Raw genomic sequence first — 57,671 nt, 5'->3', positions numbered from 1 at the left:
CGACGCCTGTGAATTCGCGGAAGTTGATTTCCGGGTCGAAGTTCGTGGCGAAATACTTGCCGTGGCTGCCGGCGTTGATGTCGACGATGTCGACGTCCGTCACCTTGTCGAGATATTCGTCCTTGGCCAGACGCGCATAGGCGTTGACGACGCCCGGGTCGAAACCGGCGCCGAGGATGGCGGTAATGCCCTTTTCCTCGCACTCGGCGGCGCGCTTCCATTCGTAATTGCCGTACCACGGCGGGGTTTCGCAGATCTTGCCGGGCTCCTCGTGGATCGCGGTGTCGATATAGGCGACGCCGGTGTCCATGCAGGCGCGCAGCACCGACATGTTGAGGAAGGCGGTGCCGACGTTGATGACGATCTGCACGCCCGTCTTGCGGATGAGATCCTTCGTGGCCTCGATATCGAGCGCGTTCAGCGCATGGCCCTCGAGAACGCCCGGCTGCTTCAGAGCCTTCTTTTCATGCACGCTCTCGATGATCTGATCGACTTTCGCCTTGGTACGCGAAGCGATATGGATATCGCCCAGAATGTCGTTGTTCTGCGCGCACTTGTGCGCCACGACCTGAGCTACGCCGCCGGCGCCGATAATCAGGACATTCTTCTTCATCTCACACGTAAGCCTCCGTGGACCTGTGGGTGGTTGAGGGATAGTGCCGGCCTGAGTTTTCAGGACAGGCTCTGCTTGTAATCCTCGTAGGAGAATTCGCGAACGGTTCGGACGGTGCCGTCGAGCTCCCTGATGGCGATCGCCGGCATCTTCACGCCATTGAACCAGTTCTTCTTGACCATCGTGTAACCGGCGGCATCCTGAACGGAAAGCCGGTCGCCGGCCTTCAGCGGCGCGGGGAAGCGGAAGGTGCCGAAGATGTCGCCGGCAAGGCAGGACTTGCCGCAGATCATGATCTCGTGCTCGCCTTCGTCCGGCTCGATCTTCGCGCTCTGGCGGTAGATGAGCAGGTCGAGCATGTGTGCCTCGATGGACGAATCCACGATGGCGAGGTCCTTGCCGTTGTGGAGCGTGTCGAGCACGGTCACTTCCAGCGTCGCGCTTCTGGTGATCGCCGCCTCGCCCGGTTCCAGATAGACCTGAACGCCGTATTTTTCGGAAAACGCCCTGAGGCGCGCGGCGAACCGTTCCAGCGGATAGTCGTCGCCGGTGAAATGGATGCCGCCGCCGAGGCTCACCCATTCCGCCCGGGCGATCAGGTGGCCGAAGCGGTCCTCGATGACCGCCAGCATCTCGTCGAAACGGCCGAAATCGGCGTTTTCGCAATTGTTATGGAACATGAAACCGGAAATCCGGTCCATCACGGCCTCGATCTTCTCCGGGTCCCACTCGCCGAGGCGGGAGAAGGGGCGGGCCGGGTCGGCGAGGTCGAAATCGGAGGTCGAGACGCGCGGATTGACGCGCAGGCCGCGAATCCGGCCCTCGGAGACGGAGGAGAAGCGTTCGAGCTGGCCGATGGAATTGAAGATGATCTTGTCGCAGTTCGCCAGAACCTCGGCGATCTCGTCATCGGCATAGGCGACCGAATAGGCATGGGTCTCGCCACCGAATTTCTCGTGGCCGAGCTTGATCTCGTAGAGCGAGGAGGAGGTCGTGCCGTCCATGTAGTCTTTCATGAAATCGAACACGCCCCAGGTGGCGAAGCATTTCAGGGCCAGCAGCGCCTTGGCGCCGGAAAGCTCACGGAGACGCTTGATCTTCTCCATGTTGGCAAGAAGCCGGGACTTGTCGATGAGGTAATAGGGCGTCGGGAGCATCGGCATATTCCGTCAGGTTGAGAAAAGCGGCGATCCATTCGCCTTTCCGCGTGGCGGTGCCGGAACGAAGGTCCGGCGGAATGCTCCCATACAAGTGTTCCCCCCGCTTCTCAAGGGGAATCGGACCCCGCGCCCTGTGCGGGGCGCGGAATCGTGCCTTCAGGCGACGTGCGGGCGCTGTTCCTTGCCGAGAAGGCGGCCTATCGCCGTTTTCACGTCCTCGGGACTATGGAAATGCTGGCCATCGAGACCAATCACATGGAATTTGACGGCAATGAATTTCAGCTTGTCCTCGTCGGGAACGACAATACCGACCGGAACGCCTTCGAATTCGATAGTCTGCTTTTCCATTGAAACCTCCTCAACGGTTTCGTCTGTCCTGATTCCGCTTGCGGAATGCGGCTCGTTCATCCCGAGCAGGGTTTACTGTCGCGAGGCTTACATAAGACGACAGTCGGGCGCTTCAATGGCTGTTCGAAGCATTTTTTGATAGAATTTTTCGTCATTCTTTTGTCATAAATGGCGTGCCGGAAAATTATTCTTTGTATCGCAAATATGGAAGTATTCTATTCCCGATCGTCAATGGACCGCCGAAAGCCTTTCGCACAGGCGCTTTTATTAAACATGATTTATATAGTCAAGATTATTCGCCCGTCACCCGATCGACCGCCAGCCGTGCGATCGCCAGTGCCGAGGTCAGGCCGGGGCTTTCGATGCCGAACAGGTTGACCAGCCCGGCAAGGCCGTGGATCTCCCTGCCGTCGATACGGAAATCGGCTGCGGGATCGTCCGGTCCGCAGATCTTGGGGCGGATGCCGGAATAGCCCGGAAAGAGGGCCGCATCGGGCAGGCCGGGCCAGTAGCGCCGGATCGCCGCATCGAAACCTTCGCCGCGGCGCGGATCGACCTCGTAGGCGATGTCGTCCACCCATTCGACGTCGGGGCCGAAGCGGGCCTGGCCCGCGAGGTCGAGGGTCAGGTGAACGCCGAGGCCGTGGGCATGCGGCGCCGGATAGACCAGGTGCGAGAAGGGGGCCTTGCCGGACAGCAGGAAATAGCTGCCCTTGGCGTAACGGGTCGGCGGAATGTGGGCGGCGTCCAGACCGTCGATCCGCCGTGCCGTCGTCGAGGCATGAAGTCCCGCGGCGTTGACGAGAACCGAGGTGGAAAGCTCCATCGGCTCCGCACCGCCCGCGGTGACGACGAACTCGCCGTTCCGGCAGGCCGCGCCCTCGAACGGCGTGTTGAAGGCGACAGATGCGCCCTCGTTCTCGGCGTCGCCCAGCAGGGCCAGCATGAAGGTGTGGCTGTCGATGATGCCGGTGGACGGCGAATGGAGGGCGGCAAGGCAGGAGAGGGACGGTTCCAGCGACAGCGCTTCTTCGCGGTCGAGCAGCCGCAGGTCGTCGCAGCCGTTCGCTTTGCCCTTGGCGAGCAGGCCCTCGAGGGCCGCGATCTCTTCCGGAATGGTGGCGACGATCAGCTTGCCGCAGCGTCGATGGGGAACGCCGTGGCTTTCGCAGAAGGAATAGAGGCGGTGGCGGCCTTCGACGCAGAGCCGGGCTTTCAGGCTGTCCTTCGGATAATAGAGGCCTGCGTGAATGACTTCGCTGTTGCGGGAGGAGGTGCCGGTGCCGATGGCGCCCGCCGCTTCCAGGATGACGGTGGAAAACCCCCGTGCGGCGAGTTCCCTGGCCGTGGCGAGCCCGACGACGCCGGCTCCGATGACCACCGCGTCAATATCCGCCATCGACCTGCCCTTTCCCGTTCGCCTGCCCGCCCAATATAGCCTTCCGCTTCCGCCGCTCAAGCGCAAATGGCGGGTCGGCTGCGCAGTCGATTTTCCTTTTCGTTGCTTGCATCCGGCCTGTTGCGGTGGCAAGGATCAGATCGTAGCGCATTCGCTCGAAAGGGGCTTCAGGCCATTTCCGGGAAGGCAATGGCGCAGGGGCGAATGCGGCAAGCGTGGGGAAACCTGTGTTTCGGCACGACCGGGAAAGCCGGACCATCGCCGTCGCAGCGGCCGGACAGGTCGCTGTGCGAGCGCAGGAATCAGCACGGAATCTCATGGGTTTGCGCCGGTTAACGCAAATTTGCCGGGTTTCATGGACATTGCGTGTCGCGCGTCTATCTATCCGTGGACCGCAAGACCCGCGCCCCGTTTCGTTCAGCAGCGGTACAGGAACCGATTGTTAGAACGAGCCGTTCGGGGCACATCTGCGAGTGCATGCCCTCCAGCCGTTTCCGACTAACGGTGCCATTCAACTCTGTTCGTTCTGAAATTTGAAAATCCATGTCCGATCATCATAAAGCATCCGCTGCAACGCCAGAGTTCGATCCGAGGCAGATCGACCATAACGGGTCGATTCGGGCCGGTTACATGACGGCGGAGGAACTGAGCGTCTGTGCAGCGGCGCTCGCCTCCGGCCAGATTTCCGAATTACCGGGCTTGCAGCCGTTCGAATTCTTCTCGCGCCATCGCGAGAACGAGAAGGAAATCCTCAAGGTCTACCGCGCGTCGGCCGTGGATGTCGAAGCCGGCGCGACGATCACGCCCGCGGCCGAATGGCTTCTCGACAACCACTATATCGTCGAGGAGGCGATTCAGGAGGTCCGCCGCGATTTCCCGAAGAAGTTCTACCGCCAGCTTCCGACCCTGACGGTCGGCGGCACGGAACTGCCGCGGACGCTGGTGCTGGCCTGGCTCTACGTCGCCCATACCCAGAGTGCGGTGAACACGGAAAGCCTCGCCACGATGGTCGAGGGGTTCCAGTCCGTTCAGACGCTCGAGATCGGCGAACTCTGGGCGCTGCCGTCCTTTCTGCGTTTCGTGCTGATCGAAAACCTGCGCCGCATCGCGCTGCGGGTCGAGCGCTCGCGCGAAATGCGCCGCCGCGCCAACGACGCCGCCGACGAGGTGATCCGCCTCAACGACGAGGCGGCGTGCCGGGATCTGCTCGCCTCCATCGCGCCGCTGGCCGCCGATTCCACCTTCGTCACGCAGTTCCACTATCGCCTGCGCAACGGTTCGCAGACCTCCGATTTCGCCATCAAGTGGCTTGAGGAGCGTCTCAGGGCCGCCGGAACGGATGCCGAGGCCGTCGCGGCCTGGGAACAGAATCGCCTGTCTTCCGGCAACGTGACGATGGGCACCCTCATCAAGAGCCTGCGCCTCATCAACGATACGGAATGGTCCGTCTGGTTCGAGGATGTCAGCCAGATCGACAGGATCCTGCGTGCCGAGACGGATTACGGCGCGCTCGATTTCGGTTCGCGCAACGCCTATCGCAACCGCATCGAGATGATCGCCCGCCGCTGCGGCAAGAGCGAGGTGGATGTCGCCCGGACCGCGATCCGCCTGGCACAGGACGCCGCCGCCGATCCGGACGGCGACGGGCGCGAGGCGAATGTCGGCGCGTTCCTCGCCGGTTCGCGCCGGAGCGAACTGGAAAAGGCCGTCGGCTATCGTCTGCTGACCGTGCAGCATGTCGTGCGCGCCATCCGGCGGATGAACTGGTTCGCCATTGCCGGGCCGGTGCTGCTCATCACCGTTCTGGCGATGGCGGCGGTCGGCTGGTTCCTGGGAAGCCTCGGCCTGGGCTGGCCGGTCATCCTCCTGTTCCTCCTGATGTTCTCGCTGCCGGCATCCGAGGGCGCCACGGGCCTCTTCAACATGCTCGTGACCTTCTTCGTGCGGCCGGCGCGCCTCATCGGCTTCGAATTCAAGGAAGGCATTCCCGAGGACGCGCGCACGCTGGTCGTGGTGCCGTGCCTGATCGGCAACCGTGACCAGGTGGATGAACTCGTCCGCAATCTGGAGGTCCACTATCTCGCCAATCCGCACGGTGCGATCTCCTTCGCCCTGCTGTCCGACTGGCCGGATTCGAAGGTCGAGGAAAGCGAGGCCGATACCGAGGTTCTCGACTATGCCAAGCAGGAGATCGCCCGCCTGAACCGGCGCTACAAGGATGTGGGCGAGCGCTTCTATCTCCTGCACCGCCGCCGTCTGTTCAACGAGACGGAAGGCGCATGGATGGGCTGGGAGCGCAAGCGCGGCAAGCTGCACGAGCTGAACCTGCTGCTGCGCGGCGACCGCGATACCGGCTTCCTGCCGGGCGCGAACCGCGTTCCCGCCGGCGTGAAATACGTGATGACGCTCGATGCCGACACGCGCCTGATGCGCGAGGCGGTCACGAAGCTCGTCGGCAAGATGCACCACCCGATCAACCGCCCGGTTCACGATCCGAAGACCGGGCGCGTCGTGTCCGGCTACGGCGTGCTGCAACCGCGCGTCACGCCGTCGCTGACGACCGGCCAGGACGCGTCGGTTTTCCAGCGCATCTTCTCCGTCAGCCGCGGCATCGATCCTTACGTCTTCACTGTGTCCGACGTTTATCAGGACCTGACCGGCGAGGGCACCTTCACCGGCAAGGGGCTCTACGATGTCGACGCCTTCGAAAGGGCGCTCAAGGGCCGCATCGAGGAAAACACCGTGCTCAGCCACGACCTTCTCGAAGGCTCGTTCGCCCGCTGCGCCCTCGTGACGGATGTCGAGCTGGTCGAGGATTTCCCGACCCGCTACGAGGTGGAAATGTCGCGCCAGCATCGCTGGGCCCGCGGCGACTGGCAGCTCATTCCCTATATCCTCGACGCGGCGCGCGACATCACCGCGCTCGGCCGCTGGAAGATGATCGACAACCTGCGCCGCTCGCTGATGCCGATCGCATGGGCTTTCGCCTCGGTTCTCGGCTGGTATTTCCTCGATCCGCTCGGCGCGATGGTCTGGCAGATCATCCTGATCTTCAGCCTGTTCGTCGCGCCCACGCTGTCGCTGCTGAACGGCCTCATTCCCCGCACCACGGATATCGTGCCGAGCGTTCATTTCAACACGATCCTGTCGGATATCCGCGATACCAACGCGCAGGTCGCGCTGCGAATCGTCTTCATCGCCGACAGCGCTTGGATGATGGCCGATGCCATCGTGCGCTCGCTCTACCGCCTGTTCGTCAGCCGCAAGAAGATGCTGGAATGGCGCACGGCCGCCAGCGTGCAGTCGAGCACGCAAGGCTCGATCGCCGCCTATTACCGCCGGATGTGGCATGCGCCGGCGGTGGCCGTCGGCAGCCTGACCTTCGCGGCGGCGGCCGGCGACAACGCCTTCCTCGTCGGCATGCCCTTCGTGTTCCTGTGGGTGATCTCCCCGGTCATCGCCTGGTATGTCAGCCAGTCCGCCGAAACCGAGGACCAGCTCTTCGTGCCGGAGAACGTGGCCGTCGGCCTGCGCCGCGTCGGACGCCGCACCTGGCGCTATTTCGACGTCTTCGTCGTTCCCGAGCAGAACTACCTGCCGCCGGACAACGTGCAGGAAACGCCGCAGTTTTCGGTCGCCACACGCACGTCGCCGACCAATATCGGCGTCTATCTCCTGTCGACGATTTCCGCCCGCCGGTTCGGCTGGATCGGCTTCCAGGAAACGATCGAGCGGCTGGAGAACACCGTCTCGACCATCGAGAGGATGGAGAAATATCGCGGCCACCTGTTCAACTGGTATCATACCGATACGCTGGACACGCTCGGCCCCCGCTACGTCTCCACCGTCGACAGCGGCAATCTCGCCGGCCATCTCGTCGCGGTGTCGTCGGCGCTGCGTGAATGGGCGGAAGCGCCTTCTGCCCATCTCCAGGCCGATCTCGACGGCCTCGGCGACGTGGCCGGCATCCTGACCGAAGTTGTGGCGGAACTGCCGGACGACCGCAAGAACGTCCGGCCGTTGCGCCGCCGTCTCGAAGAGCGCATCGCCGGTTTCTCGACGGCGCTCGTTTCGGTGAAGCGCGAGCATGAATTCGCCTCGATCCGCATCATCAACCTCGCCGTCCTCGCCCGCGACCTCGACAAGCTCGCCGCAAACCTTCACCACGAGGTCAGGTCGGCGGCATCCGAGGAGGTGACGAAGTGGACGCAGGCGCTGGTCCGGACCTGCGAGGGCCATGTGGCCGACAGCGTGTTCGACATTTCCAACATCGAGCCGCTGCGCGTCCAGCTCGCCTCGCTGCGCGACCGTACCCGCAATCTCGCCTTCTCGATGGATTTCTCGTTCCTGTTCCGCAAGGAGCGTCGCCTGCTTTCCATCGGCTTCCGCGTCGACAGCAATGAGCTGGACGAGGCCTGCTACGACCTTCTGGCATCGGAGGCGCGCCTCACCAGCCTGTTCGCCATCGCCAAGGGCGACCTGCCGACCGAACACTGGCACAAGCTCGGCCGCCAGGTCGTGCCGATCGGCGCGCGCGGCGCGCTGATTTCCTGGTCGGGCTCGATGTTCGAGTACCTGATGCCGCCGCTCGTCATGCAGGAACGCCAGGGCGGCATCCTCAACCAGACCAACAACCTGATCGTGCAGGAGCAGATCAACCACGGCCGCCGTCTCGGCATCGCCGCCTGGGGGATCTCGGAAGCGGCCTTCAATGCCCGCGACCATAACCTGAACTACCAGTACACCAACTTCGGCGTGCCGACGCTGGGCCTCAAGCGCGGCCTCGGCCAGAACGCCGTCATCGCGCCCTATGCGTCGATCCTCGCCAGCCAGTACGATCCGATTTCGGCCTACCGGAACCTCGAGGTGCTACGCTCGCTCGGCGCGCTGGGGCTGTACGGCTTCCACGACGCGGTCGATTTCACGCCGACCCGCGTCCCGGATGGCCAGACCTGCGCCGTCGTCTACAATTATTACGCCCACCACCACGGCATGTCGGTGGCGGCGGTCGCCAATGTCTGCTTCAACGGCTGGCTGCGCGAGCTTTTCCATGCCGATCCGGTGATCGAGGCGGCGGAACTGCTGTTGCAGGAAAAGGCGCCGCGCGAAGTGCCGGTGATGAGCGCCAAATACGAGGGCGAAACGCCCGGCAAGGGGCAGGGCGAGCTGTTGCGCGCCGAGTTCCGCCATATTGCCGATCCGCAGACGAAGGACCGGGAACTGGTGTTCCTGTCGAACGGCCATTACTCCGTCATGCTGACCGCGACGGGGTCCGGCTATTCGCGCTGGAACGGCCAGAACGTCACGCGCTGGAAACCCGATCCGACGGAAGACCGCTGGGGGACGTTCATCTTCCTGCGCGACACGGTCTCGGGCGACTGGTGGTCGGCGACCGCCGAGCCTCGCCGCATCGCCGGCGAAAGCAGCAAGGTGATGTTCTCCGACGACAAGGCGGAGTTCCACAAGACGGCCGGCGAGATCCAGAGCACGGTCGAATGCATCGTCGCCAACGAACACGATGCCGAAGGCCGCCGCATCACGCTGATCAACACCGGAACCGAGGATCGCTTCATCGAGGTGACGTCCTACATGGAGCCGGTGATCGCCAGCGACGGCGACGACAACGCCCATCCGGTGTTTTCACGCATGTTCATCAGGACCGAGATCAGCCGCAGCGGCGATGCGATCCGGGCCTGGCGCAACAAGCGCAGCCCGAACGACCCGGACATGTGGGTGGCGCATCTGGCCTCCGACAATTCCGGGCCGGCGCGCCCGACCGAGTTCGAGACCGACCGGCGCCGCTTCATCGGCCGCGGCCGCACGCTCGGCGAGGCGGCCGCCTTCGATCCGGGAGCGACGCTTTCCGGCCTGGATGGCTTCACGCTCGATCCCGTCATGGTGTTGCGCCGCGTCGTGCGCGTGCCGGCCGGCAAGAAGGTCCAGACCGTGTTCTGGACCATCGCCGCGCCGAACCGGCTGGAAATCGACAAGGCCGTCGACCGCTACCGTCATCCCGAGGCCTTCGCCCAGGAGCTGGTCCATGCCTGGACCCGCACCCAGGTGCAGTTGCGCCATGTCGGCGTCACCTCGCAGCAGGCCGTCGCCTACCAGCATCTCGGCCGCTACCTGACCTATCCCGACATGCACCTGCGTGCCGATGCGGGCACGGTGGAGGCGGGCCTCAAGCCGCAATCCGCGCTGTGGGGGCTGTCGATTTCGGGCGACTTCCCGATCTTCACCCTGCGCATCAACGACGACCTCGACTACGACGTGGTGAAGGAGGCGCTTTCGGCGCAGGAATATCTGCGCTCGCGCGGCGTCGTCAGCGATCTGGTGATCCTGAACGAAAAGCCCTCCTCCTATGCGCAGGACATGCAGCACGCGCTGGAGGGACTGGTGGAAAACGCCCGCCGCTTCGCCCAGCAGTCGGGCGACGGCCGCCCGAACGTGTTCACGGCCCGCCGCGACGTGATGGACGAGACGACGTGGAGCGCGCTCATCGCCGTCTCGCGCGTCGTGCTCCACGCCCGCAACGGCAAGATCATGGATCAGGTGAACCGCGCGGTTCAGCTCTTCTCCGGCCCGGCCACGGCCTCGCGCCTCAGGGACGAGCGGGAAGCCGCCGTCCCGGCACCGCTGCCCGCCCCGTTCCCGAACGCGCGCGCGGTGGACGACAAGGGCGATCTCGACTTCTGGAACGGCTTCGGCGGCTTCACGCCGGACGGCAATGAATATGTCGTGCGTCTCTACGGGGGACAATCGACGCCGCAGCCGTGGATCAACGTCATCGCCAATCCCGAGTTCGGCTTCCACGTTGCCGCCGAGGGCGGGGCCTTCACCTGGAGCCGCAACAGCCGCGACTACCAGATCAGCCAGTGGACGAACGATCCGGTGACCAACCGTCCCGGCGAGGCTTTCCATATAGCCGATCTCGGCACGGGTACGGTCCACACGCCGTTCGCCGCCCTGTCGAGCCATCCGGAAACGCTCTACGAAGCGCGTCACGGCCTCGGCTACAGCCGCTTCCTGACGAGCCACGACGGCCTTGCCCTGGAACTCACCCAGACGGTCGACCGCGAACGTCCGGTCAAGGTGTCGCGCCTGACGCTTACCAACCACGGCAAGGCGAAGAAAACGCTGCGCGTCTACGGCTCGGTCGAATGGGTGCTCGGCAACGACCGGGCGAAGACGGCTCCCTTCATCCTGAATTTCAAGGATGAGGATGCCCCGACCATCGTCGCCACCAACCCCTACAGTCTCGCCAATAGCGGCCGTTACGCCTTCTTCTCGGCCAGCGAGGCGGTGTCGGGCTGGACGACCAGCCGGCGTGAATTCATCGGCCGAAACGGCACGATCCGCCTGCCGCAGGCCGTCGCCGCCCGCTCGGTGCTGTCCGGTGCGATCGAGAGCGACGGCGATCCCTGTGCGGTGCTGGCGGTCGACGTCACGCTTGCGCCCGGCGAGACGAAGGACGTGTGCTTCCTGCTCGGCGACACGGACTCGGCGGAAGCGGCCCAGGCGCTGGCCGAACAGGTCCGCACGGAAAGCTTCGCCCGGATTCTCGACAGGCAGACGGCGTTCTGGGCCGATTTCACCGGCCGCATCCGGGTCGAGACCCCGGACAAGGCATTCAACCATCTCGTCAACCGCTGGCTGCCCTATCAGGCGCTCGGCTGCCGCATCATGGCCCGTGCCGCCTTCTACCAGGCCTCCGGCGCCTTCGGCTTCCGCGACCAGCTCCAGGACACGCTGAACCTGATATTGCAGGACCCGTCGCTGGCGCGCGCGCAGATCCTCAACGCCGCCGCGCGGCAGTTCCAGGAAGGTGACGTACTGCACTGGTGGCTGCCGGATACGGGCGCCGGCGTGCGCACCATGATCTCCGATGACGTGGTGTGGCTTGCCCATGCGGTTCACCGCTATGTCAGCACCACCGGCGACAGGACGGTGCTGGACGAGACGCTGCCCTTCCTGATCGGCGAAGCGCTGAAACAGGACCAGCACGACAGCTTCTTCACGCCGGAGGAGAGCGACGATGTCGGCAGCCTCTACGAGCATGCCGCCCGCGCCCTCGATCTGGCGGTCGCCCGCACCGGCGACAACGGCCTGCCGCTGATCCTCGGCGGCGACTGGAACGACGGCATGAACCGCGTCGGCATCGAGGGCAAGGGCACGAGCGTCTGGCTCGGCTGGTTCCTGGCCGCGGCGCTGCGCGACTTCATTCCCTATGCCGAGGAGCGCGGTGACGCCGCCCGCAAGGAGCGCTGGGGCGCTCATCTCGCATCGCTCAAGGCGGCCCTGGAAACGGCGGGCTGGGACGGCGCCTATTACCGCCGCGGCACGTTCGACAACGGGTCGCCGCTCGGTTCGACGCTCTCCGACGAATGCCAGATCGACTCGCTCGGCCAGTCGTGGAGCGTGCTGACGGGCATCGGCGATCCGGCGCGGGCCGAACAGGCGATGGACGCGGTGCTGAACCAGCTCGTGGACGGCGACGAGAAGATCATCCGCCTGTTCACGCCGCCCTTTGCCGAAACGCGCAAGGATCCGGGCTATATCAAGGCCTATCCGCCCGGCATCCGCGAGAATGGCGGCCAGTACACCCATGCGGCCATCTGGGTCGTGCTGGCGCTGGCGAAGCTCGGCCGGAACGAGGATGCGTGGCGCTGCTTCTCCATGCTCAATCCGGTCAACCACGCGCTGGACAGGGATGCCGCCGAAAAGTACCGGGTCGAGCCCTATGTCGTGGCGGCGGACGTCTATGGCGAGGACTTCAAGGCCGGGCGCGGCGGCTGGACCTGGTATACGGGCTCCGCCGGCTGGCTCTACCGCACGGCGGTCGAAGGCATCCTCGGTATCGTCCGCACGCCGGACGGCATCGATGTCGCGCCCGTGCTGCCGGAGGCATGGCCCGGCTATTCCGCCGACGTCACGCTCGACGGTCGCACGGTCAGGATCGCCGTTACCCGCGAAGGTGAGAAACCGGTCGTCACCATCGACGGCGAGGTCGTCAGGCCCGACGCCTGAGGCGAGCCGCCGGAACGGAACGGCATGAGGCCGGGTGCGCAAGCACCCGGCCTCATGCGTTTGCGTAGCGGTCCCGCGCCCAGGCGATCAAACTTCCCGGCGGCGCGTTTTCGAACCATTCCGGCTGCTTGCGGAAACAATGCAGGCCGATGACCTGCGGGTCGTCGAGCAGATGCCGGAAGGGATGATCGCGGAACGGCGTGTCGGAATAGGCTTCCTCGGAATAGAAGCTCTTGTAGCCGAGCAGCAGGGGTTCGAGCTTGTACTTTTTCACGTAATAGGCGCAGGCGTGACGGCCCCAGTGGTTCCAGGGGTGGTCGGAAAAGTCGGTTGGCTCGCCACGCAGCCTTTTCACAAAACGGCTCCAGCGCGGCTTGAGATGCGCCCAGGGGCCGAGTGCGTCGCGATGGAAGGCGTCGAGCATCGCGGTTAGTGCCGGATGATCCTTTGGCCACCACATCACGGCGACGCAGGGCAGGCCGTGCTGCTCGACGCCGAGGAGAAGGCGGTCCGGCCGGGGGATGGGGCGCAGAAGCAGCAGGTCGGAATCGCACCATATGCCGAGCCCTTTTTGAAGCATCGCCAGCCGCCAGATGTCCGACTTGATCACCGTCGGTATGTTGCGCTTCGGGTCGTCCAGCGCCGCTTTGGGAAACACCGCCTCGGCGTCCAGGCACTCGATGCCCTCCGGCAGATTGGCCACCGGCTCGTAGGCGTAGAAGCGGACCGGATGGCCCATGCTCCGCCAGCTGCGCAGGCAAAGCTTCTGAAAGTCGGGAAGGCGGGGGCCGATCCAGAAGGTCGCGAGCGTCGGCAGGTCGGCGGTCGTCGGCGGGGGCGGTGTATCGGGCATGGGCATTCGACCTTTGCGTGACATGGCTGGTCCGCTTCGGGAGCCGGGTTAGCGTAAGCCACACACGTCTGGCAAGCCGAAAGGACGAGCATGCTCTTCCGGCGTTCCGGCTGGTCGGAAAGGCGCGACGTTCAGTGCGCCAGAGGGGTTTTCGTCTTGCCGTCGTCCTCGATGGTGATGCCGCTTTCCTTGAGCAGGGCGGCGAAGCGGCCTCCGGCATGGCTCAGTTCGTCATAGGTGCCGGTTTCGAGGATGCGGCCGTGTTCGATGAAGATGACGCGGTCGGCGTCGCGGATGGTCGAAAGCCGGTGGGCGATGATGAATGTCGTCCGGCCCTTGCGCAGCCGGTCGATCGCGTCCTTCACCTTGCTTTCGGTCTCCACGTCGAGGGCGCTCGTCGCTTCGTCGAGGATCAGGATCGGGGCGTTCTTGAGAATGGCGCGGGCAATGGCGATGCGCTGGCGCTCGCCGCCCGACAGGCGGTTGCCGCGCTCGCCGACGCGGGTGTGGTAGCCTTCGACGCGGCTTTCTATGAAATCGCTGGCTGCTGCTGCGGCGGCGGCGGCATGCACGTCCTCGTCGCTGGCGCTCTCGCGTCCCAGGCGAATGTTCTCGGCGATCGAGCGGTCGAGCAGGCCCGAATCCTGGAATACGGTGGCGATTGCCCGGCGCAGCGACTGGCGCGTCACGGTGGCGATGTCCGTCCCGTCGATCAGGATCTCGCCCTTCTGCGGATCGTGGACGCGCTGGAGCAGGTTCACCAGCGTCGTCTTGCCGGCGCCGGTCGGGCCGACGATGGCGAGCGTCTGCCCCGCTTCGACGCTGAAGGACACGTCGCGGATGCCCTGTGTGGTCTTGGCGAAATCGAACGAAACGTTGCGGAATTCGACGTTGCCCTTGACGTTCTTCAACTCGACGGCGCCGGTATTGTCCTCGCGGTCGCGGACGGCGTCCTCGAGCTTGTAGAACTCCTCGAGCTTGGCCCGGGCCTCGAAGATCTGGTTGGCGAACTGGAGCATCTGGTCGAGGCGGCCGATCAGCAGGGTTGCGAAACCGGTGAAGGCGATGACGTCGCCGACCCTCATCTCACCCTTCTGGACCAGAACCGTGCCGATGACGAGGATGATCATCATCGAAATGGTCGAGGCCATGCGGTTCAGCGCGCTGGCAAGCGCCCACCAGTCGAGAACCGGATATTGCACGGAGAGAAGCCGGCTGGTGAATTCCTTCAGCGCCCGCGTTTCGGCTTCGATGCGATTATAGCTGTGAATGACCGAGACGTTGCTGATGCAATCGCTGACATGGGAGAAGACCCGGTGATAATGGGTTTCCACGGCGGCCTGGCCGTCCTTGGTCCTGCTCATCACCAGATTGCCGATCACGACGTAGAGCACGCCGAGGCCGATCAGCACCATCGTCAGGCGCACATCCATCGACAAGGCTGTCGGAATGAGCAGGGTGAGCGCGACGGCGGTCGCCAGATGCGAGCGCATGAATTCCAGCCACAGGCCGAACAGCGAATCGGAGGCGCGCAGCAGCGTATGCAGCGAATTCGACGTGCCGCGCCGGTTATGCCAGGAGAGCGGCATGGAAACGATGCGCTCGAAGGCTTCCGTCAGAAGCGAGGCGCGCCGGCCATGCGCCAGACGATCCGCTTCGCGGGCCACCATCACGAATGCGATCGTGTTGAACACCGCAAAGGCCGCCCACATGAACAGGACCGGCTCGACGTTGCCTTTCGTGGAGATCGCCTCGATGATCTGGCCGAAGAGAATCGGTTCGACGATGGTGATGACGGCGAGCACGACATTGGCTGCGACAACCAGCGACACGCGAAGGCGGTTGGCCCCGAGATACTTCAGCGCGCGGAAATAGACCTGCAACAAAGACAAATGGGAAACCTCGACGAAACCGGAGGCCGCTTTTCCGCAGAACGGCGCCTCCGTCACCCGTTTGAGGGTGGCAAGCAAATTTGGCGAATCATAGTTCACTTTCGATCACGGGAACACCGTTTTGTTGTCATGCACAGCCGCGCGCGGATGAAAGTGCGGGATGGACCTCGATCAAATTGTGCCCTGTCAATAATCGCTTTGCGCGATGCGCCGTTCCCGTTTACGTTTGTAAGCCTTTCACGGGCTGAGGGAGGACGGGCGCAACGTCTGTTTCCCGGTGTCGATATCGACGCCTTGCCTACACCGTTCGACCAAGCGGGGGTCCCTTGCTGACAAACAATATTGTCTGTTTTCTGACGGCATTGGAGCAGGCCGGTTCGGCAGACGGGCTCATGGAAACGTTCGAGGGGTTTCTGCGCGAGGAACAGATCGGTCACTATGTGTTGCTGCGCATTCCCATGATGCACGAGACCTCGGTCTTTCACGTCATGCGCGAGCATCTGCCGGAGAACTGGACCGAGTTCTATATGGCGCGGAGCTATCACCTGATCGATCCGGTGCTGCGCAACATGGTCATGACGCACGGTTTCTACCGGTTCGAGGACGCACACCTCGCGTTCGAGAAGGATACCAACCGCCGGGGAATCGAGCGCCTCGCCGACGATCGCAAGCGTTTCGGCATAGAGGACGGCTATCTGTTTCCGGTCTACGGGCGGCTCGGCCTCGTCGGTGCGGTCGTGCTGGCCGCCGAGCGCCGCAGCGAGGTGCCGTCGGTCAGCCTGCACATGCTCAACGCGGCGCTGATGCATCTTTTCTGGCGTTTCGTGAACCTGAGCGACGACGGCTCCGCCCGGCTTCCGCCGACCGAGCGCACCGTGTCGATGACGCGACGCGAGAAGGAAGTCCTTGCGCTTCTGGCCGACGGGCTGACGTCGAACGAGATCGCCCGCCAGCTCAGCATCTCCAATCATACCGTCGACTGGTATGTGAACGGGCTTCAGGAAAAGCTCGACGCGCGCAATCGCCAGCATGCGATTTCCCTCGCCTTCCGGCGCGGCCTCCTGTCGTGAGGGCCGGAATCCGTTCGGCGCTGCAAAAATTCTCGTATTGTGAAATTGCGCATGGTCAGGTGAGACGCTAACATCGCCTCGAACCGGGTAAGGAGTATTTGGGGTGGCCGCGTAGCGGCCGGGACCCGGTTCCTGTTTTGCAGTGCATGGGAATCCGATTCGCCTGGCCATGAGGGCCGACGGACCGGAGTTGGGCGTTTTGGCGTGCGGCGACAGGGCACGCCCTGGAGGAGATTTCGATTTGCGTATCAAGAAGATACTTGTTGCCAACCGTTCCGAGATTGCCATTCGCGTCTTTCGGGCGGCCAATGAACTGGGCATTGCGACGGTGGCGGTCTGGGCGGAAGAGGACAAGCTTTCGCTGCACCGCTTCAAGGCCGACGAAAGTTACCGCATCGGGCGCGGGCCGCATCTGCCCCGGGACATGGGGCCGATCGAAAGCTATCTCTCCATAGACGAGATCATTCGCGTTGCAAAATTGTCGGGTGCCGACGCCATTCATCCCGGCTACGGGCTTCTGTCGGAAAGTCCCGAATTCGTAGAGGCCTGTAACGATGCAGGTATCGTTTTCATCGGCCCTGCCGCGGAGACCATGCGCCGGCTGGGCAACAAGGTGGCCGCGCGCAACCTGGCGATCTCCGTGGGCGTGCCGGTGGTGCCGGCGACCGAGCCGCTTCCCGACGATCTCGACGAAGTGGCCCGCATGGCCGCGGAGATCGGCTATCCGGTGATGCTGAAGGCGTCCTGGGGCGGCGGCGGGCGCGGCATGCGCGTCATCCGTTCGGCGGATGACCTCGCCCGCGAGGTGACGGAGGCCAAGCGCGAAGCCAAGGCCGCCTTCGGCAAGGACGAGGTCTATCTGGAAAAGCTCGTCGAGCGCGCCCGCCACGTCGAAAGCCAGATCCTCGGCGACACCCACGGCAACGCCGTCCATCTCTTCGAGCGCGACTGCTCCATCCAGCGCCGCAACCAGAAGGTCGTGGAGCGGGCTCCGGCGCCCTATCTCGGCGAGGCGCAGCGGCAGGAGCTGGCGGACTATTCGCTGAAGATCGCCCGGGCGACGAACTATATCGGCGCGGGCACGGTCGAATACCTGATGGATGCCGACACCGGCAAGTTCTACTTCATCGAGGTGAACCCACGCATCCAGGTGGAACATACCGTCACGGAAACCGTGACGGGTATCGATATCGTCAAGGCGCAGATCCACATTCTCGAGGGCCATGCCATCGGCACGCCGGAATCAGGCGTGCCGCCGCAGGAGAAGATCCAGCTCAACGGCCATGCCCTGCAATGCCGCATCACGACGGAGGATCCCGAGCACAACTTCATTCCGGACTACGGGCGCATCACCGCCTACCGCTCTGCGGCCGGCTTCGGCATCCGTCTCGACGGCGGAACGGCCTATTCGGGCGCGATCATCACCCGCTATTACGATCCGCTGCTCGTCAAGGTCACGGCCTGGGCGCCGACGTCGGATCAGGCCATCAACCGCATGGACCGGGCGCTGCGCGAGTTCCGTATTCGCGGCGTGGCGACGAACCTCACCTTCCTCGAGGCGATCATCACGCATCCGAAGTTCAGGGACAATTCCTACACCACGCGCTTCATCGATTCGACGCCGGAACTGTTCCAGCAGGTGAAGCGGCAGGACCGCGCCACCAAGCTTCTGACCTATCTGGCGGACGTGACGGTGAACGGCCATCCGGAAACGCGCGGCCGCGCCGCGCCGCCGGCCGACGCCGCCGCCCCGGACGTGCCCTATATCGACGCCCCGGTTCTCGACGGCACCAAGCAGAAGCTGGACGCGCTCGGTCCGAAGGGGTTTTCCGAGTGGATGCGCAATGAGAAGCGCGTTCTCATCACCGATACGACCATGCGCGACGGCCATCAGTCGCTGCTGGCGACGCGCATGCGCACCTACGATATCGCGGCGATCGCAGGTACCTATGCGAAGGCGCTGCCGGGCCTGTTCTCGCTGGAATGCTGGGGCGGGGCGACCTTCGACGTCTCCATGCGCTTCCTGACGGAAGATCCGTGGGAGCGCCTGTCTCTGGTCCGCGAAGCCGCGCCGAACTTCCTTCTCCAGATGCTCCTGCGCGGGGCGAACGGCGTCGGCTACAAGAACTATCCCGACAATGTCGTGAAGTATTTCGTCCGTCAGGCCGCGCGCGGCGGCATCGACCTGTTCCGCGTGTTCGACTGCCTGAACTGGGTGGAAAACATGCGCGTCTCGATGGATGCCATTCTGGAGGAGAACAAGCTCTGCGAGGCGGCGATCTGCTATACGGGCGACATTCTCGATCCTGAACGCGCCAAGTACAGCCTGAAATACTACACCGATCTCGCCGCGGAACTGGAAAGGGCCGGGGCGCACATCATTGCCGTGAAGGACATGGCCGGCCTGCTCAAGCCCGGTGCGGCGAAGGCGCTGTTCACGGCGCTGCGCGAGGCGACCGGGCTGCCGATCCATTACCACACGCACGACACGTCCGGCGTTTCGGCCGCGAGCGTCCTGGCTGCGGTGGATGCTGGCGTCGATGCGATCGATGCGGCGATGGACGCCTTCTCCGGCGCCACCTCGCAGCCCTGCCTCGGCTCCATCGTCGAGGCGCTCAAGGGCTCGGAACGCGACAGCGGCCTTGACGCCAAGTGGATACGCCGCCTTTCCTTCTACTGGGAAGCGGTGCGCAACCAGTATGCCGCCTTCGAAAGCGACCTCAAGGGGCCGGCTTCGGAAGTCTATCTGCATGAAATGCCGGGCGGCCAGTTCACCAACCTCAAGGAGCAGGCCCGTTCGCTCGGGCTGGAAACCCGCTGGCACGAGGTGGCGCAGGCCTATGCCGACGTAAACAGGATGTTCGGCGATATCGTCAAGGTCACGCCGTCCTCCAAGGTGGTGGGCGACATGGCGCTGATGATGGTCTCGCAGGACCTGACGGTTGCCGATGTGGAGAATCCGGAAAAGGACGTCTCCTTCCCGGAATCGGTGGTGTCCATGCTCAAGGGCGATCTCGGCCAGCCGCCCGGCGGCTGGCCGCAGGTCTTGCAGAAGAAAGCCCTGAAGGGGGAGGAGCCGTATACGGCGGTGCCGGGTTCGCTTCTGCCGGAAGCCGATCTCGGCGAGGAGCGCAAGGCGATCGAAACCAAGCTCGACCGCCCGGTCGACGATTTCGAGTTCGCCTCCTATCTGATGTATCCCAAGGTTTTCACCGATTTCGCGCTGGCAAGCCAGACCTACGGCCCGGTGTCCGTTCTGCCGACGCCGGCCTATTTCTACGGCTTGCAGAACGGGGCTGAAGTCTCCGCGGAGATCGAGCAGGGCAAGGATCTCGTCGTCGTGCTGCTCGCGACATCGGAGCCCGACGAACAGGGGCTGGTGAAGGTGTTCTTCGAACTGAACGGCCAGCCGCGCCTGATCAAGGTGCCGGACCGGTCGCTCGCCGCCTCCGCCAAGGCCCGCCGCAAGGCCGAAACCGGCAATGCCGCCCATCTCGGCGCGCCGATGCCGGGCGTCATCTCCACCGTCTTCGTCAATCCGGGACAGGCGGTGAAGGCCGGCGACGTGCTCGTTTCCATCGAGGCAATGAAGATGGAAACGGCGCTGCATGCCGAGCGCGATGCGACGATCTCGGAGGTGCTTGTCCGGCCCGGCGACCAGATCGACGCCAAGGACCTGCTCGTCGTCTACGGCGATTGAACGCCGGACCATGCGAGGGGAAAGGGTCCGGTCTTGCCGGGCCCTGAATTGACAACCCCTCTTCTAATCACCCTCGGGCTCGCCCCGAGGGTCCACGCCGCGAGCGGCACGGTGGATGGTCGGATCAAACCCGACCATGACGAAAGAGAGCGATGAGCCCCTGTTCAGTCGTACGGGCCCGGCAGACCGGGCCTTTTCTTTTTTATGTCACCTCCGGACAAATATCATTGCTTCCGTGTCGATTCGTTATCGCGAACGGGCTTTTCAAATCGCTTTGGCTTCTGTCATAAGTCACGCCGGTAACGTTGCAGGAAGGGCAGGCGAATGACAGATTCGGCTGAATGCAGGGGGAGCGGGCAGCTCTCGCGGTCGGGACTTTTTTCCGCGGGGCGAATCGGCGTCTCCCTGCTCTTCCTGGCCAACGGTTTCGCAACCGGGTCCTGGGCGCCGAAGATCCCGGAATTCGCCCATCGCCTCAGCCTCAACGAGGGCGCGCTCGGCGTCATGATCATGATTTTCGGCATCGGTTCACTGCTGATGATGCCGATGGCAGGCGCGGCTGTTGCCCGGCTCGGTTCCGGGCGGGTTTCGCTGCTGTGCGGCCTTGCCCTGACGCCGATGCTTCTTCTCGTCACCGTCGCGCCGGAGCGGATCGGTGCCGCCGTGGCCATGTTCCTGTTCGGCGGCTTCATCGGCGCGATGGATGTGGCGATGAATGCCAATGCGGTGACGGTCGAGAAGACGATGCGCCGCGCCATCATGTCGTCCTGCCATGCCTTCTGGAGCCTCGGCGGCCTGATCGGAGCGGCGCTCGGCGGCTATCTGATCGAAGCGCTCGGCATTCGCGGCCATGCGGTTTTCGCCACCGTCGCCGTCGGCCTTCTGATCGTTGCGGCCTGGCCGCTGCTGAACCGGGACGACAAGCCGGCGGGGGCGGGGGAGCAGAGGGAGCCGCTCCGGCTGCCGATGACGCCGCTGCCCTGGCTGATCGGCATGATCGCGCTGTTCGCGATGATCCCGGAAGGCGCGATGCTCGACTGGAGCGCGCTTTATCTCAGGAACGAGCTGGGCGCGTCGGTCACGGTCTCGGGCTTTGCCTATGCGGCCTTCTCGCTGACGATGGCGGCCATGCGCTTTGCCGGCGATTTCGTGCGCGACCGCTTCGGGCCGGTCCGCACGCTCCGGGCCTCGGCGGCGCTCGGCATGGTCGGCCTGTTCGTCGCGGGCCTTGCATCCGACACGACGGTCGCGCTCATCGGTTTTGCCATTGCCGGCATCGGCATCGCCAACATGTCGCCGATCATCTATTCCGCCGCCGGGTCGATCCCGGGCGTGCCGTCCGGCATCGGTCTTTCGGTCGTGACCACGCTCGGCTATTCCGGCATCCTGTTCGCGCCGTCGATCATCGGTTTCATTGCCGCCCATTCGGGGCTGGACACGGTGTTCATGTTCATGCCGCTGCTGGCGCTGGCGGTTCTGGCGCTTTCGCACCTCGTGCGGCACGCCGAACGAACATGATCCTGTCATGATCGCGTGAAAGGGATGGCCGAACCGGTTGACAATGCGTCATCCTTGCGCCACCTCAACTCGATCTGCCGATTGTCCGAAGGGCCGCCATGTCTTCCTGCCTTGCCGATTACGATCCGAAACCCCGCCGCGCTTCCGTTGCCGTCGATGTGGGCGGCGTGATCGTCGGGGGCGGGGCGCCCGTCGTGGTGCAGTCCATGACCAATACCGATACGGCCGACGTGGATTCGACCGTGGCGCAGGTTGCGGCGCTCTTCAAGGCCGGCTCCGAGATCGTCCGCATCACCGTCGACCGCGACGAGAGTGCTGCCGCCGTGCCGAAGATCCGCGAGCGCCTGCTGCGGCTCGGCATGGACGTTCCGCTGGTCGGCGACTTCCACTATATCGGGCACAAGCTGCTGGCCGACCATCCGGCCTGTGCCGAGGCGCTGGCGAAATACCGGATCAATCCCGGCAATGTCGGTTTCAAGGACAAGAAGGACAAGCAGTTCGCCGAGATTGTCGAAACGGCCATCCGCTACGACAAGCCGGTGCGCATCGGCGTCAACTGGGGGTCGCTCGACCAGGAACTGCTGACCAGTCTGATGGACAGGAACCAGGCGGCGGGCTCGCCGTTGTCGGCCCGGCAGGTGACGCGCGAGGCCATCGTCCAGTCGGCGCTGATCTCGGCGGAACTGGCCGAGGAGATCGGGCTGCCGCGCAGCCGCATCATCCTGTCCGCCAAGGTCAGCCAGGTGCAGGATCTGGTCGCGGTCTATTCGATGATCGCCGAACGCTCCGATCACGCGCTGCATCTCGGCCTGACCGAGGCCGGCATGGGCTCCAAGGGCATCGTCGCCTCGTCGGCGGCAATGGGCTATGTGCTCCAGCAGGGCATCGGCGACACGATCCGCGTGTCCCTGACGCCGGAGCCGGGCGGCGACCGCACCCGCGAGGTGCAGGTGGCGCAGGAACTTCTCCAGGTCATGGGCTTTCGCCAGTTCTTGCCCGTGGTCGCGGCATGTCCGGGCTGCGGGCGCACGACATCCACGGTGTTCCAGGAACTGGCCAGCCGCATCCAGGCCGATATCCGCAAGAACATGCCGGTGTGGCGCGAGAAATATCCGGGCGTCGAGGGGCTCAACGTCGCCGTCATGGGCTGCATCGTCAACGGGCCGGGCGAGAGCAAGCATGCCGATATCGGCATTTCGCTGCCCGGCACCGGCGAGACGCCGTCGGCGCCCGTCTTCATCGACGGCCAGAAGGCCATGACGCTGCGCGGCCCGAACATCGCCGCCGATTTCGAGGCGCTGGTGATCGAATACATCGAAAAACGCTACGGTTCGGGAAAACAGGCTGCGGAATGAGCATGCCGTTCAAGATTTGGCCTTAATCAATGGTAAAGGCTTTCCGTTAATCATCGCCGCCAACCGGGACGTTTGCCGGCGCAGGTTCATTCGCGCTTCATCTCAAGGGGATTGCCGCTTCATGTTCAAGAAGGTCGTTACGCTCGCCGCCGCCGCGGGCATTCTCGCCTCCTGCACCACCACGAATCCCTATACGGGCGAACAGCAGATGTCGAGGACGTCGGGCGGAGCGCTGATCGGCGCCACCGTGGGCGGTCTTGCCGGTCTCGCCGTCGGCAACGACGCCAGGAGCCGCCGCAATGCGGCGCTGATCGGCGCCGGCATCGGCGCGCTGGGTGGCGGCATGATCGGCAACTACATGGACCAGCAGGAAGCGCAGCTTCGCGCCGAGCTTCAGGGCACGGGCGTTTCCGTGACGCGCAACGGCGACCGCATCATCCTGAACATGCCGTCGAACATCACCTTCGACACCGATCAGGATGCCGTCAGGTCCGAATTCTATCCGACGCTGAATTCGGTCGCCATCGTGCTGAAGAAATTCGACCGCACGCTCATCGACGTCAACGGCCACACGGATTCGGTCGGCAGCGCGGCGTATAACCAAGGTCTTTCCGAGCGCCGGGCTATGTCGGTCGCCACCTATCTGGGCGGCCAGGGCATCGACCAGCGCCGCGTTTCCGCGCTGGGCTTCGGCCTATCGCAGCCGATCGCCTCGAACGCCACGCCGGAAGGCCGGGCCCAGAACCGCCGCGTCGAAATCCAGATCGCGCCGATCACGCAGGGCTGACCCGAAAAATCTTTCGCGACGCGCGCCTTGAAAGCCTGCCGCAAAGCTCTGGCTTTGCGGCAGTATTGCTCCCCTTTAGCTTTTGCGACGGGCGACGAAATGCGCGGTCTCGATCAGGATCGCGGCCCTGTCCCCGTAAGGCGAGAGCAGCGCGGTCGCTTCCCCGGTCAGGCGGGCAAGCTCGGCTTCCGCCCAGCTCTGGCCGTGCAGCGCCACCAGCGTGCCCTTGCCGCGCGCGGCATCCTTGCCGGCGGCCTTGCCGAGCGTTGCGGCGTCGGCGGTGAGATCGAGCAGGTCGTCGGCGATCTGGAAGGCGCGGCCGATGATCTCGCCGAAGCGGCGCATGCGCTGCCTGTCCTCGCCGGATGCGGCGGAAAGGATGGCGCCGGCCTCGCAGGCGAAGCGGATCAGCGCGCCGGTCTTCATGGCCTGAAGGGTGACGATGCCGTCCTCGCCGGGCGGCTCCTTTTCGGCGGCGAGGTCGAGTGCCTGGCCTCCCGCCATGCCGCCGATGCCGGCGGCGCGGGAAAGGGCGAGAACGAGCTGCGTTTTCTCGCGATCCGCCAGCGGCGTTTCCGGCGCGGCAATGATGTCGAAGGCGAGCGTCAGCAGGCTGTCGCCCGCCAGGATGGCGGTTGCCTCGTCGAAGGCGACATGCACGGTCGGCTGGCCGCGCCGCAGGTCGTCGTCGTCCATCGCCGGCAGGTCGTCATGGACCAGCGAATAGCAATGCAGGCATTCGAGCGCCGCGCCCACCCGCGCCGCCGCCAGCGCGCTGCCGCCGAAGACGGCGGCGCTTTCGATGACGAGGAAGGGGCGCAGGCGCTTTCCGCCGTTCAGGACGCCGTGACGCATCGCTTCCAGCAGGTTGCGGGGGCGGGCGATCTCGTCTGCGGCCGGTGTGTCCGAAAGGATGCGTTTCAGAAGCTGCCCGATGCCGGCCGCCCTGTTGCGCAGACGTTGTTCGAAAGTTTCTGACGTATTCATGAGCTGCTCTTTGGCATGGCCCGGAACCTCATGCAACGGGAAAGCGTTTGCCCGGCTCTGGTCTTGAAAGCCTTGCCGGGCTATTTATGCCTTTCTCTTCCAAGGTCGATGGATGGTCGTGTGGATATTGAAGCGGAAGGCAAACCGGAACGGAAAGAGGCGCCTGTGAGATCCCGCGGTTTCCTGTCGTCCGTAAGGGGCGCCGTCCGGCGCCTTTTGCTGCTGGCGGTTTTCCTGCTTCTGGCTCCCTATCTTCTCATCGTGCTCTATTCCGTTCCTTCCGTGCGGCCCGTTTCCACCCTGATGGTGGCTGATCTCGTTCTGCTGCGCGGCTACGACCGGCAATGGGTCGGGCTCGACGACATATCGCCCAACGTGGTGCGGGCGGTGATGATGTCGGAAGACGGGCAATTCTGTTTCCACGGCGGCGTCGACTGGACGCAGATGCAGGGCGTCGTCCGCCAGGCGCTGGACGGCGAAGCGACGCGGGGCGCCAGCACCATCACCATGCAGACGGCGAAGAACCTGTTTCTCTGGAACGGGCGCTCCTTTGTCCGCAAGGGGCTGGAACTGCCGCTGGCGATGTTTGCGGATACGGTCTGGTCGAAGCGCCGCACGCTGGAGATCTATCTCAATATCGCCGAATGGGGCCCGGGCATCTATGGCATCGAGGCGGCCGCGCAGCATCATTTCAAGGTGCCGGCTTCCCGGCTGACGCTGCGTCAGGCGAGCCTGCTGGCCGTTTCGCTGCCCAATCCGATCCAGCGCAATGCGTCCAGCCCGACGCGCGGCATGACGCGCCTCGTCTCGGTGATCGAGCGCCGGGCGAGGGCGTCCGGCGACTACATCAGGTGCATCGAAGGCTGATTCCGGCGCTGGAAACGAGCACGGAAAGCGGGTTCGGGGAATCGCGAAAAAATGCGCGCGGGGACTGGTCAAAGCCCTGCCCACCATGTATAAGCCCGGCAAAATCCCGGATCGACAGGGCTTTTTATGCGCGGTTTCTGCTGCGGGGCCCCATCCGGAACGTCGATTGGAGTTATAAAATGGCTGTACCGAAAAGAAAAACGACCCCGTCCAAGCGCGGTATGCGCCGCTCTGCTGACGCCCTCAAGGCTTCGACCTATGTCGAGGACAAGAATTCCGGCGAACTGCGCCGTCCGCACCACATCGACCTGAAGACGGGCATGTATCGCGGTCGCCAGGTTCTTACGCCGAAGGAAAGCGCATAATCCGCGCATTCCGTCTGGAATGAGAAAAAGGCCGGCGTTTCGCCGGCCTTTTTCGTTGTTGGATGGTCGGTCCCGCTGCCATGCGGATCGGGCTCAGAGCCGGTCGAGCCGTTCCTGCAAGGTGCGGAACTGCGCCCGCAGATCCTCGATGTCGCGATTGTCGCTGCGGCGGCGGTCATGGCGGGCGGCGCGGAAGGCGGGATGGAAGCTTTCCGCCGTGCGGCGGGCCTCCTCCTCGATCACGCCGATGGATGCCGTGGCGCCGTTCGCGGCGCGTTCTGCCAGTTGCGAGCGTTTTTCGGTGAAGGCCTGCATCGCGTGATCCAGGAAATCTCCGGCGATCGCCTGCGAGCGGTCGCCGTAGCAGGCGATCAGGCGGCGCAGGAAAGCCGGCGAAAGCATTGCATGACCGCCGTCCGTTTCCTGTTCGAAAACGATCTGGGTCAGGACGGTCTGGGTGATGTCGCCGCCTGTGCGGGCGTCGAGTACGGAAAATTCCTCCTGCTTCCGTACCATTTTCGCCAGGTCGTCCAGCGTTACATAGGAACTCGTCGCCGTGTTGTAGAGACGCCGGTTCGCGTATTTCTTGATGACAGTGATGCCTGTGGGTCTGGCCATTCTTTCGTCCTCCCGTCGAAATGGTCAAATTTTCCTCTTCCCACGGTCAGTTTATGCGCAAAATGCACCGAAACACAAACGAATTGTGCATCGCAGCAGCAAAGACGGGGCGAATGCGGCCGCTTCCGGCGCCGCCGCACCGGCTTGCGCGATTTTCGCCCGCCGCGCCCGGCCCCCTTTCGCTTTGGCGAAAAACAGGGTATGAGCGCGGCAAAATAAAGTGAACGTGGCGCCTTTCCTCCCGTATGCGCCCCAGCCCCAGAGATTTGACAGTATGGAACTTCGCAACATCGCGATCATCGCGCACGTTGATCATGGCAAGACGACCCTCGTCGATGAACTTCTGAAGCAGTCCGGCTCGTTCCGCGAGAACCAGCGCGTCAACGAGCGCGTGATGGATTCCAACGACCTCGAAAAGGAACGCGGCATCACCATCCTCGCCAAGGCGACGTCGATCGAGTGGAAGAACACCCGCATCAACATCGTCGACACGCCCGGCCACGCCGACTTCGGCGGTGAGGTCGAGCGCATCCTGTCGATGGTGGACGGCGCCATCGTTCTGGTCGACGCCTCGGAAGGCCCGATGCCGCAGACGAAGTTCGTCGTCGGCAAGGCGCTCAAGGTCGGCCTTCGCCCGATCGTGGCGATCAACAAGATCGACCGTCCGGACGGCCGTCACGAGGAAGTCATCAACGAGGTCTTCGACCTGTTCGCCAACCTCGACGCCACCGACGAGCAGCTCGACTTCCCGATCCTCTACGGCTCGGGCCGCGACGGCTGGATGAACTACAATCCGGAGGGCCCGAAGGATGAGGGCCTGGCGCCGCTGCTCGACCTGGTCCTGAAGCACGTTCCGGCGCCGACGGTCGAAGAGGGTCCGTTCCGCATGATCGGCACCATCCTCGAAGCCAACCCCTTCCTCGGCCGCATCATCACCGGCCGCATCGCCTCTGGCTCCATCAAGCCGAACCAGGCCGTCAAGGTTCTCGGCCAGGACGGCAAGCTGATCGAAACCGGCCGCATCTCCAAGATCCTCGCCTTCCGGGGCATCGAGCGCACCGCCATCGAGGAAGCGCATGCCGGCGATATCGTCGCCATCGCCGGCCTTTCCAAGGGCACGGTCGCCGACACGTTCTGCGACCCGTCGGTCACGGAGCCGATGAAGGCGCAGCCGATCGATCCGCCGACCGTCACCATGTCCTTCCTCGTCAACGACAGCCCGCTGGCGGGCACCGAAGGCGACAAGGTGACGAGCCGCGTCATCCGCGACCGCCTGCTGAAGGAAGCCGAAGGCAACGTCGCGCTGAAGATCGAGGAAGCGGAAGGCAAGGATTCGTTCTACGTGTCCGGCCGCGGCGAACTCCAGCTTGCGGTCCTGATCGAGACGATGCGGCGCGAAGGCTTCGAGCTTGCCGTTTCGCGTCCGCGCGTCGTCATGCACAACGACGAGGCGACCGGCCAGCTCATGGAGCCGATCGAGGAAGTCGTCATCGACGTCGACGAGGAACATTCCGGCGTGGTCGTCCAGAAGATGTCCGAGCGCAAGGCCGAGATGGCCGAGCTTCGTCCCTCGGGCGGCAACCGCGTCCGCCTGGTGTTCTACGCGCCGACGCGCGGCCTGATCGGCTACCAGTCCGAACTTCTGACCGACACGCGCGGCACGGCGATCATGAACCGCCTGTTCCACGACTACCAGCCCTACAAGGGGCCGATCGCCGGTCGCACCAACGGCGTGCTCCTGTCGAACGGTTCGGGCGAGGCCGTGGCCTACGCCATGTTCAACCTGGAAGATCGCGGCCCGATGATCATCGAGCCGGGCGAAAAGGTCTATCAGGGCATGATCATCGGCATCCACAGCCGCGACAACGACCTCGAGGTCAACGTGCTGAAGGGCAAGCAGCTCACCAACATCCGCGCCGCCGGCAAGGACGAGGCCGTGAAGCTGACGCCGCCGATCCGCATGACGCTCGACCGCGCGCTGTCCTGGATCCAGGACGACGAGCTGATGGAAGTCACGCCGAAGTCGATCCGCCTGCGCAAGATGTATCTCGACCCGAACGACCGCAAGCGTTTCGAAAAGTCCAGGACCGCCTGACCGGCCCTCGCGCTGGGCAGTGTATTGACCAACCCTCTCCTTCGTCACCCTCGGGCTTGACCCGAGGGTCCACGCCGCAAGCGCCGCGATGGATGGTCGGGTCAAGCCCGACCATGACGAAGAGAGCGATGCGCTTTTTGTCGGCAACCTGAACCTCGGCCCTTGGGTCGGGGTTTTTGCTTGTGGGTTGGCCGCGACGGGGCTTGCTGCAATCGTTAAAAGAAGCTTAACATCGTCAGGCCTCCCATGATGCCGGAGGCCGGATAGGCGCGATCGTTCAATCTGCGCTGCCGAGCGATCGGAGCGAACGTTATGAAAACGTTGACCATAGATGTGCGGCGCGCCGAGCCGCAGGACGCGGCGGCGATTTCCGAAGCGCATCGGCTGTCCTGGCAATATGCCTATGCCGGGCTCATTCCCCACAAGGCCCTGTCGCGCATGATCGAGCGCCGCCGCGAGGACTGGTGGCGCAAGGCCGCCCGCGGCCCCGCGACCCTTCTCGTCGCCGACGTCGCCGGCACGATTGCCGGCTATGCCACGCTCGGGCTCAACCGCGCCCGGGCGCTGCCGCAGGAAGGTGAAATCTACGAACTCTACCTGCGGCCCGAATATCAGGGGATCGGCCTCGGCTATACGCTGTTCCATGAAGGCCGGCGCCTTCTGAAGTCGCTCGGCTGCTCGGGGCTCGTCGCATGGTGCCTTGAGGACAGTGCGAACGCGTCCCATTTCTTCCGCTCGCAGGGCGGTTCGGACGTCGCCGAAGGCATGGAAGATTTCGACGGCGTCGAACTGAAGAAGATCGGCTTCATCTGGGCCTGATCGGCCTGTTCCACCTGCGATTGCTGCCGTTTGCGCGCTCGCCGCGGCAATCTTCGCTCCCGCGGCAGCGGTCATCCAATGCCGTGTTGCAAAGGGGCTGGAAACTCTTTATCCAGACCCGCAGCACAACCAGCTCGTAGAGGCCCATTATGCGTATTGATGCGATCGAAATCGGTAACAACCCGCCGGAAGACGTGAACGTCATCATCGAGGTTCCGGTCGGCGGCCAGCCGATCAAGTACGAAATGGACAAGGAAGCCGGTGCGCTCGTCGTCGACCGCTTTCTCTATACGCCGATGGCCTATCCCGGCAATTACGGTTTCGTGCCGCACACGCTTTCCGAAGACGGCGACCCGGTCGACGTCCTGATCTGCAATACCCGTCCGCTCATTCCGGGCTGCGTCATCAAGTGCCGCCCGATCGGCGTCATGGTCATGGAAGACGATGGTGGCAAGGACGAGAAGATCCTTGCGGTTCCGGTGCAGAAGCTGACGCGCCGCTATGACAGCGTCACGAACTACACCGACCTGCCGGACATCACGTTGAAGCAGATCGAGCACTTCTTCGAGCATTACAAGGATCTGGAGCCCGGCAAGTGGGTGAAGATCGCCGGCTGGCAGGATGTCGACGTGGCCAAGAAGCTGATCGTCGAGGCCATCGAGCGCGCGAAGCAGGAAAAGAAGGGCTGATCGTTTCAGTCCGGACGGCTTGCCGCCAGGGCTTCGAGCCGTTGAACGATATCCTCCGGATCGTGATCGATCCGGAGGATTTTTTGTCTGGCGGTATCGCCGGAAACGAGCGTGACGGACGATTTCGGCACACCGAGCATCTTGGCGAGCGCGGCGATCATGGCCTTGTTGGCCTTGCCCTTTTCCGGGACGGCGCTGACGCGCATTTTCAGCCGCGCCTCGCCGTTCGCATCCGTTTCGATGCCGTCGACAGCGTCACGCCCGCCGTTCGGCGTCAGCCGGATGGCGAGGCGGACATGGTCCGTCGCTTGCCGCCAGGGCGAACTCACAGCACCGCGGGCGCGATCGTGGTCCACATGAAGGTGCGCAGGAAGAAGATCAGAACGAGGACGACGATCGGGGAAATGTCGATGCCGCCGAGATTGGGCAACAGACGCCGGATCGGCGCCAGCACCGGCTCGGTGACGGCATAGAGGAAACGGCCGATCGCGTTGACGAACTGGTTCGAGGAATTGATCACATTGAACGCATAGAGCCAGGAGAAGACGGCGCTTGCGATCAGAATCCAAGTATAGAGGTTCAGAACCAGATCAATCGTCTGAAGCAGGGCGAGCATACATGTCTCCATTTCGTTGTTGACAGAGATGTAGACATTGGCGACTTAACGGACAAGCCCCGCTCGGGCGTCAAGCGCCATCATGTTTAACGACCGGGCCTCCAACCGCCTTCCTGATCGGATGAATCATGAGCGTTTCCCGCGCCGAGGACGATCGTTTCGCAGCGTTTCGTCATCGTTCCTACACGCTGTTCTTCTTCTCCCGCTTCCTCGCCGCCTTCGCCACGCAGATCATCAGCGTCGCGGTCGGGTGGCAGATGTACGACGTGACGGGCAATGCGCTCTATCTCGGCCTGATCGGGCTTTTCCAGTTCCTTCCGTCGCTGCTGCTCATTCTTGTCACCGGAACGGTCGCCGACCGCTATAACCGGCGTCTCATCGTCGCGCTCTGCCTCGGCCTCGCCTCCGCCTGCGCCGCAGCACTTTTCGTCCTGACCGTCACCGGATCGTTCTCGCCCTGGCCGGTTTTCGCCATCCTCGTGGTGTTCGGCGTGGAACGCGCCTTCATGGGGCCGGCCGTCCAGTCGCTTGGGCCGAACCTCGTGCCGCCGGCCGATCTGCCCAATGCCGTGGCATGGAACTCGTCCTCCTGGCAGGCGGCCTCCATTATCGGGCCGGTGGCGGGCGGCCTGCTCTACGGTATCGGCCCGACGGTGGCCTATGGCACGGCCTTCCTGTTCATGGCGTTGGGGGCGGTGCTGGTGATCGCCATTCCGAAACCCGCCGCCCGCACGGCGCCGCGCGCGGTCAGCATGGAAACCATCCTCGCCGGCTTCCGGTTCATCGCTTCGGAGAAGGTCGTGCTCGGCGCGATCTCGCTGGATCTTTTTGCCGTCCTTCTCGGCGGCGCGGTGGCGCTGATGCCGATCTTCGCGCGCGACGTGCTGACGCTCGGCCCCTGGGGGCTCGGCCTGCTGCGCGCCGCGCCCGGCATCGGTGCCATCGCGGTGGCGCTGTTCCTCGCAGCCTATCCCATCCGTCACCATGCCGGCGTCGTCATGTTCTTCGGCGTGGCGCTCTTCGGCGTTTCGACGGTCGTCTTCGGTCTTTCGGAGACGGCGTGGATCTCCATCGCCGCCCTGATCCTGATGGGGGCGTCCGACATGCTGTCGGTCTATGTCCGCGAGACGCTGCTGGCGCTGTGGACGCCGGATGAGGTCCGCGGCCGTGTCAATGCCGTCAACATGGTCTTCGTCGGAGCATCGAACGAACTCGGCGAGTTCCGCGCCGGCACGATGGCCCATGCCATCGGCGCCGTTCATGCGGTGATCGTCGGCGGAATCGGCACGGTCGCCGTCGCCGCGATCTGGGCCGGCATGTTTCCGAAACTGCGCAGGATCGACAATCTGGAAGCGCCGACCGGCGAGGGCGCGGCGAAGAGTTGACGGATTCCGGTCAGGCCGGCACGGTCCGGTACTGCCGCTCGAAGACGATATCGAGGAAGTCGGACAGCCATGCCCGCAGGGGCGCATCGAACAGCATGCGTCCTTCCAGATGCTCGCTGCCGCGCTGGGCGTTGGGCATGGTGAAGCGGCTTGCTCCGCGCACGACCCAGCTATGCATCATCGCCCGGGTCAGTTCGGCGTGGAACTGGATGCCGAACGCATTGTCGCCGTAGCTGAACGCCTGGTTCGGATAGGCGTCGCCTTCCGCCAGAAGCTTGGCGCCCTGTGGCAGATCGAACCCTTCCCGGTGGAAATGATAGACCATCTGCGGCCATTGCATGAGCTGGCGGCCATGTTCGGTGGAGCGCAGGCGATACCAGCCGATTTCCGTCCGGCCTTCCCGATCGGGCGCGACGCGCGCGCCGAGATGGCGGGCGAGCATCTGGGCGCCGAGACAGATGCCGAGATAGGGCCGGTTTTCCCTGAGCGGCACCTTCAGCCAGTCGATCTCCGCCCGGACGAAATCGTGCGGATCGTTGGCGCTCATCGGTCCGCCGAAAACGACCGCGCCGGAATGGCCGGCCAGCGTCTCGGGCAGGCTGTCGCCCAGTGCCGGGCGGCGGATATCGAGGGGATAGCCCTTCTCGCCGAGAATCTGACCCACGCGGCCCGGGCTGGACCGTTCCTGATGCAGAACGATCAGCACCGGAGCGCGCGCCATTTTTCGGGAGGGGTCAAAGAGCATGGTCCGTTTTATTCCTTCTTCTGCCATTCGGGGTCTTCGGCCTTCAGCCGGGCTTCGGCGCCCTGGCGCTGCACGATCCGTTCGCGGTCCGAAACGCCGAGCAGGTCCGTGATCCGCCAGACGATGTGGTCCTCGATTTCGTTGCGGGTGCCGTCGGCATAGGTGATGTCCCACAGCAGCCCGACGAGCGCTGTCTTTTCCTCTTCGGACAGCGACCGGTTGATGACCGAGGTGAAGCGGTAATAGTCGATGGCTTCGCTTTCCGCCGCTTCGCCAGCCTTCAGCAAAGCTGACAACGCGCCGTCGTTCAAGGAATATTGTTCCTTCAGGAGGACTTCGAGGCGGTTACGCTCTGTTTCATCGATGATGCCGTCGGCCCGCAACACCTGAATGCAGAGGGCGGCGACGGCGACGCGCGGGTCGTCGGCCGGGAAGGCCTGCGAGCCCTCGTCTCCACCCGTCAGGGATTTCAGGAAAGCCTGGATCTTTTCCCACATGCGAGGGTCTCCGTCAGAACAGGGGGAGCCGGGTCTTGTCCCCCGGCTGCTGGTCGGGCTTCTTCACCCCCGGATCGTCCGGCGGATGGCCGAAAAAGGGTTCGGGCGGGTCTGCCGGTTCCGGCAAGGCGCTTGCCGCAGGCACAGGGCCGGCCGGCTTCGGCGGCGCTGCCGGAGCGGAGGCCGGCACCGGAGCCGGCTTCGGCGGGGGCGTTTTTGCCGGTGCGGGAACGGCGGCCTCCGGCACGATGGCCGGATCGGCGGGGGGCTGCTTCTTCACCCCCGGATCGTCGGGCGCATGCCCGAAGAACGGCACGACTTCGCCCTTGCGGTCGGTGACGGTTGTGGAGGCGGCAGGCGCCAGGATCGGGTCCGGCTTGATGATGACGGGCTCGGCCTGCGGTTTCGGCGGGGGCGCTTGCGCCGCCTTCGGAGGCGGGGCCGGGGCAGGCGCCGGCTCTGGCTTTTCGCTTGCCGGCGCCGGCCTGACCGGCGGCAGGGATGCGAACGCGGCCTCGGCGGCGGACACGCTGCCTTCCTCCACCGGCCCGGAAAGCTGGCCGAACGGCACTTTCCATTCGAAGGCGTCGAGCTTGCCGGTGACGGGCGAGACCGGCAGCCAGTGTTCGGACACCGCGCCATCGGCGACCCATGCGGGATCGCGCGGCGCCTTCAACGCCTGCGCCATCCAGTGGCGGATACGGGCCTCGTCGCCGGTTTCCGCCTCCTCGATGTCGGCCAGCAGCAGGAAGACGCTCTCGCGCGGTTCGAGGCGGGCGGCGGCCATCGCCTTGTCGCGGGCCTTGACCAGATCGCGGGCCGCGAGTGCCGCGCTCGCCACCGCGAAAAGCGACTCGACATGGTTGGGACGCAGCGATTGCAGGCGTTCTGCGCGCTTCAGCCGGTCGAGCGCGCTGTCGCCGCCGCGCACGCGAACGTAAAGAGCCGCGATTTCGGGGTGCGGGTCGATCTTCCAGGCCTGTTCCAGCACCGAGGCGGCCTTGCGCAGATTGTCCTCGCGTACATAGGCCTGCGCGGCGACGAGCGCCGCCGGCACGAACCCCTTGTCGATCTTCAGCGCCTGCACCGCGTTGTCGCGGGCGATCGCCGGGTCCTTTTCCGCCGCATCGCGCGCCTTCGCCGTCAGCAGCACCGTCTTGAGGCGTTTCGCCTGGGGCTTCTCGATGACGTGGGCGGCCTTCTGGCGGTCGAGCAGATCGAGGGCGCCCTGCCAGTTGCCGGACTGGGCGTGGTATTCCAGCGTGGCTTCCGCCGCCCAGGGCAGATAGGGCGCGGCCTCCGCCGCCTGTTCGGCATATTGGCGGGCGGCTTCGTTCGCGCCGAGACGACGCGCCTCGACGTAGAGGCCGCGCAGGCCCAGTTCGCGGGTTTCCGGGTCCCTCACCATCGCCTCGAACTTGACGCGGGCCTCGTCGTACTTGCCTTCGATGAGGGCTGCCTGGGCGTCGAGCAGCAGGATCAGCGGCTCCTGGTCGGCACGCAGCAGGCCGCGCGAGCGGGCGGCCATCTTGCGGGCCAGCAGCGCGTTGCCGGCGCCGGCGGCGATCAGCCCGGTGGACAGGGCCTGATAGCCGCGATCGCGCTTGCGGGCGCGGAAGAAGCGGCGGACGGAGTGCGGCGAGGTCCAGACGGTGCGCACCAGCCACCAGGCGATCATGACCGCCGCGACGAAGGCGACGGCGATCGAGGCGGCGACCATCAGGCTCATTTCGATGAGCTGGCCCTGCCAGACGATGGAGAGATTGCCGGGGCGGTCCGCGAGCCAGGAGAAGCCGAAGCCGAGCGCCAGAACCAGACCGGCATAAGCGAGAAGCTTGATCATTCTATCGCCTCCCGATCTCAGTTTCCGGAGGCGCCGATGACGGCGTCCCTCAGCGTGGCGCCCACGAGCTTCTCCACCTCGATCCGGGCAGCCAGCGCGCCGCCGAAATCGCCTGCTGCGGCGCGGCCGGCCTCGGGAATGCGGTTCCATTCGGAAAGCGCGGTATCGAGATCGCCGTTCTTCAGGGCATCCTCGGAGCGCGCCAGAAAGGCCTCGGGCGTGTCGCCCTCGACCTGGCCGACGGGGCGGACCTTGACGAGCGAGAGCGCGCCGGCCCAGAGCCGGCCGGCGATGCCCTGATCGGGGTCCGGCTGCTCCAGCGCCGAAAGCACCGCATTGGCGGCGTCGGGGAAGGCGGCGATCAGCGCGGCGCGGGTGGGAACGCCGGTTTCGGCATAGGGCGCCAGACCGGCGACCGCTCCTTCTCCGGGGGCGACGCCGGCGAAGGTCTCAAGCTCGCTGACGAAGCTGCCGCCGCGGTCGATCGCCGCCTTGAGGCCGGAGGCGGCAATGGCACGGGCCACGGCATTGCGGCGGGCGGGATCGTTGACCTCCGCTTCGACCTGTTGCAGCCGGTCGAGCAGCGTCGTCTGAAGGGACTCCTGCTTCTCGTCCGTGCCGGCGATGGCCCCTTCGAGCTGGGAAAGCTGCCCCTCGACGGCGGCGATCTTCTGTTCCAGCGGGCCGAGATCGACGTCGGCGCCGCTTGCGGGAGCGGTTTCGAGCGTGGCGATCCGGGCTTCGAGGGCGGATGTGTCCGCCTCGGGCGCCGGGCGGTTGGCAACGGATGCGATTTCGCTCTTCAAGGCGGCGATTTCCGCCTCGAGCGCCGTCGTATCGACGGCGGGCGGGGCCGGCTCGGTGACGGTCTCCGGCGCGCCGAGGGAAGGCAGGTAGCCCGCATATTGCAGGCCGCCGGCGCCGGCGAGCGCCACGAGGCCGCCGACGATGCCGGCGGCTAGCGCGCCGGTCACGGATGTGCCGGACCTGCGCTCGACGACGGGCAGCGCTGCGGCTGCGGCCGGCTTTTCGGGTTCGCCTTCCGGCGGCGGCTCGGCGGAAAGCGCCTCGGCGGTGGTGATCTCCTCGGCCGTTTCATCCTCGGCGGGTTTCGGCTCGGACGGTGAGGGAAGCTCGCTGGTATCGGCCTCCGGTCCGGGGACGGTGGCGGCTTCCTCCGCGGTCACGGGCGCTTCCGCGGGAATGGCGTCTGGCAGTTCCGTGAGGGCTTCGGCCACGGCCTTGTCGTCCGCGGCTGCCGGTTCGGCTTCGGAGGAGACCGGAGCCGCTTCCAGATCGATGGTGGCCGGCTCCCGCTTCTGTCTGGAACGGCGTGTCGGTTTTTCCGATACCATGAGTCTTCCCTCGCATCTGGCATTTCGCTGGGCGTGCGGGAACCGTCCCGCACGTCCTCTCCCTGCAAAACCTAGTCAGTGATTTTCCGGAAGGAAAGGGGCTGGATCAAATTTGCGACGAAGGGCGGGGCAGAAGAGCGAGCAGACTGTCCTCGTCCGGACTTCCCGCCACCTGCACGTGATCGGCAAAGCGGGCGGGCACGGCGCTTGCGGTCTTTCCGCTGATGCAGAGGAAGTGCGTGCCGGCAAGGCGCTCCGGCGCGGCCAGAACGGCGGGCAGGCGGAAGAAGCGCGATGCGCTTTCCCGCGAATAGAGGAGCACGGCGTCGGGAGGGCTTTCCGCAAGGAGCCTCCCGGCATCGGTTTCGCTCTCCGGCAGGTCCCGCATGCGGTAGCAGACGACCATGCGGAGGGGAATGTTGGTTTCGGCAAGCCGCGTTTCGAGATCGGGCGAGCGTGGCTCTCCGGCGAGATAGAGAAGCGGATGCACCGGAGGGGTGGAGAATGCGGCCTCGATAAGGTCGGCAAGGCTTAGCCCCGTGCCGTCGGCGATGGCGATAGTGCGGAAACCCGCTGCGGCGGCGGCCTTGCCGGTGGCGGGGCCGACGCAGAAGACGGGCCGGTCCGTCACGGTTCGCGGCACGGGGGTGAGGACGCGGAAGACTTCGGCGCTGGTCGCCACCAGCGCCTCGAACGGCGCGTCGAATGCGGCACGCGCGGCGGATCGGTCATGGACGGCTTCGGCAAGCGGCAGCAGGACCGGCCGGTGGCCGAGGGCCTCGAGCCTTTCGGCGGTGGCGCCGGCTGCCGGTTCCGGTCGTGTCACGAGAACGCGCATGCCGCTTTTCGCTTCCTCAGCCCCAGCCTTCGAAAAAGCCGGAACCCGCCTCGGCCTTCAAGGCCTCGCCGGCCTCGCGGCCAATCGCGGCGGCCTCTTCCGGCGGGCCGGACCGTTCGATTTCGTGAACCCTGCGACCGTCGGGCGTGAGAATCATGCCGTGGAAATGCAATGTGCCGTTGTCGATGCGGGCATGACCGGCAATCGGTGTGCGGCAGGAACCGTCGAGCACGCCGAGAAAGGCGCGTTCGCAGGTGACGGCCTCGAATGTCGGCCTGTGGTTGATCGCGGCCAGCAGATCGTCGGTGCGGGCGTCGCCGATGCGGCTTTCGATGCCGATCGCGCCCTGCGCCGGGGCGGGCGGGAAGTCGCGCGGGTCGAGAAGGGCGGTCGGCACGTTCTCGCGGCCGAGCCGCTTCAGCCCCGCATAGGCCAGCAGCGTCGCGTCTACCTGACCTTCGGCCAGCTTGCGCAGGCGGGTCTCGACGAGACCGCGGAAGATCACCACCTCGATGTCCGGCCGCAACCGGCGGATCAGCGCCTGCCGGCGCAGGGAGGAGGAGCCGACGGTCGCGCCCTGCGGCAGTTCCATCAGCGTCGGCGCGGTGCGGCTGACGAAGGCGTCGCGCACGTCCTCGCGCGGCAGGAAGGCGGAAAGATAGAGGCCTTCCGGCAGGAGCGTCGGCATGTCCTTGGAGGAATGGACGGCGAAATCGAGATCGCCGGACAGCAGGCCATCTTCGAGTTCCTGGGTGAACAGGCCCTTGCCACCGATTTCCGAAAGCGCCCGGTCGGTGATGCGGTCGCCGGTGGTGGAGAGCACGACGACCTCGAACATGGTTTCCGGCAGGCCGTGGGCCGCCATCAGCCTGTCGCGGGTTTCATGGGCCTGCGCCAGCGCCAGAGGGCTGCCGCGCGTGCCGATCCGGAAAGGTTTTGTTTGCATCCGCCTCGTTCCGTTGTTACCGGAACTTCCGTATTCCGCTTTTGGCGCAACCGCAACGGTGAAGACTTGGCGATCATGGAACCCCTGCGCATTCTCGGCATCGAAACAAGCTGCGACGAGACGGCTGCCGCCGTCGTTGCGCGCACGCCCGACGGATGCGGAGAAATCCTCGGCGATGTCGTGCTTTCGCAGCTCGACGAGCATAGCCCTTATGGTGGCGTCGTGCCCGAGATCGCCGCCCGCGCCCATGTCGACGCGCTGGACGGGCTGGTGCGCGAGGCGCTTGCCCGCGCCGATTTGCCGCTTGGCGAAATCGATGCCGTCGCTGCGACCTCCGGTCCCGGCCTCATCGGCGGGCTGATCGTCGGGCTGATGACCGGCAAGGCCATCGCCCGCGCCATCGGCAAGCCGCTCTACGCCATCAACCATCTCGAAGGCCATGCGCTGACGGCGCGGCTGACCGACGGATTGTCCTTCCCCTATCTGATGCTGCTGGTTTCCGGCGGACACACGCAGCTCGTGCTGGTGCGTGGCGTCGGCGCCTACGAGCGCTGGGGCACGACCATCGACGATGCGCTGGGCGAGGCCTTCGACAAGACCGCGAAGCTGCTCGGTCTGCCCTATCCGGGCGGCCCGGCGGTGGAGACGGCAGCGCTTTCCGGCGATGCGAAACGCTTTTCCTTTCCACGCCCGATGGTGGGCGAGGCGCGCCTCGATTTCTCCTTCTCCGGTTTGAAGACGGCGGTGCGGCAGGCGGCGGAGGGGCTCCAGCCCGTCACGGAACAGGACATCGCCGATATCGCCGCCTCGTTCCAGCGCGCCGTGTCGCGCACGCTGGATGAGCGCATCGGACGCGGCTTGCAGCGCTTCCGGGCTGAGTTTCCACAGTTCGAGGGCCGCCCGGCGCTGGTCGTCGCGGGGGGCGTTGCGGCGAACAGGGCGCTGCGTCAGACCCTGCTCGATCTTTGCGAAGGCAACGGCTTCGATTTCGTGGCGCCGCCGATCCGGCTTTGCACCGACAATGCGGTGATGATCGCCTGGGCCGGGCTGGAGCGCATGGCGGCGGGCCTGCCGTCCGACCCGCTCGACGTGCAGCCGCGTTCGCGCTGGCCGCTGGATGCCGGAGCAACGGCGGTGGTCGGCTATGGCAAACGGGGAGCGAAGGCATGACGGGCCGCGAGGATCGTATCGTCGTCGTCGGGGCCGGCGCTTTCGGCACGGCGCTGGCTTCGGTGATTTCCACGACGGGCAAGGCGGAGGTGACGCTGCTTGGACGCAACGACGCGACCATGCGCGAACTGGCCGAAAGCCGCGCGCACGAAGAGGCGCTGCCGGGCATCGCCCTGCCGGGGACGCTGTCCTTCTCGGCCGATCCCGCCGTTCTGAACGAAGCGGGCACGGTGCTTTTCGCCATGCCCTCGCAGGCGCAAGGCGAGGCGGCGCGTTTCTACGGGCCGTATCTGGCGCAAGGGGCGGTGGTCGTCACCTGCGCCAAGGGCATCGACCGCGCCTCCACCCGCCTTTTGACCGACGTTCTGGAAGAGGCGCTTCCCGGCCATCCGGTCGCGGTGCTTTCCGGCCCCGGCTTTGCCGCCGACATTGCGAAGGGCCTGCCGACGGCGATGGCACTGGCGGCCGACGATCTGGAACGGGCGACGGGTCTCGCCCGGCTGCTCTCCGGCCCGACCTTCAGGCTCTATGCGTCCGCCGACCGCATCGGCGTGCAGATCGGCGGCGCGCTGAAGAACGTGCTGGCGATCGCCTGCGGCATCGTCGAGGGTGCGGGTCTCGGCGAGTCGGCGCGCGCCGCGCTGATCGCCCGGGGCCTGGCCGAAATGGGGCGCCTGGTCGCGGCGATGGGCGGGGCGGCGGAAACGGTCATGGGCCTTTCCGGCCTCGGCGATCTCGTGCTCACCGGCACCAGCCACCAGTCGCGCAACCTGCGCTTCGGCATTTCGCTCGGGCGGGGCGAGCCGCTCGACGTTTCGCGCAGCGGCCTCGTCGAAGGGGCCTTCGCCGCCGCCGTCGCCGCACGGCTGGCGGAAGGCCGCGGCGTGAGCATGCCTGTCACGGATGCGGTCGCCGCCATCATCGATGGCGCGCTCGACATTCCCTCCGCCATCGAGGCGCTGATGTCGCGCCCGATCACCACCGAAAGACACCGTTGAAGGAGCATTCCATGCTGTTCGTCGTCCTGTGCAATGACAAGCCCGGTCATCTCGATCTGCGCATGTCCACCCGTTCCGTCCATGTCGAGTGGCTCAAGGGGCTTGAGGCCGAAGGCACGCTGAAGGCCGCCGGGCCGTTCCTCGGCGACGACGGCAAGCCGGTCGGCTCGATGCTGATCCTGAAGGCCGACAACCTCGAGGCGGCGACCGCGCTCGCCGCGCAGGACCCCTATGCCGGCGCCGGCCTGTTCAGCGATGTCACGGTGCGTCCGTGGAACTGGGTTTTCGTGAATCCCGAGGCTTGAAGATGGCGAATTACTGGCTCTACAAATCCGAACCCTTCAAATGGTCCTGGGAGCAGCAGAAGGCCAGGGGCGAGGCGGGCGAGGAATGGACCGGCGTGCGCAACTATCAGGCGCGCAACAACATGCGCGCCATGAAGATCGGCGACAAGGGCTTCTTCTACCACTCCAACGAAGGGCTTGAAGTGGTCGGGATCGTCGAGGTCTGCGCGCTGTCGCATCCCGATTCCACCGCCGAAGGCGATACGCGCTGGGACTGCGTGGATATCCGCGCCGTCCGCGACATGCCGAAGCCGGTCACGCTCAAGGCGGTGAAGGAGAACCCGGCGCTCGCCAGCATGTCGCTGGTCACGTCCATGCGCCTTTCGGTGCAGCCGGTGACGGAGGAGGAATATCTCGAGGTCTGCCGCATGGGTGGTCTCGACAATCCGCCGCGTTCGCCCGACTGAGCGTGTATGGTCCTTCCATTGCCCTTGCGGTGGCGTTCACGCCCGTCATCCGCCGGAACGGGAGGCCCCGATGATCGACAAGCATGCGTTCATTCTCGAAAACACCAGCCTCATGCGCCCGCCGCATGTGCCGGAAATCGAACTTCATCTGGCGAGCGAAGCGCATGACCTCTGGCTGAAGACGCAGGAGGAGCTGGAGGAGATCGGACTGCCGCCGCCGTTCTGGGCATTCGCCTGGGCCGGCGGGCAGGGGCTCGCGCGCTTCGTGCTCGATCATCCGCTTGCGGTCAGGGGAAGGACGGTGCTGGATTTCGCCTCGGGTTCCGGCCTGGTCGCCATCGCGGCGGCCAGGGCCGGCGCCGCCTGCGTGGTGGCCGCCGACATCGATCCCTTCACGGAAACGGCCATCGGGCTCAACGCGGCGGCGAACGGCGTCTCGCTCGGCTTTCGCGGCGACGATCTCATCGGCCGCGACGAGGGATGGGACGTCGTACTGGCGGGCGATGTTTTCTATGACAAGGGGTTCGCGGCGCTGCTCGTGCCGTGGTTCGAGGCGTTGTCGGCGCGCGGCGCGACCGTGCTGGCCGGCGATCCGGGCCGCGCCTATCTGCCGAAGGAGCGGCTGACGGCGCTCTCGACCTACACGGTGCCGGTGACGCGGGCGCTGGAAGACAGCGATGTCAAGCAGACCACGGTCTGGCGCTTCACCTGAGCGATAGAGCCTTTCCAGCAAAAGTGCGGTACGCGGTTTTGCGTCCGGAAATGCGGAAATCCTCTAGGTTGTCGTCACGGGCGGATGACGCAGACGCCGGCCTCATAGGAGCATTCCGGCTCGGCGCCGATCACGACGGGCGGCCGGGTGCGCTTTTCCTGCCGTTCCGCGGCAGGCGCGGGCCGCGTCTTCCTGTCGAGATGGAAATAGGTTCCGTGGCGGGTGCCGGCGGTGGACGCGGCGCCGGCATAGGTGTCGCCCCAGCGCGTCACGGAGGGCAGGCCGCTGCCGGACACCGATCCGGCCGAGGCGGTGGCTGCCGGCAACGCGGCGAGGCAGGCCAGAGCCGCTGCCATCAGCGCCGTTCGTCTGGTTCGCATGACGGGTCTCCTCCCAAACGTTTGTTCGGTCGCCTTGACGGAATTCCAACTTTAATATGATGTTGATGCGGGAGAGGGGAAGGGGCGCTTCGATTTTTCCGCGCGAGTGATTCGTTTTTGCGCCATTTCCGGCAACCGTTCCGCGAGGAAGGAATTGCAGGACCAATCGATTAAATTCCCGGCGGCGAAAACATAGTGCTTGTCGAGGCATCCTTTGATGTTCTAAAGGTCCGGACTGACGCGATACATGGTTACACCGGGGATGTATCGCCGGGAGGGATGCCCGAAAATCGAAGCGCACTTTAACGCCGCGAGGTTCTGATGGCGAACGTGACAAATAATCGGCCTTTGTCGCCGCATCTTCAAATTTACAAACCGATTCCCACGATGGTTTCGTCTATCGTGCATCGTATTACGGGCGGTGCGCTTTATTTCGGAACCCTGCTGGTGGCCTGGTGGCTGGTGGCCGCCGCGACGGGCGGTGCCTACTATGCCTGGGTGCAATGGGCGATGGGCACAATCATCGGCAAGCTCGTCCTGTTCGGCTACACCTGGGCTCTCGTCCAGCACATGCTTGGCGGTCTTCGCCACTTCATGTGGGATGCCGGCTACGGTTTTGAAAAGCATTTTTCGACGAAACTCGCCAAGGCGACATTCGCCGCTTCGATCTGTCTGACGCTCCTCATCTGGATCGTCGCTTATCTGATCTGGTGAGGAGGACATTTTCATGACCGATATGCGTACCCCTCTGGGCAAGGTCCGCGGACTGGGCTCCGCCAAGGACGGCACCGAGCATTTCTGGCGCCAGCGCCTGACCGCCGCCGCCAACGTTCCTCTTCTCCTCTTCTTCGTCTTCTTCCTTCTGAAATACGGCGGCGCGCCGCATGCGGAGGTTCTTTCGGCCCTCTCCAATCCGTTCGTCGCCGTCATCATGGGTCTCGTCGTGATCTCGGGCATCATTCACATGAAGCTCGGCATGCAGGTCATCATCGAGGACTACATTCATGTCGAAGGCCGCAAGGTCGTCCTTCTGATGCTGAACACGTTTTTCTCGGTTTTCGTGGCGGGTCTCTGTCTTTTCGCCATTCTGAAGATCGCATTCGCAGGATAATCCATCATGGCTTCCGTTGTTTCACCCGCCCAGAATGGCAAGGCCTACACCTACGTCGACCATTCCTATGACGTCGTCGTGGTCGGGGCCGGCGGTGCCGGCCTGCGCGCCACGCTCGGCATGGCCGAGCAGGGCTTCAAGACCGCCTGCATCACCAAGGTCTTCCCGACCCGCTCCCACACCGTCGCGGCGCAGGGCGGCATCGCCGCCTCGCTGACCAACATGACGCCCGACTGCTGGCAATGGCATCTTTACGACACCGTGAAGGGCTCCGACTGGCTCGGCGACGTCGACGCCATGCAGTATCTTGCGATGGAAGCGCCGAAGGCGGTCTACGAGCTGGAGCATTACGGCGTTCCTTTCTCGCGCAACGAGGAAGGCAAGATCTACCAGCGCCCGTTCGGCGGCCACATGCAGAACTACGGCGAAGGCCCGCCGGTGCAGCGCACCTGCGCTGCGGCCGACCGCACCGGCCACGCCATCCTGCATACGCTCTACGGCCAGTCGCTGCGCAACAATGCCGAATTCTTCGTCGAGTATTTCGCGCTCGACCTGATCATGTCCGAAGACGGCCGCTGCACCGGCGTCGTGGCCTGGTGCCTCGACGACGGCACGATCCACCGTTTCTCCGCCAAGATGGTGGTTCTCGCCACGGGCGGCTACGGCCGTGCCTACTTCTCGGCCACCTCCGCCCACACCTGCACGGGCGACGGCGGCGGCATGATCGCCCGCGCCGGCCTGCCGTTGCAGGACATGGAATTTGTCCAGTTCCACCCGACGGGTATCTACGGTGCCGGCTGTCTCATCACCGAGGGCGCGCGCGGCGAGGGCGGCTACCTCGTGAACTCCGAAGGCGAGCGCTTCATGGAGCGTTACGCGCCCTCGGCCAAGGACCTCGCCTCGCGCGACGTCGTCTCGCGCTGCATGACGCTGGAAATCCGCGAAGGCCGCGGCGTCGGCAAGAACAAGGACCATATCTTCCTGCATCTCGACCATCTCGACCCGGCCGTTCTGCACGAGCGCCTGCCGGGCATTTCCGAGAGCGCCAAGATCTTCGCCGGCGTCGACGTGACCCGCGAGCCGATCCCGGTCCTGCCGACCGTTCACTACAACATGGGCGGCATTCCGACCAATTACTGGGGTGAAGTGCTGAACGCCGATGCCGACAACCCGGAACGCGTCGCGCCCGGCCTCATGGCCGTGGGCGAGGCGGGCTGCGCCTCGGTGCATGGCGCCAACCGTCTCGGCTCCAACTCGCTGATCGACCTCGTGGTCTTCGGCCGCGCCGCCGCCATCCGCGCCGGTCAGGTCATCGACAAGGCCGAGCCGATCCCGGCGCTCGACGTGGCGGCCTGCGACCGGATCATGGAACGTTTCGACAGCCTGCGCCACGCCAGCGGCTCGACGCCGACGGCCGTGCTGCGGGACAAGATGCAGCGCGCCATGCAGGAAGACGCCGCCGTGTTCCGCACGCAGGAGGCGCTGGAATCCGGTTGCCGCCGTCTTTCGGCCATCTGGAAGGAGCTTCCCGACGTCAAGGTCACGGACCGGTCGATGATCTGGAATTCCGACCTCGTCGAAACGCTGGAGCTGCACAACCTGATGGCCAACGCCATCACCACGGTCTACGGCGCTGAAGCGCGCAAGGAAAGCCGCGGTTCGCATGCGCGCGAGGACTATACGGACGGTCCGTTCGGCGGCCGCGACGACGTCAACTGGCGCAAGCACACGCTGGCCTGGGTCAACGAGGCGGGCGATGTCAGGCTCGACTATCGCCCGGTTCACACCGACCTCATCGCCGACGGCATCGATCCCAAGAAGATCGCGCCGAAGGCTCGCGTCTATTGATTTGAGGAGGAATCGACATGGTTGAACTCGCTCTCCCGAAGAACTCCCAGGTCAAGGAAGGCAAGGTCTGGCCGAAGCCGGCCGGCGCCACGAACGTCCGCGAATACCGCATCTATCGCTGGAACCCGGACGACGGCCAGAATCCGCGCATCGACACCTACTACGTCGATCTCGACGATTGCGGCCCGATGGTGCTCGACGGTCTGCTCTACATCAAGAACAAGATCGACCCGACCCTGACCCTGCGCCGCTCCTGCCGCGAAGGCATTTGCGGCTCCTGCGCGATGAACATCGACGGCACCAACACGCTCGCCTGCACCAAGGGCGTGGACGAGGTGAAGGGAACGGTGAAGATCTATCCGCTGCCGCACATGCCGGTGGTCAAGGATCTGGTGCCGGACCTGACGCAGTTCTACGCCCAGCACCGCTCGATCGAACCCTGGCTGAAGACGGTTTCGCCGCCGCCGGCCAAGGAATGGAAGCAGAGCCACGAGGACCGCCTGAAGCTCGACGGTCTTTACGAGTGCATTCTCTGTGCCTGCTGTTCGACGTCCTGCCCGAGCTACTGGTGGAACGGCGACCGTTATCTCGGCCCGGCCGTCCTGCTCCAGGCCTATCGCTGGCTGATCGACAGCCGCGACGAGGCCAAGGGCGAGCGCCTGGACAATCTGGAAGACCCCTTCCGCCTGTATCGCTGTCACACGATCATGAACTGTGCGCAGGCCTGCCCGAAGGGCCTGAACCCGGCCAAGGCGATCGCCGAAATCAAGAAGATGATGGTCGAGCGCCGCGTCTGACGCAATTCCGGCGCGCTTATCTGGGCGAATCCGGATGAATCCTGAAGCCGCCGGCGCATGCGCTGGCGGCTTTTTTACCGCCATCGGCTGGTCCAGCCTTGATCGGCTCCTAATTATTAAGATAATTCCGCCATGTTTTGCGCATAGGGCGTAAATCCTCTTGGCGTGTCAGGGTGTTCCCAAGGGATAGCAGGGTCAATGGGAGTTTCAGAATGCAGTTGAGATATGTTGCGACGATGGCCGCAATCGTTCTTTCTCTTGCCGGATGTCAGCGGACGTCGGGCGGCTTCGCAAGTTCTCCCTCGACCTTGCCACCGCTTCAGGCGCAGCCGGTGGGCGGCGTCCAGTCCGGCGCCCTGCCGCCGCCGGCCAGCCCGCAAGGCCAGCCGGGGCAATTCCCGGATGCTCCGCAGCAGACGGCCTCGCTTCCGCCGGGGGGCGCCGGCGCCCCGCCCGCAACGGCGATGGATGTCCGCAAGGAAGGCATGGTCGGCAGCTGGCGTGTGTCCAACGGCGGCGCGAACTGTGACATGTTCCTGACGCTGACCAATCTCGGCAGCGGCTCGCGCGGCGGCACGCGCGGTTGCTCCGGTCCGCTCAGCCTGATGGGCTCGTGGGACGTGGCCGGCCGGCAGGTCAACCTGAAGGACCGCAACGGCAACGTCATCGGCACGCTCTACAAGACGTCCGACAGCCGTTATGACGGGTCGCTCAACGACGGCCAGTCCGTCAGCCTGAGCCGCTAAACCCAACCGGGCGGCTTCGGCCGTCTCTCATGGCCGGATCATCGCGATGTTATCGAGGCAGGACGCGCCGCCCAGCGTCAGTGAACAACTTCGGGCATTGACGGACGCCGGCAGTCTTCAGGCCGACGACGCGCAATTTGCGGTCGCCGGCCATCTCGACCGCATTCTCGACGAGCTTCGCCTGCGGGTACCGTCGCCGAAGCGCGGCGCGCTCGGCTGGCTGTTCGGCAAGGGCAGGAAGGCCGAGCCCGTCAAGGGGCTCTACGTCTATGGCAGCGTCGGGCGCGGCAAGACGATGCTGATGGACATGTTCTTCAAGCTCGCGCCGGTCGAGGCCAAGCGCCGCGCCCATTTCCACGAATTCATGGCCGACGTGCATGCCCGCATCCACGCCCAGCGGCAGAAATTCAAGGCGGGTGAAACCCGGCAGGCCGATCCGGTGCCGCCGGTGGCCGCGTCGATCCGCGCCGAGGCGGAACTTTTGTGTTTCGACGAGTTCACGGTGACGGACATTGCCGACGCGATGATCCTGTCGCGTCTGTTCACCGAACTGTTCGCGCATGGCTGCGTGCTGGTCGCGACCTCCAACGTCATTCCCGACGACCTCTATCGCGACGGCCTGAACCGCGGCCTGTTCCTGCCGTTCATCGGCCTGCTCAAGCAGAATGTCGAGGTCACGACGCTCGACTCGCCGACGGACTACCGGCTGGAGAAGCTGGACAGCCTGCCGGTCTATGTCACGCCGCTCGGTGCCAGGACCGATGCCGCGCTGGACGCCGCCTGGAGCCGTGTGACGGGCGGCGCGACCGGCGAACCGGACGCGATCCAGATGAAGGGGCGGCAGATCGACGTGCCGCTCGCCCACGGCACGGCGGCCCGTTTCACTTTTGCGTCGCTTTGCGAAGTGCCGCTCGGGGCATCCGACTATCTGGCAATTGCGCACCGGTTCGATACGGTGTTTGTAGAGGACATTCCCCGGATGGGGCCGGAAAAGCGCAACGAGACGAAGCGTTTCATCATCCTGGTCGATACGCTTTACGACAATCAGGTGCGGCTTTTCGCGTCCGCCGAGGCGATGCCGGAGGATCTCCTGACGGAACGGCGCGGCACCGAGGGGTTCGAATTCGACAGGACCGTGTCGCGTCTGTTCGAGATGCGCAGCGCGGATTATCTCGAACTTCACCGCGAGAAGCGCGGAAAGTGACGCTTCCCGCCTCATAATTTCTTACGTTTACGTAAGAAATTATGACATTAAGTTGTTGTATTTCCTTCATCCGAAAGAATCGGTTGATATTTTTTGCAGTTGAGCTTATTGGCAATGGCCGAGACTGCTTGGCACCAAGGCCCGTTTTTCGGGTTCTATCGAGAGGAGACGCTTCGATGGCGCGTAAGAAAATTGCACTCATTGGCTCGGGTATGATCGGCGGCACGCTGGCGCATCTGGCCGGCCTGAAGGAACTGGGCGACGTCGTCCTGTTCGACATCAACGATGGCGTGCCGCAGGGCAAGGGCCTCGACATCGCCCAGTCTTCCCCGGTCGACGGGTTCAATGCCAAGTTTACCGGCGCTTCCGATTACGCCGCCATCGAAGGCGCCGATGTCTGCATCGTCACCGCCGGCGTGCCGCGCAAGCCGGGCATGAGCCGCGACGACCTCCTGGGCATCAACCTCAAGGTCATGGAACAGGTCGGTGCCGGCATCGCCAAGTACGCTCCGGACGCCTTCGTCATCTGCATCACCAACCCGCTCGACGCGATGGTCTGGGCCTTGCAGAAGTTCTCCGGCCTTCCCGCCAACAAGGTCGTCGGCATGGCCGGCGTTCTCGACAGCGCCCGTTTCCGTCTCTTCCTCGCCGAGGAATTCAACGTGTCCGTCCAGGACGTCACCGCCTTCGTGCTCGGCGGCCACGGCGACACGATGGTCCCGCTCGCCCGCTATTCTACGGTCGCCGGCATTCCGCTGCCCGATCTGGTCAAGATGGGCTGGACCACGCAGGAAAAGCTTGACCAGATCATCGACCGCACCCGCAACGGCGGCGCCGAGATCGTCGGCCTGCTGAAGACCGGCTCCGCCTTCTACGCTCCGGCCGCATCCGCCATCGAGATGGCCGAGTCGTACCTGAAGGACAAGAAGCGCGTCCTGCCCTGCGCCGCGTATCTCGACGGCCAGTACGGCGTCAAGGACATGTATGTCGGCGTGCCGGTGGTGATCGGCTCCGAAGGCGTGGAGCGCATCGTTGAAATCTCGCTCGACGAACAGGACAGCGCCGGCTTCCAGAAGTCGGTTGATGCGGTGAAGGGTCTTTGCGACGCCTGCGCCTCCATCCAGCCGTCCCTGAAGTAATACGGCTACAGGAACATACCAAGGAGGAGTGGTTCATGAACATTCATGAGTATCAGGCCAAGGCCCTGCTGAAGAGCTACGGCGCCCCCGTCGCGGCGGGTGTCGCCATCTTCAGCGCCGACGAGGCCGAAGCGGCTGCCCGGCAGCTGCCCGGTCCCGTCTACGTGGTGAAGAGCCAGATTCACGCCGGCGGTCGCGGCAAGGGCAAGTTCAAGGAACTCGGCCCCGACGCGAAGGGCGGCGTGCGTGTGGTGAAGTCCATCGAGGAAGTCGTTGCCAACGTGAAGGAAATGCTTGGCAACACCCTCGTCACCAAGCAGACCGGCCCGGCCGGCAAGCAGGTCAACCGTCTCTACATCGAAGACGGCGCCAGCATCGCTCGTGAACTGTACCTCTCCGTCCTGGTGGACCGCACGGTCGGCCGTGCCGCCTTCGTCGTTTCGACCGAAGGCGGCATGGACATCGAAACCGTGGCCGAAGAAACGCCGGACAAGATCGTCACCGTCGCCATCGACCCGGAAGCGGGCGTGACCGACGAGGACGCGACGGCGCTCTCCGATGCGCTGGAGCTTCAGGGCGAAGCCCGCGTCGAGGCGGGGATGCTGTACCGCATTCTCTACCACGCCTTCGTCGAGAAGGACCTGAGCCTTCTGGAAATCAACCCGCTCGTGGTGCTGACCGACGGCAATATCCGCGTTCTCGACGCCAAGGTGTCGATCGACGGCAACGCGCTGTTCCGCCATCCGGAACTCGTGGAGCTGCGCGACCTGACGGAGGAGGACGGCAAGGAGATCGAAGCCTCGAAATACGATCTCGCCTATGTCGCGCTCGACGGCAATATCGGCTGCATGGTGAACGGCGCCGGCCTTGCGATGGCGACGATGGACATCATCAAGCTCTACGGCGCCGAGCCCGCCAACTTCCTCGACGTCGGCGGCGGCGCCACGAAGGAGAAGGTGACAGCGGCCTTCAAGATCATCACCGCCGATCCGGCCGTGAAGGGCATTCTCGTCAACATCTTCGGCGGCATCATGAAATGCGACGTCATCGCCGAGGGCGTGCTCGCCGCGGTGACGGAGGTCGGGCTCGAAGTTCCGCTCGTCGTGCGCCTCGAAGGCACCAACGTGGATCTGGGCAAGAAGATCATCAACGAGAGCGGCCTGAACGTCATTCCGGCCGACGACCTCGACGATGCCGCCCAGAAGATCGTTGCCGCCGTGAAGGGAGCCTGAGACGATGTCGATCCTCATCAACAAAGACACCAAGGTCCTCTGCCAGGGCATCACCGGCAAGAACGGCACCTTCCACACGCAGCAGGCGATCCACTACGGCACCAGGATGGTGGGCGGGGTGACGCCGGGCAAGGGTGGCACGACCTGGGATTCCGGCATCGTCGACGGCGGCATGGAACTGCCGATCTTCGACACGGTGGCCGATGCGCGCGGGGCGACGGGGGCGGACGCTTCCGTCATCTACGTGCCGCCGAAATTCGCCGCAGCCGCGATCATCGAGGCGATCGACGCCGAGATTCCGCTGATCGTGGCGATCACCGAGGGCATTCCGGTCGCCGACATGGTGAAGGTCAAGGCGCGGCTCGAAAAGTCGAACTCCCGCCTGATCGGGCCGAACTGCCCGGGCCTGCTGACGCCGAACGAATGCAAGATCGGCATCATGCCGGGCAATATCTTCCGCAAGGGTTCGGTCGGCGTCCTGTCGCGCTCCGGCACGCTCACCTATGAGGCCGTGTTCCAGACGTCGCAGGAAGGCCTCGGCCAGACGACGGCCGTCGGCATCGGCGGCGATCCGGTCAAGGGCACCGAGTTCATCGACGTGCTGGAAATGTTCCTGGCGGACGACGAAACGCAGTCGATCATCATGATCGGCGAAATCGGCGGTTCCGCCGAGGAAGATGCGGCCCAGTTCCTCAAGGACGAAGCCAGGCGCGGCCGCAAGAAGCCGATGGTCGGCTTCATCGCGGGCCGCACGGCTCCTCCCGGCCGGACGATGGGCCATGCCGGTGCCGTCATCTCCGGCGGCAAGGGCGGCGCGGAAGACAAGATCGCGGCAATGGAAGCGGCAGGCATCCGCGTGTCGCCGTCTCCGGCCCGTCTCGGCAAGACCTTGGTCGACGTTCTCAAGGGCTGAGACCGATAACGGAATGAAAGGGCGGGCCCCGCCGGGGCCTGCCCGCGCATAGGACAGAACAACAGGCAGGCGGCGGCGCCCGGCGCGGGTGCGGCCGGAATATGCGGAAGGCCGGACGCACTGGAACCGGCCCAAGAATCAGGAGGCCGGCGGTTTCGCCAGCGATTCATCATGGCAAGGCAAGAAGCGAACGAACAATTTCAATTAACGTCCTTCCTAGATGGTGCCAACGCTGTCTACATCGAACAGCTGTATGCCCGCTACGAGGAAGATCCGACGTCCGTGGCCGCCGAATGGCAGGCCTTCTTCAAGGCGCTCGAAGACAATCCCGAAGACGTGAAGAAGGCTGCCCGTGGCGCCTCCTGGCGTCGCAAGAACTGGCCGCTCGCCGAAAGCGGCGATCTCGTTTCGGCGCTCGACGGCGATTGGGCGAAGGTCGAGAAGACCGTCGAGAAGAAGGTGAAGGACAAGGCCGCCGAGACCGGCAAGGGCATTTCCGAGGCCGAGGTTCTTCAGGCGACGCGCGACAGCGTTCGCGCCATCATGATGATCCGCGCCTATCGCATGCGCGGCCATCTGCATGCGCAGCTCGATCCGCTGGGGATCGCCGCGCCGGTGGAAGACTTCAACGAGCTGTCGCCGGCCGCCTACGGCTTCACCGAGGCCGACTACGGCCGCAAGATCTTCATCGATAACGTGCTGGGTCTGGAATACGCCACGATCCCGCAGATGCTCGACATCCTGAAGCGCACCTACTGCTCCACCCTCGGCGTCGAGTTCATGCACATCTCCGATCCGGAGGAGAAGGCCTGGATTCAGGAGCGCATCGAGGGGCCGGACAAGGGCGTCGCGTTCACGCCCGAAGGCAAGAAGGCCATCCTCCAGAAGCTGGTCGAGGCCGAAGGCTACGAACAGTTCCTCGACGTGAAGTTCAAGGGCACCAAGCGTTTCGGCCTCGACGGCGGTGAATCGCTGATCCCGGCGCTGGAGCAGATCATCAAGCGTGGCGGTCAGGAAGGTCTCGAGGAGATCGTTCTCGGCATGGCCCATCGCGGCCGTCTGAACGTGCTGACCAACGTCATGGGCAAGCCGCATCGCGCCGTGTTCCACGAGTTCAAGGGCGGCTCGTTCAAGCCGGACGAGGTCGAAGGCTCGGGTGACGTGAAGTACCACCTCGGCGCCTCCTCCGACCGCTCGTTCGACGGCAACGACGTTCACCTGTCGCTGGTCGCCAACCCGTCGCACCTCGAAATCGTCAACCCGGTGGTGATGGGCAAGGCCCGCGCCAAGCAGGACCTGCGCGCCAAGGTCTGGGAAAACAACGTCATTCCGCTGAAGGAGCGTTCCAAGGTCCTGCCGCTGCTGCTGCATGGCGACGCCGCCTTCGCGGGCCAGGGCGTCGTGGCCGAAATCCTCGGCCTTTCCGGTCTGCGCGGCCATCGCGTCGCCGGCACGATGCACTTCATCATCAACAACCAGATCGGCTTCACCACAAACCCGGCCTTCTCGCGCTCGTCGCCCTATCCGTCCGACGTCGCCAAGACCATCGAGGCGCCGATCTTCCACGTCAACGGCGACGATCCGGAAGCGGTGGTGTTCGCGGCCAAGGTCGCGACCGAATTCCGCATGAAGTTCCACAAGCCGGTCGTGGTCGACATGTTCTGCTACCGCCGCTTCGGCCACAACGAAGGCGACGAGCCGAGCTTCACCCAGCCGAAGATGTACAAGGTCATCCGCACCCACAAGACGGTGGCCCAGATCTATGCCGCGCGCCTGATCGCCGAAGGCCTGCTGACGCAGGACGAATTCGACCAGATGAAGGCCGAATGGCGCGCGAACCTCGAAAACGAGTTCGAGGCCGGCCAGTCCTACAAGCCGAACAAGGCCGACTGGCTGGACGGCGAGTGGTCCGGCCTGCGCGCCGCCGACTCCTCCGACGAGAACCGTCGCGGCAAGACCGCCGTTCCGATGAAGACGCTGAAGGAGATCGGCCGCAAGCTGTCCGAGATCCCGGAAGGGTTCGAGGCGCACAAGACGATCCGCCGCTTCATGGATAACCGCGCGCAGATGATCGAGACCGGCGAGGGTCTCGACTGGGCGATGGCCGAGGCGCTCGCCTTCGGCACGCTGGTCACGGAGGGCCACAAGGTCCGCCTGTCCGGGCAGGATGTCGAACGCGGCACCTTCTCGCAGCGCCATTCGGTTCTCTACGATCAGAACACCGAGGAGCGCTACGTTCCGATCTCCAATCTCTCGGCCAGCCAGGCGCGCTTCGAGGTCATCAACTCGATGCTCTCGGAAGAGGCCGTGCTCGGCTTCGAATACGGCTATTCGCTGGCGCGCCCGAACGCGCTGACCATGTGGGAAGCCCAGTTCGGCGACTTCGCCAACGGCGCGCAGGTGATCTTCGACCAGTTCATCTCGTCTGGCGAACGCAAGTGGCTGCGCATGTCCGGTCTCGTCTGCCTTCTGCCGCACGGCTATGAAGGCCAGGGGCCGGAGCACTCCTCGGCCCGTCTGGAGCGTTTCCTCCAGCTCTGTGCCGAAGACAACATGCAGGTGGCGAACTGCACGACGCCGGCCAACTACTTCCACATCCTGCGCCGCCAGGTGCGGCGCGATTTCCGCAAGCCGCTGATCCTGATGACGCCGAAGTCGCTGCTGCGCCACAAGCGCGCCGTTTCGACCCTTGCGGACCTCGCCGGCGAAAGCAGCTTCCATCGCCTTCTGTGGGACGATGCGGAGTTCCAGAAGGACGGCCCGATCAAGCTCGTCAAGGATGCCAAGATCCGCCGCGTCGTGCTTTGCACGGGCAAGGTCTATTACGACCTGCTGGAAGAGCGCGAGAAGCGCGGCATCGACGACATCTACCTGCTGCGCGTCGAACAGCTCTATCCTTTCCCGGCCAAGGCGCTGATCAACATCCTGTCGCGCTTCCGCAATGCCGAGATGGTCTGGTGCCAGGAAGAGCCGAAGAACATGGGCGCCTGGTCGTTCATCGACCCGTATCTGGAATGGGTGCTCGCCCATATCGATGCCAAGTACCAGAAGGTTCGCTACACGGGCCGTCCGGCCGCCGCATCGCCGGCCACCGGCCAGATGTCCAAGCACCTCGCCCAGCTTGCCGCCTTCCTCGAGGACGCTCTGGGGGGCTGATGCCCCCCATTCGAGCCTACCCGCCACCGAAACACGATTTGATGAAACGGAATTGATATCATGGCCACCGAAATCCGCGTCCCCACGCTGGGCGAATCCGTAAGCGAAGCCACAGTCGGCACCTGGTTCAAGAAGGTGGGCGACGCCATAAGGGCCGACGAGCCGATCGTCGAGCTGGAGACCGACAAGGTGACGGTCGAAGTTCCCGCACCCGCTTCCGGCGTCCTGACCGAGATCGTTGCCGCCGCCGGCGAAACCGTCGGCCTGAACGCCCTGCTCGGCCAGATCGCCGAAGGGGGCGCCGGTGCCGCTGCGGCGCCTGCTGCCTCCGCTCCGGCCCCGGCCGCTGCCCCGGCCCCCGCGGCTGCCAGCGCCCCGGCACCGGCTGCATCCGCCGCCACGCCGCCGTCGCCGGCCGCCGCGAAGATCGCGGCCGACAACAACATCTCCCCCGCCGACGTCGATGGTTCCGGCAAGCGCGGACAGGTGCTGAAGGGCGATGTCCTCGCCGCCATCGCCAAGGCGCCGGCCGCCGCCGCTCCGGCCCCGGCTGCCGCGCCGCGGGCGCCGGTCTCTGCCGACGACGCCCCGCGCGAGGAGCGCGTGAAGATGACGCGCCTGCGCCAGACGATCGCCAAGCGCCTGAAGGACGCCCAGAACACCGCGGCCATGCTGACCACCTACAACGAGGTGGACATGAAACCGGTCATGGACCTGCGCACCAGGTACAAGGATCTTTTCGAGAAGAAGCATGGTGTCAAGCTCGGCTTCATGGGCTTCTTCACCAAGGCCGTGACGCATGCGCTGAAGGAACTGCCGGCGGTCAACGCCGAGATCGACGGCACCGATCTCGTCTACAAGAACTTCTGCCATGTCGGCATGGCGGTCGGCACCGACAAGGGTCTGGTCGTGCCGGTCATCCGCGATGCCGACCAACTGTCGATCGCCGAAATCGAGAAGGAACTGGGGCGCCTCGCCAAGGCCGCGCGCGACGGTTCGCTGTCGATGGCCGACATGCAGGGCGGCACCTTCACCATCACCAATGGCGGCGTCTACGGCTCGCTGATGTCCTCGCCGATCCTCAACGCGCCGCAGTCGGGCATCCTCGGCATGCACAAGATCCAGGAGCGTCCGGTCGCCATCGGCGGCCAGGTCGTCATCCGGCCGATGATGTACCTGGCGCTGTCCTACGACCACCGCATCGTCGACGGCAAGGAAGCCGTGACCTTCCTGGTGCGCGTCAAGGAAAGCCTGGAAGACCCGGAACGTCTGGTTCTGGACCTGTAAGGACGAGCGATGATGGAGATGCTTCCCGCGACAGCGACCGTCTTTGCGACACTGGCCGCGTGGAGCGTCGTCCTTCTCGTCGCGCATATCCTTTTGCAGGGCTTCTTCGCCACGCGCGAACTGGGCTCCGCATGGAATGCCGGCCCGCGCGACGAGGGGCGCAAGCCCGAGGGCGTGCTGGCGGGCCGGGCCGGGCGGGCCAGCGCCAATCTCCGGGAGACCTATCCGGCCTTTCCGGCCCTGTGCCTTGCACTGGCCGTGACCGGCGATCCGTCCGGCTGGGGCCTCATCGGCGCCTATGTCTGGTTCGCGGCCCGCATTATCTATTTGCCGCTTTATCTTGCCGGCATTCCCTATATCCGTTCCCTCGTCTGGCTGGGGTCTCTAGCCGGCCTGGCGGCGATGTTCCTTTCGGTTGTCTTGTGAGGGCCATGACGTGCTGACGAACTATCTCATGGAACTGGCGGCGCTGATGGCGATCTTCTCCTTCGCCATCGTCTCGCCGGGCGCGGATCTGGCGATGGTGATGCGCCAGTCGCTGGTGCATGGCCGCCGCGCGGCGATCTTCACGTCGTTCGGCGTCGGAACGTCCCTGATGTTCCATGTCAGCTATACGATCCTAGGCCTCGGGCTGATCATCTCGCAGTCCATCCTGCTCTTCACCATCGTCAAATGGCTGGGCGTGGCCTATCTGCTCTACATCGGCGTACAGTCGCTGCGGGCCGGAAAGATGTCGCTGGCCGTCAGCGAGGGGCCGTCGGCGAAGGGTCAGTCGGGGCTGAAGGCCTTCGGGCTCGGTTTCGCGGCCAATGCGCTCAATCCGAAGCCGGTATTCTTCTTCCTGTCGATCTTTTCGACCGTCGTTTCGCCCGGAACGCCCGTCGGGGTGAAGTTCGGCTACGGGCTGGTGATGGCGTCCTGCCTGATTGCCTGGTTCGTCGGTGTCAGCTTCTTTCTCACGACGCCGAAAATGCGTGCCGCCTTCGAGCGAGCGGGACAGTGGATCGACCGGACGAGCGGTCTGGTCTTCATCGCGCTCGGCCTGAAACTGGCCGCCCAGCGCGCCAACTGAACAATGAACAAGAGCCGCCCTGCGGCTTCACGAAGAATAGGAAAAGAAAATGGCTTATGATGTCGTTGTCATCGGTTCCGGCCCGGGCGGTTACGTCGCCGCGATCAAGGCGGCCCAGCTCGGCCTGAAGGTCGCCGTCGTCGAAAAGCGCGCCACCTATGGCGGTACGTGCCTCAATGTCGGCTGCATTCCCTCCAAGGCGCTGCTGCATGCTTCGGAAACCTTCGCCCATGTGAACCACGGCCTCGATTCGCTCGGCGTCGAAGTGGGCAAACCGGTGCTCAACCTCGAAAAGCTGATGGGCCACAAGGACAGCGTGGTGAAGGCCAATGTCGACGGCGTCGCCTTCCTGTTCAAGAAGAACAAGATCGAAGCCTTCAGGGGCACCGGCAAGATCCTCGGCGCCGGCAAGGTGGCCGTGATCGACGACAAGGGCGGGGAGCAGGTTCTCGAAACGAAGAACATCGTGATTGCCACAGGCTCCGACATCGCCGGCATTCCGGGCGTTCCGGTCGAGATCGACGAGGAGGTCATCGTCTCCTCCACCGGCGCCATCGCGCTGAAGAAGGTTCCCGAAACGCTGATCGTGGTCGGCGGCGGGGTCATCGGCCTCGAACTCGGATCGGTCTGGTCGCGCCTTGGCGCCAAGGTCACGGTCATCGAGTATCTCGACAAGATCCTCGGCGGCATGGACGGCGAAATCTCCAAGCAGGCCCAGCGCCTGCTCGCCAAGCAGGGCCTCGAATTCAACCTGTCGGCCAAGGTCAC

At 64.8% G+C, this 57,671-nt stretch carries 48 protein-coding genes (2 of these 48 running past the window's edge); 31 read left to right on the top strand and 17 right to left on the bottom strand.

Translation table 11 applies throughout. The features are described 5' to 3' along the window. The 4 genes from NOF55_RS19430 to NOF55_RS19415 form a co-directional block, all read right to left on the bottom strand. Nucleotides 1-613: the start of a saccharopine dehydrogenase family protein gene (locus NOF55_RS19430; RefSeq protein ID WP_306412773.1), read on the bottom strand. It extends 626 nt beyond the left edge of the window; the window shows 613 of its 1,239 coding nt (coding positions 1-613); it begins with the start codon at nt 611-613; its stop codon lies beyond the left edge, outside the window. 59 nt (nt 614-672) lie between these two features. Then, nucleotides 673-1,770, bottom strand: coding sequence for a carboxynorspermidine decarboxylase (gene nspC / locus NOF55_RS19425; RefSeq protein WP_306412772.1), 1,098 nt, complete (start codon nt 1,768-1,770; stop codon nt 673-675). 159 nt (nt 1,771-1,929) lie between these two features. Further along, nucleotides 1,930-2,121 carry a hypothetical protein gene (locus NOF55_RS19420; protein ID WP_306412771.1) on the bottom strand — a complete coding sequence of 64 codons (192 nt, stop codon included), beginning with the start codon at nt 2,119-2,121 and terminating at the stop codon, nt 1,930-1,932. Nucleotides 2,122-2,413: 292 nt separating this feature from the next. Further along, the gene (locus NOF55_RS19415; RefSeq protein ID WP_306412770.1) at nt 2,414-3,520 is read right to left on the bottom strand and encodes an NAD(P)/FAD-dependent oxidoreductase; all 1,107 of its coding nucleotides are present in this window, start codon (nt 3,518-3,520) and stop codon (nt 2,414-2,416) included. A 543-nt stretch (nt 3,521-4,063) separates the two neighbouring features. Between NOF55_RS19415 and NOF55_RS19410 the strand changes: the two genes are divergently transcribed. Then, nucleotides 4,064-12,547, top strand: coding sequence for a GH36-type glycosyl hydrolase domain-containing protein (locus NOF55_RS19410; RefSeq protein ID WP_306412769.1), 8,484 nt, complete (start codon nt 4,064-4,066; stop codon nt 12,545-12,547). A 52-nt stretch (nt 12,548-12,599) separates the two neighbouring features. Here NOF55_RS19410 and NOF55_RS19405 read toward each other — a convergent pair whose 3' ends face one another. After that, entirely contained in the window at nt 12,600-13,400 is an 801-nt protein-coding gene (locus NOF55_RS19405; protein WP_306412768.1) for a glycosyltransferase family 32 protein, read from the bottom strand. A 131-nt stretch (nt 13,401-13,531) separates the two neighbouring features. Further along, complete coding sequence (locus tag NOF55_RS19400; RefSeq protein ID WP_306412767.1) at nt 13,532-15,292, bottom strand: glucan ABC transporter ATP-binding protein/ permease; 1,761 nt, start codon at nt 15,290-15,292, stop codon at nt 13,532-13,534. Nucleotides 15,293-15,684: 392 nt separating this feature from the next. On the opposite strand from NOF55_RS19400, the gene NOF55_RS19395 reads away from it, so the two are divergent. The 5 genes from NOF55_RS19395 to NOF55_RS19375 all read left to right on the top strand — a co-directional run bounded on the left by NOF55_RS19395 (nt 15,685) and on the right by NOF55_RS19375 (nt 23,722). After that, nucleotides 15,685-16,362, top strand: coding sequence for a helix-turn-helix transcriptional regulator (locus NOF55_RS19395; RefSeq protein ID WP_306412766.1), 678 nt, complete (start codon nt 15,685-15,687; stop codon nt 16,360-16,362). Between the two features lie 241 nt (nt 16,363-16,603). Beyond that, on the top strand, nt 16,604-20,062 hold the full coding sequence (gene pyc, locus NOF55_RS19390; protein ID WP_306412765.1) for a pyruvate carboxylase: 3,459 nt from the start codon (nt 16,604-16,606) through the stop codon (nt 20,060-20,062). 324 nt (nt 20,063-20,386) lie between these two features. Then, nucleotides 20,387-21,580 (top strand): MFS transporter, encoded by a 1,194-nt coding sequence (locus NOF55_RS19385; RefSeq protein WP_306412764.1) that lies wholly within the window; start codon nt 20,387-20,389, stop codon nt 21,578-21,580. A 98-nt stretch (nt 21,581-21,678) separates the two neighbouring features. Continuing rightward, entirely contained in the window at nt 21,679-22,935 is a 1,257-nt protein-coding gene (gene ispG / locus NOF55_RS19380) for a flavodoxin-dependent (E)-4-hydroxy-3-methylbut-2-enyl-diphosphate synthase (RefSeq protein WP_306412763.1), read from the top strand. A 121-nt stretch (nt 22,936-23,056) separates the two neighbouring features. Then, nucleotides 23,057-23,722 (top strand): YiaD family glycine zipper/OmpA-like lipoprotein, encoded by a 666-nt coding sequence (locus tag NOF55_RS19375; protein WP_306412762.1) that lies wholly within the window; start codon nt 23,057-23,059, stop codon nt 23,720-23,722. Nucleotides 23,723-23,797: 75 nt separating this feature from the next. Here NOF55_RS19375 and NOF55_RS19370 read toward each other — a convergent pair whose 3' ends face one another. After that, nucleotides 23,798-24,709 carry a polyprenyl synthetase family protein gene (locus NOF55_RS19370; protein ID WP_306412761.1) on the bottom strand — a complete coding sequence of 304 codons (912 nt, stop codon included), beginning with the start codon at nt 24,707-24,709 and terminating at the stop codon, nt 23,798-23,800. Between the two features lie 183 nt (nt 24,710-24,892). Here NOF55_RS19370 and mtgA point away from each other — a divergent pair, with 183 nt between their 5' ends. Both mtgA and rpmF read left to right on the top strand, forming a co-directional pair. After that, the gene (mtgA, locus tag NOF55_RS19365; protein WP_306412921.1) at nt 24,893-25,576 is read left to right on the top strand and encodes a monofunctional biosynthetic peptidoglycan transglycosylase; all 684 of its coding nucleotides are present in this window, start codon (nt 24,893-24,895) and stop codon (nt 25,574-25,576) included. Between the two features lie 179 nt (nt 25,577-25,755). Beyond that, nucleotides 25,756-25,941, top strand: coding sequence for a 50S ribosomal protein L32 (rpmF, locus tag NOF55_RS19360; protein ID WP_252807149.1), 186 nt, complete (start codon nt 25,756-25,758; stop codon nt 25,939-25,941). Between the two features lie 93 nt (nt 25,942-26,034). On the opposite strand, the gene phaR is transcribed toward rpmF, so the two are convergent. Next, nucleotides 26,035-26,559, bottom strand: coding sequence for a polyhydroxyalkanoate synthesis repressor PhaR (phaR, locus tag NOF55_RS19355; protein ID WP_306412760.1), 525 nt, complete (start codon nt 26,557-26,559; stop codon nt 26,035-26,037). Nucleotides 26,560-26,833: 274 nt separating this feature from the next. On the opposite strand from phaR, the gene typA reads away from it, so the two are divergent. From typA to ppa, 3 genes are all read left to right on the top strand, one after another. Beyond that, on the top strand, nt 26,834-28,654 hold the full coding sequence (gene typA / locus NOF55_RS19350) for a translational GTPase TypA (protein ID WP_306412759.1): 1,821 nt from the start codon (nt 26,834-26,836) through the stop codon (nt 28,652-28,654). 312 nt (nt 28,655-28,966) lie between these two features. Beyond that, nucleotides 28,967-29,473: a GNAT family N-acetyltransferase gene (locus NOF55_RS19345; protein ID WP_306412758.1), complete on the top strand. Its 507-nt coding sequence runs from the start codon at nt 28,967-28,969 to the stop codon at nt 29,471-29,473. A gap of 149 nt (nt 29,474-29,622) precedes the next feature. Continuing rightward, a complete protein-coding gene (ppa, locus tag NOF55_RS19340) occupies nt 29,623-30,162 on the top strand; it encodes an inorganic diphosphatase (RefSeq protein ID WP_306412757.1) in 540 nt (179 codons plus the stop codon). 5 nt (nt 30,163-30,167) lie between these two features. On the opposite strand, the gene NOF55_RS19335 is transcribed toward ppa, so the two are convergent. Together NOF55_RS19335 and NOF55_RS19330 are read right to left on the bottom strand one after the other, a co-directional pair. Then, on the bottom strand, nt 30,168-30,491 hold the full coding sequence (locus tag NOF55_RS19335; protein ID WP_306412756.1) for a DUF167 domain-containing protein: 324 nt from the start codon (nt 30,489-30,491) through the stop codon (nt 30,168-30,170). Further along, nucleotides 30,488-30,778, bottom strand: a complete 291-nt coding sequence (locus tag NOF55_RS19330; protein WP_306412755.1) for a YggT family protein — start codon at nt 30,776-30,778, stop codon at nt 30,488-30,490. Before NOF55_RS19330 ends, NOF55_RS19335 begins: the two co-directional genes overlap by 4 nt. 128 nt (nt 30,779-30,906) lie before the next feature. Here NOF55_RS19330 and NOF55_RS19325 point away from each other — a divergent pair, with 128 nt between their 5' ends. Beyond that, nucleotides 30,907-32,163, top strand: coding sequence for an MFS transporter (locus NOF55_RS19325; protein ID WP_306412754.1), 1,257 nt, complete (start codon nt 30,907-30,909; stop codon nt 32,161-32,163). A 10-nt stretch (nt 32,164-32,173) separates the two neighbouring features. Here NOF55_RS19325 and NOF55_RS19320 read toward each other — a convergent pair whose 3' ends face one another. From NOF55_RS19320 to hemC, 6 genes are all read right to left on the bottom strand, one after another. Next, nucleotides 32,174-32,908, bottom strand: a complete 735-nt coding sequence (locus NOF55_RS19320; RefSeq protein WP_306412753.1) for a glutamine amidotransferase — start codon at nt 32,906-32,908, stop codon at nt 32,174-32,176. Nucleotides 32,909-32,916: 8 nt separating this feature from the next. Next, complete coding sequence (locus NOF55_RS19315) at nt 32,917-33,405, bottom strand: tellurite resistance TerB family protein (RefSeq protein WP_306412752.1); 489 nt, start codon at nt 33,403-33,405, stop codon at nt 32,917-32,919. A 13-nt stretch (nt 33,406-33,418) separates the two neighbouring features. Then, nucleotides 33,419-35,248: a heme biosynthesis protein HemY gene (locus NOF55_RS19310; RefSeq protein WP_306412751.1), complete on the bottom strand. Its 1,830-nt coding sequence runs from the start codon at nt 35,246-35,248 to the stop codon at nt 33,419-33,421. Nucleotides 35,249-35,265: 17 nt separating this feature from the next. Beyond that, nucleotides 35,266-36,603: a COG4223 family protein gene (locus tag NOF55_RS19305; protein WP_306412750.1), complete on the bottom strand. Its 1,338-nt coding sequence runs from the start codon at nt 36,601-36,603 to the stop codon at nt 35,266-35,268. 106 nt (nt 36,604-36,709) lie between these two features. Continuing rightward, the gene (locus NOF55_RS19300) at nt 36,710-37,441 is read right to left on the bottom strand and encodes a uroporphyrinogen-III synthase (protein ID WP_306412749.1); all 732 of its coding nucleotides are present in this window, start codon (nt 37,439-37,441) and stop codon (nt 36,710-36,712) included. Nucleotides 37,442-37,457: 16 nt separating this feature from the next. Next, the gene (gene hemC, locus NOF55_RS19295) at nt 37,458-38,387 is read right to left on the bottom strand and encodes a hydroxymethylbilane synthase (RefSeq protein WP_306412748.1); all 930 of its coding nucleotides are present in this window, start codon (nt 38,385-38,387) and stop codon (nt 37,458-37,460) included. 75 nt (nt 38,388-38,462) lie between these two features. Between hemC and tsaD the strand changes: the two genes are divergently transcribed. The 5 genes from tsaD (at nt 38,463) to NOF55_RS19270 (ending at nt 42,018) form a co-directional block, all read left to right on the top strand. After that, nucleotides 38,463-39,557 (top strand): tRNA (adenosine(37)-N6)-threonylcarbamoyltransferase complex transferase subunit TsaD, encoded by a 1,095-nt coding sequence (gene tsaD / locus NOF55_RS19290; RefSeq protein WP_306412747.1) that lies wholly within the window; start codon nt 38,463-38,465, stop codon nt 39,555-39,557. Next, entirely contained in the window at nt 39,554-40,555 is a 1,002-nt protein-coding gene (locus tag NOF55_RS19285) for an NAD(P)H-dependent glycerol-3-phosphate dehydrogenase (protein WP_306412746.1), read from the top strand. Before tsaD ends, NOF55_RS19285 begins: the two co-directional genes overlap by 4 nt. Before the next feature lie 11 nt (nt 40,556-40,566). After that, on the top strand, nt 40,567-40,860 hold the full coding sequence (locus tag NOF55_RS19280) for a YciI-like protein (protein ID WP_306412745.1): 294 nt from the start codon (nt 40,567-40,569) through the stop codon (nt 40,858-40,860). Between the two features lie 2 nt (nt 40,861-40,862). Continuing rightward, complete coding sequence (locus tag NOF55_RS19275; RefSeq protein ID WP_306412744.1) at nt 40,863-41,306, top strand: EVE domain-containing protein; 444 nt, start codon at nt 40,863-40,865, stop codon at nt 41,304-41,306. 70 nt (nt 41,307-41,376) lie between these two features. Further along, entirely contained in the window at nt 41,377-42,018 is a 642-nt protein-coding gene (locus NOF55_RS19270) for a class I SAM-dependent methyltransferase (RefSeq protein WP_306412743.1), read from the top strand. Nucleotides 42,019-42,092: 74 nt separating this feature from the next. Here NOF55_RS19270 and NOF55_RS19265 read toward each other — a convergent pair whose 3' ends face one another. After that, entirely contained in the window at nt 42,093-42,398 is a 306-nt protein-coding gene (locus tag NOF55_RS19265) for a hypothetical protein (RefSeq protein ID WP_306412742.1), read from the bottom strand. Nucleotides 42,399-42,719: 321 nt separating this feature from the next. On the opposite strand from NOF55_RS19265, the gene sdhC reads away from it, so the two are divergent. The 14 genes from sdhC to lpdA form a co-directional block, all read left to right on the top strand. After that, complete coding sequence (gene sdhC, locus NOF55_RS19260) at nt 42,720-43,112, top strand: succinate dehydrogenase, cytochrome b556 subunit (protein ID WP_306412741.1); 393 nt, start codon at nt 42,720-42,722, stop codon at nt 43,110-43,112. A 13-nt stretch (nt 43,113-43,125) separates the two neighbouring features. Continuing rightward, nucleotides 43,126-43,509: a succinate dehydrogenase, hydrophobic membrane anchor protein gene (gene sdhD / locus NOF55_RS19255; protein WP_306412740.1), complete on the top strand. Its 384-nt coding sequence runs from the start codon at nt 43,126-43,128 to the stop codon at nt 43,507-43,509. Nucleotides 43,510-43,515: 6 nt separating this feature from the next. Next, nucleotides 43,516-45,357 (top strand): succinate dehydrogenase flavoprotein subunit, encoded by a 1,842-nt coding sequence (gene sdhA / locus NOF55_RS19250; RefSeq protein ID WP_306412739.1) that lies wholly within the window; start codon nt 43,516-43,518, stop codon nt 45,355-45,357. A gap of 17 nt (nt 45,358-45,374) precedes the next feature. Beyond that, on the top strand, nt 45,375-46,154 hold the full coding sequence (locus NOF55_RS19245; protein WP_306412738.1) for a succinate dehydrogenase iron-sulfur subunit: 780 nt from the start codon (nt 45,375-45,377) through the stop codon (nt 46,152-46,154). A gap of 212 nt (nt 46,155-46,366) precedes the next feature. After that, nucleotides 46,367-46,900 carry a protease inhibitor Inh/omp19 family protein gene (locus tag NOF55_RS19240; RefSeq protein ID WP_306412737.1) on the top strand — a complete coding sequence of 178 codons (534 nt, stop codon included), beginning with the start codon at nt 46,367-46,369 and terminating at the stop codon, nt 46,898-46,900. A gap of 46 nt (nt 46,901-46,946) precedes the next feature. Then, entirely contained in the window at nt 46,947-48,104 is a 1,158-nt protein-coding gene (zapE, locus tag NOF55_RS19235; RefSeq protein ID WP_306412736.1) for a cell division protein ZapE, read from the top strand. Nucleotides 48,105-48,280: 176 nt separating this feature from the next. Next, the gene (mdh, locus tag NOF55_RS19230; RefSeq protein ID WP_306412735.1) at nt 48,281-49,243 is read left to right on the top strand and encodes a malate dehydrogenase; all 963 of its coding nucleotides are present in this window, start codon (nt 48,281-48,283) and stop codon (nt 49,241-49,243) included. A gap of 35 nt (nt 49,244-49,278) precedes the next feature. After that, the gene (sucC, locus tag NOF55_RS19225) at nt 49,279-50,475 is read left to right on the top strand and encodes an ADP-forming succinate--CoA ligase subunit beta (RefSeq protein WP_306412734.1); all 1,197 of its coding nucleotides are present in this window, start codon (nt 49,279-49,281) and stop codon (nt 50,473-50,475) included. Between the two features lie 4 nt (nt 50,476-50,479). Next, a complete protein-coding gene (sucD, locus tag NOF55_RS19220) occupies nt 50,480-51,388 on the top strand; it encodes a succinate--CoA ligase subunit alpha (RefSeq protein WP_306412733.1) in 909 nt (302 codons plus the stop codon). 171 nt (nt 51,389-51,559) lie between these two features. After that, a complete protein-coding gene (locus NOF55_RS19215) occupies nt 51,560-54,544 on the top strand; it encodes a 2-oxoglutarate dehydrogenase E1 component (RefSeq protein ID WP_306412732.1) in 2,985 nt (994 codons plus the stop codon). A 60-nt stretch (nt 54,545-54,604) separates the two neighbouring features. Continuing rightward, the gene (odhB, locus tag NOF55_RS19210) at nt 54,605-55,831 is read left to right on the top strand and encodes a 2-oxoglutarate dehydrogenase complex dihydrolipoyllysine-residue succinyltransferase (RefSeq protein WP_306412731.1); all 1,227 of its coding nucleotides are present in this window, start codon (nt 54,605-54,607) and stop codon (nt 55,829-55,831) included. Between the two features lie 12 nt (nt 55,832-55,843). Beyond that, nucleotides 55,844-56,257 (top strand): MAPEG family protein, encoded by a 414-nt coding sequence (locus tag NOF55_RS19205; RefSeq protein ID WP_306412920.1) that lies wholly within the window; start codon nt 55,844-55,846, stop codon nt 56,255-56,257. Nucleotides 56,258-56,270: 13 nt separating this feature from the next. Next, complete coding sequence (locus NOF55_RS19200) at nt 56,271-56,903, top strand: LysE family transporter (protein ID WP_306412919.1); 633 nt, start codon at nt 56,271-56,273, stop codon at nt 56,901-56,903. Between the two features lie 49 nt (nt 56,904-56,952). Further along, nucleotides 56,953-57,671: the 5' portion of a dihydrolipoyl dehydrogenase gene (gene lpdA / locus NOF55_RS19195; protein WP_306412730.1), read on the top strand. It continues 688 nt past the right edge of the window; only the first 719 of its 1,407 coding nucleotides appear in the window; its start codon is at nt 56,953-56,955; its stop codon lies off the right edge, out of view.

Origin of the sequence: Ectorhizobium quercum (assembly GCF_026552795.1) — a bacterium.
Lineage (GTDB): Bacteria > Pseudomonadota > Alphaproteobacteria > Rhizobiales > Rhizobiaceae > Ectorhizobium > Ectorhizobium quercum.
Note: the sequence above shows the minus strand (reverse complement) of the source record. Positions and strands in the feature narration are given on the sequence as shown.

Excerpts from the sequence above, each read along its gene's own strand:
- nspC (WP_306412772.1), bottom strand. The coding sequence starts at position 1,770 with ATGCTCCCGACGCCCTATTACCTCATCGACAAGTCCCGGCTTCTTGCC.
- NOF55_RS19420 (WP_306412771.1), bottom strand. The coding sequence starts at position 2,121 with ATGGAAAAGCAGACTATCGAATTCGAAGGCGTTCCGGTCGGTATTGTC.
- NOF55_RS19415 (WP_306412770.1), bottom strand. The coding sequence starts at position 3,520 with ATGGCGGATATTGACGCGGTGGTCATCGGAGCCGGCGTCGTCGGGCTC.
- NOF55_RS19410 (WP_306412769.1), top strand. The coding sequence starts at position 4,064 with ATGTCCGATCATCATAAAGCATCCGCTGCAACGCCAGAGTTCGATCCG.
- NOF55_RS19405 (WP_306412768.1), bottom strand. The coding sequence starts at position 13,400 with ATGCCCGATACACCGCCCCCGCCGACGACCGCCGACCTGCCGACGCTC.
- NOF55_RS19395 (WP_306412766.1), top strand. The coding sequence starts at position 15,685 with ATGGAAACGTTCGAGGGGTTTCTGCGCGAGGAACAGATCGGTCACTAT.
- NOF55_RS19385 (WP_306412764.1), top strand. The coding sequence starts at position 20,387 with ATGACAGATTCGGCTGAATGCAGGGGGAGCGGGCAGCTCTCGCGGTCG.
- ispG (WP_306412763.1), top strand. The coding sequence starts at position 21,679 with ATGTCTTCCTGCCTTGCCGATTACGATCCGAAACCCCGCCGCGCTTCC.
- NOF55_RS19375 (WP_306412762.1), top strand. The coding sequence starts at position 23,057 with ATGTTCAAGAAGGTCGTTACGCTCGCCGCCGCCGCGGGCATTCTCGCC.
- NOF55_RS19370 (WP_306412761.1), bottom strand. The coding sequence starts at position 24,709 with ATGAATACGTCAGAAACTTTCGAACAACGTCTGCGCAACAGGGCGGCC.
- rpmF (WP_252807149.1), top strand. The coding sequence starts at position 25,756 with ATGGCTGTACCGAAAAGAAAAACGACCCCGTCCAAGCGCGGTATGCGC.
- phaR (WP_306412760.1), bottom strand. The coding sequence starts at position 26,559 with ATGGCCAGACCCACAGGCATCACTGTCATCAAGAAATACGCGAACCGG.
- typA (WP_306412759.1), top strand. The coding sequence starts at position 26,834 with ATGGAACTTCGCAACATCGCGATCATCGCGCACGTTGATCATGGCAAG.
- NOF55_RS19345 (WP_306412758.1), top strand. The coding sequence starts at position 28,967 with ATGAAAACGTTGACCATAGATGTGCGGCGCGCCGAGCCGCAGGACGCG.
- ppa (WP_306412757.1), top strand. The coding sequence starts at position 29,623 with ATGCGTATTGATGCGATCGAAATCGGTAACAACCCGCCGGAAGACGTG.
- NOF55_RS19330 (WP_306412755.1), bottom strand. The coding sequence starts at position 30,778 with ATGCTCGCCCTGCTTCAGACGATTGATCTGGTTCTGAACCTCTATACT.
- NOF55_RS19325 (WP_306412754.1), top strand. The coding sequence starts at position 30,907 with ATGAGCGTTTCCCGCGCCGAGGACGATCGTTTCGCAGCGTTTCGTCAT.
- NOF55_RS19320 (WP_306412753.1), bottom strand. The coding sequence starts at position 32,908 with ATGCTCTTTGACCCCTCCCGAAAAATGGCGCGCGCTCCGGTGCTGATC.
- NOF55_RS19315 (WP_306412752.1), bottom strand. The coding sequence starts at position 33,405 with ATGTGGGAAAAGATCCAGGCTTTCCTGAAATCCCTGACGGGTGGAGAC.
- NOF55_RS19310 (WP_306412751.1), bottom strand. The coding sequence starts at position 35,248 with ATGATCAAGCTTCTCGCTTATGCCGGTCTGGTTCTGGCGCTCGGCTTC.
- NOF55_RS19305 (WP_306412750.1), bottom strand. The coding sequence starts at position 36,603 with ATGGTATCGGAAAAACCGACACGCCGTTCCAGACAGAAGCGGGAGCCG.
- NOF55_RS19300 (WP_306412749.1), bottom strand. The coding sequence starts at position 37,441 with ATGCGCGTTCTCGTGACACGACCGGAACCGGCAGCCGGCGCCACCGCC.
- hemC (WP_306412748.1), bottom strand. The coding sequence starts at position 38,387 with ATGCAAACAAAACCTTTCCGGATCGGCACGCGCGGCAGCCCTCTGGCG.
- tsaD (WP_306412747.1), top strand. The coding sequence starts at position 38,463 with ATGGAACCCCTGCGCATTCTCGGCATCGAAACAAGCTGCGACGAGACG.
- NOF55_RS19285 (WP_306412746.1), top strand. The coding sequence starts at position 39,554 with ATGACGGGCCGCGAGGATCGTATCGTCGTCGTCGGGGCCGGCGCTTTC.
- NOF55_RS19280 (WP_306412745.1), top strand. The coding sequence starts at position 40,567 with ATGCTGTTCGTCGTCCTGTGCAATGACAAGCCCGGTCATCTCGATCTG.
- NOF55_RS19275 (WP_306412744.1), top strand. The coding sequence starts at position 40,863 with ATGGCGAATTACTGGCTCTACAAATCCGAACCCTTCAAATGGTCCTGG.
- NOF55_RS19270 (WP_306412743.1), top strand. The coding sequence starts at position 41,377 with ATGATCGACAAGCATGCGTTCATTCTCGAAAACACCAGCCTCATGCGC.
- NOF55_RS19265 (WP_306412742.1), bottom strand. The coding sequence starts at position 42,398 with ATGCGAACCAGACGAACGGCGCTGATGGCAGCGGCTCTGGCCTGCCTC.
- sdhC (WP_306412741.1), top strand. The coding sequence starts at position 42,720 with ATGGCGAACGTGACAAATAATCGGCCTTTGTCGCCGCATCTTCAAATT.
- sdhD (WP_306412740.1), top strand. The coding sequence starts at position 43,126 with ATGACCGATATGCGTACCCCTCTGGGCAAGGTCCGCGGACTGGGCTCC.
- sdhA (WP_306412739.1), top strand. The coding sequence starts at position 43,516 with ATGGCTTCCGTTGTTTCACCCGCCCAGAATGGCAAGGCCTACACCTAC.
- NOF55_RS19245 (WP_306412738.1), top strand. The coding sequence starts at position 45,375 with ATGGTTGAACTCGCTCTCCCGAAGAACTCCCAGGTCAAGGAAGGCAAG.
- NOF55_RS19240 (WP_306412737.1), top strand. The coding sequence starts at position 46,367 with ATGCAGTTGAGATATGTTGCGACGATGGCCGCAATCGTTCTTTCTCTT.
- zapE (WP_306412736.1), top strand. The coding sequence starts at position 46,947 with ATGTTATCGAGGCAGGACGCGCCGCCCAGCGTCAGTGAACAACTTCGG.
- mdh (WP_306412735.1), top strand. The coding sequence starts at position 48,281 with ATGGCGCGTAAGAAAATTGCACTCATTGGCTCGGGTATGATCGGCGGC.
- sucC (WP_306412734.1), top strand. The coding sequence starts at position 49,279 with ATGAACATTCATGAGTATCAGGCCAAGGCCCTGCTGAAGAGCTACGGC.
- sucD (WP_306412733.1), top strand. The coding sequence starts at position 50,480 with ATGTCGATCCTCATCAACAAAGACACCAAGGTCCTCTGCCAGGGCATC.
- NOF55_RS19215 (WP_306412732.1), top strand. The coding sequence starts at position 51,560 with ATGGCAAGGCAAGAAGCGAACGAACAATTTCAATTAACGTCCTTCCTA.
- odhB (WP_306412731.1), top strand. The coding sequence starts at position 54,605 with ATGGCCACCGAAATCCGCGTCCCCACGCTGGGCGAATCCGTAAGCGAA.
- NOF55_RS19205 (WP_306412920.1), top strand. The coding sequence starts at position 55,844 with ATGGAGATGCTTCCCGCGACAGCGACCGTCTTTGCGACACTGGCCGCG.